The following is a 57,671-nucleotide window of genomic DNA, read 5'->3' on the forward strand; positions in this document are numbered from 1 at the left end:
AACCAAACATGTGTTCATGGGTAAACATCTTTCAATTGCTAGGGTAATCAAGCGAGTATAGCAACTATACTCCTTCAATTGCTTTTTCGAAACGGATATTGTTCAATCCATTCATCGGCTCCGATGTCCGGACGCCTATCTCGCGGTTGCCGGTCGAAGTCGTCTGTCACCTGAGGTAGCAAGGTACCCATGTCGCAGACCGCTGGGTGACGCGTTTTGAGGTGCAGATCACCATGGTGGAAATCCACAAATACATCTAGGTTGGGTGGCAGGACAAGATTCTGTACAGAACGAATCGCGCTGGTAGATTCATTTCGTATGGGACTTCCCACCACAAGGTTATTGGCCACAACGATGCCTGTGTTATCATGAACCAATCTAATAAGCCTTCCAAGGCGGTTGTCGGGATCAAAGACCGTATTATTTGCAATTACACAATCGCGTGTATAGTCGGCGACGATATCGGATTCTTGGCATTTAACAATAAGATTGTTTCTCACAATAATATTCGTCGCATGCACGGGCACGTCTGACGGCTTGTACGAATTGCCGAGAGCAATGCCCACATCGCAATTGACGATGACGTTCCGCTCCACGACGCAGTCGCGGCTGTCATGCCATAAGAATATGGCCCCGCGCCCCTCTCGTGTCCGACCTTGAATATTGTAAAAAACATTGTCCGATATAGTCCACTTGGCTGCGAACATAATATCAATACCGCCAATATAGTTACCCTTAAAATTCTCGGGAGTGTCTGCAGGATCGTCCGCGTAACTTTTGGGACGATCGTTATAGAACAGACAATACATCACTCGGGATCCTGCTGGGCGGGTTACAGTCGGTGGAACGCGGACGCCCTTGATCGCGCGTTGCCAGATGTTGTGCAGAATGCAGTTGTAGATGGTAACCCGATGGACCCCCGAGTCGGTGTCCAGCTTAATGCCGTTCCACCGAACATTTTCAATCGTAAGATCGGCGATAAGGACGTCCGAACAACCATGGACAGCGAGAAGCTCCCCGAGTTGGTGCGGCCCGCCGTCGAGGATAACCTCCTGTCGCCGACCGGTTGCACAGCGAAGTGTTAAACTGTCGGTGTGAATTTCCAACCGGCGGGGAAGCGTATACCGGCCGGGAGTGAGAACGACGGTTGTTCCTTCTTTTGCGCACTCCACAGCCCGAAAAAGTTCCTCCACGGACTGCACGCGGATCACTGGATCCTTTGGCGGAGGAAGGGGCGGCGCCACGCGGATGACCTGAGAGGCGATAGGCAAGTCGGCTTGCTCCGCATGCACACCTGACACAGGCGGAGATACCAGGCAGCAAATGGCACTTGGTAGCAGTGCAATCGACCAAATGAAGCCGGTCGATCGCTGGGCAGAACGTTGGTGCTGTGGCACGGTTACGTTTCCTCGCGACCTCGGCAATAAAGACATGGCGGATCGGCAGCCGCTGGCTATTATGTATATCTGTTGGGCCGAATAGCAAGTCGTGTGAAAAAATATGGGTTCCTTGTAACTTAGAATCACGGCCAAATTGTAGGCACAGGTAACATTATGGGAGAATGTTGCAAAATGGAAAATTGGATTTGTTCTTGCGCAACTGTACGTAATTGCCGGGTTGTTTGCGCGGTGAAACTCGCGTTGTTCTGAACAAACGAAACGGTTTCCAGTTTACCGATTCTCGGAACCGAGCAAGGGAGGCCACGCGCCATGCCACGATGGATGCTCTTCATTTTCGCTGGAGTAATTGCCGTTGGACCATGGGCTCGGGGTGCGGAAGAACAATCCATTCGCCCCAATATCATTCTCGTGTTTATTGACGATCTGGGCTGGGGCGATTTCTCCTGTTTTGGGAACACAGAAGCAAAAACGCCCAACGTGGACGCTTTGGCCGCCGAAGGGCTTCGTTTCTATCAGTTTTATGTCAACTCGCCGATTTGTTCGCCCTCGCGGTGCGCGATCACCACTGGCCAGTTTCCCACGCGATGGCGGATCACATCCTATTTGAACAATCGGGCCGACAATGCTCGCCGCGGAGTGGCCGATTGGCTGGATCCATCAGCGCCGACGCTGGCGCGGATCCTCAGGGAGCACGGCTACGCCACCGGGCATTTTGGAAAATGGCATCTCGGCGGGCAGCGGGACGTCGATGATGCGCCACCGATCTCTGCTTATGGTTTCGATGAATCACTGACGAACTTTGAGGGGATGGGTCCCAAGCTGCTTCCTCTCACTCTTCGTCCCGGTGACAGGGACTACGGCAGGATTTGGGCAGATGCCGAGATTTTGGGAGGACCTGTCGTGTGGATGCCCCGTTCTCAAATCACCAGTGGCTACGTCAACGCCGCCATGGCGTTCATACGGAGGGCGATTCGGGCAAACAAGCCATTTTATGTGAATATCTGGCCGGACGATGTCCATTCTCCATTCTGGCCACCGGTAGACAAGTGGGGTGACGGAAGCCGGCGCCAACTGTACAAGTCCGTCCTGGAAGAGATGGACCGGCAACTTGGGCCTCTGTTCCAATTTGTCAGGAATAATCCCAAACTAACAAATAATACGCTCATACTTGTCTGCTCAGACAACGGTTCGGACGTCGATGCCGGAAGCAGCGGTCCTTTCCGTGGGAGTAAGGCCACGCTGTACGAAGGGGGTATTCGGTCACCCTTGATCGTTTGGGGGCCTGGTCTGGTCGCGAAGGACGCGGCCGGCACCTGGAACAGAACGTCTGTTTTCTCGGCCATCGATTTGGTCCCATCTTTGCTGTCGATCGCCGGGATGGCAGTACCGCAGGGAGTCTCTTTTGATGGCGAGGATGTCTCCCCTGCTCTTCTCGGGAAGCAAGCGGTTTCTCGAAAGTCCCCCCTGTTCTGGCGTAGGCCGCCAGATCGGAAATTTTTTGCCGGCACCGGCCCACATCCCGATTTGGCGATCCGTGAGGGTAAGTGGAAACTCCTGTGTGAGTATGATGGTTCCCGTCCCGAACTTTATGACCTGGAGGCTGATCCCGGAGAGACCACGAATCTAGCCGAGAGGCACGGCGAGGTGGTTTCAACGTTGCGTGAAAAGCTGCTCGCATGGCATGCCGGCATGCCACAGGATAACGGTCCAAAACTGGGCGAGGAAGATCTTCGCAAGAGCCGGAATCGCTGAATGGAATGCTTTGCTTGCTCTTTTCCGATAGCCTTCCATAGAATCTTTTGAGCCCCCCGAGGTTACCCAAAATGAAAGGCTCGCGGCTGAAAGTGTGGGAGCGTCCATTCCGACCTGCGTAAAGTAGGCAGGATACCGTGAATATGTTTAGAAAGCTATTCCTTCCTCTCTGGTGTTGTACGGTTTTGTGGTTGGGCTGTTCCCACCACGGGGGTCAGGCTCTCAATACGCTGGAATCCAAGGCACCGGCTGGCAACACCACAGGCGAAAAGTCCAACGATGATGGAAGAGATGGGGCCACCATATCTGGTCGTTCTCAGTTGATGTTTTCTCAAACCGTACGGGAAATTCTCGTGGGTAGATTAGCTTCGGCCGATCCGGATACTCCGTCCCTTGACACGGCTTGGACAGCGATTGCCGCGCAGCTTCAAGCAAGCGCGCATCGTGCGGACTGCAAGCGGTTAACCATTGACTATCCTCTTGATGGTTCCATCTTCCCCCCGGAAATCGTGCCGCCCACACTTCTTTGGCATGATGAAACACCGGGAGCGGATGCTTGGTTGGTGGCGTTCGTTCTGAACGACGGTGAATCCTGGTTGGGCGCGTTGGTACCCGGCGACTCGCCTCCAGAAGGTGAAATTGATCCTCGATGTCTGACAGAGACAAATGAGGTCTACAGGGGTACACCTTACCAGCGGACGGCAAAAGCTTGGACAGTGCATAGACAACTCTGGGAGAAAGTCAAACAACGTTCTGTAGAAGCGCCGTATCGATTGCTGATTATTGGATTTTCCAGTGACGCTCCGACCCGAGCCCTTTCTTCAGGTGCCGTATTATGTGTCACATCCAGAGATCCTGTAGGGGCTCCGATTTTTTACCGCGATGTTCCCCTGGCTCCCTCACAAACGGAACGCGGTGTCATCAAGCCGTTGAGTGAGGCTTTTCTGCCGCTGATTGCCTGGAGATTGCGTGACATTTCCCAGCCGGAAAGCCGATTGGTTTTGACCGGACTGCTCACCTGCGCGAATTGCCATTCATTTTCCAAAGATGGTAAGACCCTCGGCATGGACGTGGACGGTCCTGCCGGAGATAAAGGCGCCTACGCCATTGTCCCTATTGAGAAGGAAACGATCATCGAGCAAAAGGACATCATCACTTGGAATTCATTCGAAGGTAAACCACCGGGACAGAAAACAATAGGATTTCTCTTTCAGGTGTCGCCCGATCGACGTTACGTCATCACGACGTTGAACGAGTCCGTTTATGTGCAGAACTTTACTGACTATCGCTTCCTTCAGGTTTTTTATCCGACCCGGGGAATACTCGGGTATTACGACCGCGAAACGAAGGAGATGAAACCGCTTCCCGGAGCAGATGATCCTCGATATGTGCACTGTGATCCAGTGTGGACTCCGGACGGGCAGACCATCATTTTTGCTCGCGCGGAAGCGAAAGATCCTTATCCGCCGGGTTATCGCCCGGCTGTGAAAGCGAACGATCCCAACGAGCCGCAGATACAGTACAGCCTTTACCGTATTCCGTTTCGAAACGGCCAGGGCGGAGTGCCCGAGCCGATTCCTGGGGCCTCTCACAATGGAATGAGCAATACTTTTCCCAAGGTATCGCCAGATGGCAAATGGATTGTGTTCGTCAAATGTCGGAATGGCCAACTTTTGCGCCCGGATAGCGAACTGTGGATTGTGCCCACTAGCGGTGGTGAAGCCCGGCGAATGCGGTGCAATACCAGTCTGATGAATTCTTGGCACAGCTTCTCGCCCAACGGTCGGTGGATGGTATTTTCTTCCAAAGTCAATACTCCATATACGCAGATGTTTCTCACGCATATCGACGAAAACGGGAACGATAGCCCGCCGATTTTGATTCCCAATTCCACGGCCGCTAACCGTGCGGTCAATCTCCCGGAATTCGTGAACCGCCCTTATGAAGAATTTGTTGCGATTCGCGTTCCTGCTACCGAGTATCTCGAGATCGGGATGCGGGGCATCAAACTGTATGAACAGGGCAGACTGGATGAGGCTTTGCAACAGTTCGAACTGGCACTTCAGAAACAGCCCGATTACCTCGAGGCACATGTAAGCATTGCAGTCATTCTGATGGATCAGGGGCGGTGGGAAGAGGCCATCCCGAAGCTGGAAAAGGCTTTGCAGCTTGATCCTGATTGCTGGTTTGCTCACGCCAACCTGGGGATTATCAGAGAAAAACAGGGGCGAAAAAAAGAAGCCTTGGCACACTTCCAAAAGGCTGTGGAGTTAATGCCGACCAACCTCAACGCGCGGTTGAATCTCGGGCGAGCGCTTGCCGAGGCGGGGGCGTTTCAAGAGGCAATCACACAGTTTGAGGCGGCAATTAGACTTGCCCCGATATTGGCATCCTCATCGCGCTACTGTTACCGGCGGTGCAAGCGGCCCGGGAGGCGGCCAGACGCTCACAGTGCACCAACAATTTGAAGCAGCTTGCCTTGGCGGCACACAATTACGCGGATGTCCACAAGATGCTTCCGCCCGGAGAAATTGGAACGGGCATTATGTGGGGTGGCGATCCGGTGAACACCAATACGGAGCGCTTGTCAACGTGGGTCATGCTTCTACCCTTCTATGAACAGCAGGCGCTCTACCAACAAATCAGTGGGCCGTTGACTGTTGGAACCACTGTGCTCCCGCCATGGGGGCGCGATCCGTCCACGAACACGCCGGGTGATCCGGCCAATACCCGGTTTTATCCGCCGTGGACTACGCAGATTGACGTTCTTTTGTGCCCGTCTGACGGTAAGATCAGACAAAAAGGTGTGAACGATCAGGGCCGCACGAATTACCGGACCTCAGTGGGCGATTCCATTTACCGTGGATGGGCCCGAGATGGCAACTCTCAAACTTGCCGCGGTTTGTTCGGGCTTCGTCAGGGGGTCCCGTTTGCGGCGATCACCGACGGTACGAGCAACACAGTCATGTTCTCCGAAAGGCTATTTGGCGGCAATGCGAATCTCATTAAAGAGGGTATGGCTACCAACGTGATCAGTATGAATCCGAACGCCGCTGTGGCCCCTGCCGAATGTCTCCAGACCAGAAATCCCGCTCGACCGAACGAGTATTTAACCGGTACTTATGGCACGGCCGGCTGGTCAGGGCGACGGTGGGCAAGTGGTATTCCACAGTACACCCGGTTCAACACTGTCCTGCCGCCAAACAGTCCTTCGTGCAACGACAGCACATGGGATGAGCGGAATGCCGTTATCACTGCCACAAGCAATCACCCGGGCGGTGTAAACGTGGCGATGGCGGATGCTTCCGTTCGCTTTATTTCAGAGACCATCAACGCCGGCGATCCGACGTTGCCCGAGGTCCAATCAGGGCCCAGCCCGTACGGTGTGTGGGGTGCTTTGGGAAGCAAGGACGGCGGCGAGTCCGTGCAGGCTCCGTAGTGTAACCGTTTCGGCCATAGAAACCAACCTTTGTCATTCGTGAGAAAGGCGCGGAACGCCTGGGGATTCCAGAACGCGTGGGGAATATCCATCAAAATATTCCTCACGCTTCTTTGTTGTTTGGCGACAGGTTGTGGGCGACAACCTTCGTTGAACGACCGTCGGATTGCGGGGGCGGTGGCGTCCTTGCAGCCCGTGAATGTGGCGGAAGTGGAAGAGCACATCAGGAGGTTCTGCGGCGACTGCCATGCTGTTCCGCGACCAGGGGCCTTTCCCCGTGATCGGTGGGCCGAAGAAGTTCGAATCGGCTACCAGCAGTATGTCCGTTCTGGACGGGACGATCTGAATCCGCCGCCAATGGCGGAAGTGATTGCGTATTATCGTGCGCAGGCCCCAGAAAAACTGGCTTTTCGTGTTCCCCAAGACCTGGGGCGAGCCTTTCGTGTTCGTTTTCGTCAGGAAGACATCGATTGGGAAGGTCGCCCACGCGCGGCTCCGACAGTCTCGGGCCTTGCGTACCAGAAACTTCCGGGTAGCGACAGGCCTTGGCTGATCGTTTCAGACATGGCGACCGGCATGATCACAGCTCTGGACATAACGTCAAGGGAGTCGCGGTTCCTGGCCAGGCTTCGATTTCCCTGCCGAGTTGAGGTTTGCGATCTGGAGCGTACTGGCCGCCTCGGCTTTGTGGTGGCCGAATTGGGCAGCTTTTTCGCGATGGATCATCGGGACGGCAAGGTTGTTTGGTTGCGCCCCGAAGAAGAGGGACCGCAATTTCGAGTGATTCCGATTGCTGAGAATCTCGGTCGCGTGGCCGATGTGAGAATTGCCGATTTCGACAGTGACGGCGATCCGGACGTGCTCGTGGCGGAATTCGGTCACTATCGCACGGGCGGAATTCTGGTATTGGAAAACCAAAGCACCAAAGGAGGACCGCTTCATTTTGCTATTCACCGGCTTGATAGTCGTCCGGGAACCATTCACGTCCCCGTAACGGATTTGAACACCGACGGTCGGCCCGACTTTGTCGCGCTGATCAGCAATGAGTGGGAGGCGGTCGAATGGTTCCTCAACCTGGGAGACAATCGATTTCTCTGCCGTCCCATCTGGCGGGCACCAGACCTGACTTTTGGGTCCAGTGGGCTGGAGCTGGTGGATCTCGACGGAGATGGCGACACTGATATTCTATTCACCAACGGAGACAGCTTCGACAACCTGTACGCTAATCCTTCTCACGGCGTGCAGTGGTTGGAGAACCAAAGCGCCGATTCGCCCGAAGGCTTTCGCTACCACCGACTGTTGGACTGGCCCGGTGCATATCGGGCTGTGGCAGGCGATGTTGACGGGGATGGCGACCTCGATATTGTGGCCTCCGCGTGGCTGCCAAAGAGCGTTCGTCCTCAGGAATTGCAACGGATGGAAGTTCCGTCTCTGTTAATTCTTGAGCAGGAACCCGGTCCTGTATTTAGATGCCATATACTCGACCGAAGCTGGCCGCAGTTTCCGGTACTTTTGCTGACCGATCTGGATGAAGATGGCGATCTTGACATCGTAGCGGGTCGGCATTCTGGACTTGAGGGTGGAACATCTGACGCCATTGCGCCGCTACGCGTTTACTGGAATCAAATGAAATGAGAATAGTAAGCGTGTTTCGGAGCCGACGCTATGACGGCGACCTCACCGTTGCCCATTCTCAGAAATGTAAGCCGGTAACCACGCGAGTGATTCGGCATGGATCCACCGCTCATAATTCGTCGTGTGCAGGGTGGGCCGCGTTCGGAGATTCTGGCAAAAGATGACGAGGGCACTCACCTGGTCAGGGGGAGCACTCAAACAAGCGGGGTGGGCGGTGCCGGGCATGCCGAGGCGGATTCGCAAATAGAGTTCAGCGAAACTTTCGCCTCCTTTGAAAGGGTCCTGGCGGAGATTCCGCGGCGGATTCGGGAATCCCCAGTCATCCCACAGGGCCAGATCAGAATGATTGTCTCCCCCCGTGCCGTGGCAGTTGGTGCATCCCAAGCTGCTGTAGGTGGCTCGCCCAAAAGACAGTAATTCCTCGCAGAATTTGGGTGCGGGAGGAATGCCGACTCTTGGACCGGGGGTTGTCTGAATCTCCGCAGCGGACCTGAGTTCGTCGGGAGAAAGCTCTTCGCCAATGCTTCGGTATTGCTCGACAAGTCGATCCTGGGCCCCTTCCCGACGCATTTTGAAAATGAATTCTGCAAGACCGAGAATATCCTCTTGGGACAGCTCATCGAAGCCCCGCATGCTTGTCCCGGGCATTCCGTAGCGAATGACAACCGCAATGTCCTCCACGCTGGGGATCGCGTTCTCCGAGCTTACGATACGGAAAAAATCGCGGCGAAGATTGCGCGGGCGCGGAAACAAAAACCGCGATGCGACGCCGTTACCGTCTCCCGTTTCGCCATGGCAGGCAGCACAGAATTGGGCATAGAGAGTCTCCGGAGTTCGCGAAGCTCTTGTAACCCGATTCTGAAAGGTTGTGGATGCCATTAAGGATAGGGTCTTTGCTTCCGAAGTGAATTCTCGGTGATTTTCTTTTCGTTGTTCGATTGGTTCCGTAATGCCCATCGAACTTCGGAGCTGTGCTTCTTTACGGCGGCATTGCTCGCGAAAGAGCTCATCGGCACGCTCCATGAGCTGAAGCCCCGCACGCGCGCTGCCTGCCAGCCCTTCCGCAAGAGCTATGGTGTGAAGCAGGCTCCGGTCAGAAGTGTTTTCAAAGTCAACATGGGCGAGCCATTGTCGGGCTTGCGCGGGACAACCCAATTCGAGCTCGAGCTCCGCCATCTCGCGAATCAACGCTGGCGAAGAGAGAAGCTGTCCAAAATCCGAGCGAAGAATGTTCCTCGCTGTTGACCAGTCACCAGTTGACCGCAACCCATGCACAAAACAGGATTTGGCAAGCTCACTCTGGGGCAGCGATTCGTACCACTGCCGACTTATTGCAAGAACCTCAGACCAGCGGTCCTGTTGCTCCAGCAATTCGCACAGCGCAAGGAGAGCCAACTCATGCCGGGGTTCCAGGGACAGCGCTTTGCGATAAGCCTTCTCTGCTTGGACAACATCTCCGCGGTGCTGATGATAGACACCCTCCATGTAGACCACGTTGGGATCGTTTGATGCGTCTGCCCGCCACGCATTCAGAACTCGCTCCGCCTCCTCGAAACTCTTTCTGGCGATGGCTCCGTAAATGAAAGCCTCTGCCACCTGGCTTGGATCATAACCCTGGGAAATGAGGTCTCCCACATCGTTTCCCTTGCCGGGCGCTAGACGACCTGCCTGGATCAAGGCGAGACGCTGTTCCCGTTCGACGAGCACGGAACGGACGGCCAAACTCCTGGCCTGGGACAGTGCCTGGCCGAACGCCTGCGGTTGGTTCAATCGTCGATAGAGTGTGGCCCGAAGAAGAAAAACTCGGCCATCATGGGGCGAGAATTTCTCCGCCCGATCGAGCCATTCTTTCGCGAGGGTTACTTGGCCCTGCCGAATAGCGTTTGACGCCCGGCGGCGTGCATCGGCAGCCAGCACCCGCGGGAAAATCACAACACTCAACGTTCCGACCACCACACCGAAAAGCCCAATGATCAACCCGACCCGCCAATGGGTTTTGAATCGGTGGCTCAACTTGAGAAAGCACAAACGCGCATCCGGCATGGCGCCTGTCGCCTTTGAATATTGCATGAGCAACAAAACTACGAGACTGAAAAATGTTTGGTCTTGGCAAGCCGGTTGCCTGTGCAAAGGTTCTTAGCCGATTTTAAGCTGACAATCAGGCGGTTGGAAGTTTTTTGGCAGAATGCGAGCGAGGGTAGGTAACATATGCCGTCCATCGTTCGGATCGCGTCAATCATGGCACCCGGTAGTCGCGAACTCGGAGCGTTCGAGTAACAATTCAATCAACATCAAGTGAAGGGTTGGGAAGCCCACAATGAAAGAAAACGTTCGGATGAACATTCCCGGTCGCCTCAAGGACGGATCAGACGTGAGGCGCTGCCTCAGACGCGTGCGCCCATCACGTTGTGGAATATATATAGTTTTGGTCTGCCCATTGTGGAAGCGCGTTATCTTGTCCGGAAACAGTGGAGGTGCCTTATGCGTGTTGCGAAGATAGTGTGGTGCTTGCTCGCTTTCGCCTCGATCATGGGCATGCTCGGCATCTGCTGCGACAGCCTGGCTGCCGAGGCGGAAAATGACACCTCGCGGCCTAATTTTCTTTTCATACTGACGGACGATCTCGGGTGGGGTGATCCCAGTTGTTATGGAAACCGTCATTTTCGGACTCCCAACCTGGACAGGCTGGCACGGGAGGGCATTTTGTTTACCCAGTACTATCAAGCAGGATCTGTGTGTTCCCCCAGCCGGGCAGCTCTCATGACAGGGCGCTATCCGGCGGAATTGCGGATTCATGGTCATCTGGCGAGTCCGGAGCAAAATGCTGCAAGAGGTATGCCAAACTATCTTGACCCACAACTCCCCACTTTGCCGAGACTCTTAAAAGCGGCAGGCTACACCACGATCCATGTAGGAAAATGGCACTTGGGGCGTCCACCTGGGGCGGGCGGTGGGTTGGAAGTGTATGGTTTCGACGTAGCCCGGTGGATTGATTGTCAGGAGGGGGGAAGAAATCTTTGGAGCGTACAGGAGCGACCTGTTGCTGCCAAGGAGCTTGTCGACGCCACAATCGCGGCCCTGCGCAATGTTTCTGGGAAACCCTTTTACTGCCAATTATGGCTGAACGATCCGCACGCTCCTCTGGCACCGTCCTCCGAACAAATGGCTCCATTCCGGCGGCAAGTTCCCGAAGGATTCACAAGCCCGTTTATGGTCTATGCAGCCACGGTCACCGAAATGGATCGCCAAATAGGACGCCTTCTCGCTGCCTTGGACGAGCTGGGCCTGGCGCGAAATACAGTCGTCATATTTTCCTCGGATAACGGACCGGAGGATATTGATATCGCAAACGCCTCATGGTCGGCTTACGGAACTGCGGGACCGCTTCGGGGTCGAAAAAGAAGCCTGTACGAGGGCGGCATTCGGGTGCCGTTCATCGTACGCTGGCCCGCTAAGGTTCCCGGTGGCCTTGTAAACAATACAACGGTTGTTTGTGGCGTTGATTTTCTCCCCACGCTGTGCGAGTTGGCCGGCGTGAGCTTGCCCACAGAGGTGAAAGCAACCTGCCGGGGCGAAAACATGGCTCGAGCCTTTTGCGGGGACAAAAATGTGCAAAGAAGCGGAACGCTCTTCTGGGAATGGAGATTTCGAATATTCAACCATCCTTGGAATCGCAGTCCCATCCTTGCCGTGCGCGAGGGACCGTACAAACTTTTGTTTAATCCGGACGGCTCGCGTGTCGAGCTGTACGACATCCCCCGCGATCCCGGGGAGTACAACAATATGGCGTCGGAACATCCAGACATTGTCCAGGAGCTCATGAAAAAGGGCATCGATTGGCAGAAGTCTCTTCCTCCCGGGCGGTTCGATAAGGAAGCAGGTCGGGCCGATTACCCCTGGCCGCAAGGGGAACAATAGGGCGCCACGAACCCGGTTTCGTCGGGGGTTTCTGATGAACGATGGCGCGGGGAGCAACCGCTGACCAACTGCGCGAACGTACGATTAAACCCTGATGGCGACGAATGCCCGAAGTGTCATGCGGACTTCGGGCATTTCCAATTTCTTGTTGGGTGTCAAGGCGCATTCTCTCCCCTGAAAAGGTTCATGAAGAACCCAATTGAACTATCCAACAGAAACATGACAGCGTTCCAGGCGGACCGCGTGACTGAAAACCATACAACAAGCCGCGTGGAGCCGTGCCCACTCGTCATGTTTCTCAGCGGCCGGAGATCAAACCAACAGGGTGTTCCATTGTCAGTTTTTTGCCAATGTGTATAGGCAAAAATTCTTTTAAGATGTCCATATCAGAAAAATTGTTGACATCGCTATCCGAAAAGAGTATACTGACGGAGGACTGAGGCCGAAAGCTATGCTCGCGCTCTCTCAAACGACTGGTTACGCGATCCTGGCGCTGGGTTGTCTGAGTCGCAACCCGGGTGCATTCGTCTTGGCCAAAGATATCGCCAAATGCACTGGCATCCCCTGGGCTTATCTGTCGAAGGTTTTGCATACGCTGGAAAAGCACGGCATTGTTGAATCTCGCCGGGGCTATCGCGGAGGCTTCAGGCTGCGGCGTCCCGCCGAGCAGGTCAGCCTAGAGGATATCGCGGCTGTGCTGGAGAGGCAGTGGCCACCGCAGTGTCTGCTAGGTTTTCAAGATTGCCAAGGTGAACGGAATTGCCCATTCCACGAGTTCTGGCAGCGTGAGCGTGAAGTCATTCGGGAAAAGCTGCGGAGCACGACGCTTGGCGATTTGACGGCATCCCCCCTGATGATTGATCAGGTCCGTTTGGCCTGGTGCGGGTCCGGCCGCGATGGAGCGGCACAGCCCCGTAGGGGAGGTCGCAAACAAAAATTAGGTCCTTCGAAATCGGAGAGGAGCAAGAGCGATGGGTGCAACTCGGCGTGAGTTTCTGGAGGCCGGCGCGATCATCGGTGCCGGTGCGGCCGTCGCAGCGACAGCCGCGATAACAGCCCGGCTTGATCACCGGACGACTGATCCGGTGGGAGAAGAAACGGTTCGGCATATTGAAGTCCTTCCCAGCGTTCCCCCATCACCCGAAGAGGATGTCCTCGTTCGCATGCAGCGGGATTTGGCCCGAGCCATGGCCAAGCCTGTCGAGCAGCGTCGATGGGTCATGATTATCGACACGCGCAAGTGTGTGGGATGTCATGCATGCACCGTGGGCTGCGTGGCTGAAAACCATTTGCCGCCGGGCGTTGTCTACCGTCCTGTGGTGACCGAAGAGTACGGCGAATATCCGCATGTTCAGATACGGTTTTTCCCACGGCCCTGCATGCAGTGCGATGTTCCACCGTGCGTGCCTGTTTGCCCCGTCCATGCCACCTGGAAACGCCCGGACGGCGTGGTGGTCGTGAATTACGACCGTTGTATCGGATGCGGTTACTGCATCACGGCCTGTCCCTACAATGCCCGTTCGCGGGATTTGGGCGAATACTGGCTGGACGGAGCAGCAGAAACGGAGACTACCAGTGAACTGCCCATCCTTGGACAGAATGCACCCTGGGAAAAAACACCCTCCAACGAGTACGCCAAGTCGTGGGATCGAACGAAGGGTTCGCCTGTCGGAAATGCTCGCAAGTGCCACTTTTGCCTACATCGCTTGGAAGTGGGACAGCTCCCAATGTGCGTCACTACCTGTATCGGAAGGGCAACCTACTTTGGCGATGCCAATGATCCCGAATCTTTGGTCAGCGAGTTGATGGCGGCCCCGAACGTGATCCGCCTTTTGGAACATCTGGGAACGGAGCCGCGCGTGCGCTATTTGATTTGATCAAGATCAGACCACGTACCAATATACTGCCAAAATATGGAAGTGAGGGATGCCATGCAAAACGAAGGTGTACGTTCTCTCGGAGTCCGAGTGTTCCAGGCTCTGGTGATAGTTGCCTGGGTTATCTTCGCTGTACTCGGAATACAGGGAATCGCTGAGCGCCTGTGGTACGGGCATCATGCAGCCAATTACGGGAGTTATGTCGTGTGGGGCTTGTGGGTGTCGGCCTATATTTATTTCATTGGCCTATCTGCAGGGGCTTTTCTTCTATCGTCTCTAATTTATGTTTTTGATTTTAAACAACTGGAAAATCTTGGGCGGCTGTCGCTGTTTGTCGCGATTGTGACACTATTCATGGCACTTCTCTCCATCTGGTTCGACCTTGGACGCATGGAGCGATTTTATAACGTATTTTTACATCCAAATTTTATCTCCATAATGGCATGGATAGTGTGGCTGTACTCCATTTATACAGTCATTATGATTTTGGAGCTCTGGTTTTCTTTGCGTCCCGAGCTTGCCCGAATGCAATCGGCAGCCGGCATTAAGGGCATCGTGGCTCGGGCCCTCGCATTTTCTCGCGGGCCTCTTTCGCCCGAGCAGGAAAAACGGTGTCTGCATTATCTTCGGGTTTTGGCCATCACCGGTGTCCCGCTGGCGATCACATTCCATGGCGGAGTGGGAGCGCTTTTCAGTACGCTGGCGGCACGCCCGTTCTGGCACACGCCATTGATGCCAATCCTATTTTTGACCGGTGCTCTCGTCTCCGGAGGCGCCTTGATGACATTTATCGTGTCAGCATTTTGGAAAAATGGGGACGCTGAGTATCGTGAGATGCTCAGGCTCCTAGGGAAGGTCGTGCTAGGGCTCCTGATTTTCGACGTGGTGCTGGAATGGGCGGAATACTCAATTCCAATGTGGTATGGGGTGGGCCATGAGGTGGACCTTTTGAACAAAGTATTGTTTGGTGAGTTCTGGTGGGTGTTTTGGATTATTCATCTTGGATTGGGAACGCTCATCCCCCTGCTGCTTTTGGTGTTTGGCGGTGATCGGCCTGCGGCGGTGGGACTGGCAGGACTACTCATTGCTGTGACATTTATGACGGTTCGTCTGAACATTGTGATTCCGGGGTTGATCATGCCACATCTTCGTGGTTTGGAATCAGCATACGTTCACCCTCGGTTAGTATTCCATTATGTGCCGAGTTTCTTTGAATGGAAGGTGACGTTTTTCGTTGTAGCTGTCGGGATAACTTTATTCTTCATAGGTTATTGGTTATTGCCCCTTATACCCGCAAAGGACAAAGAGAGCCTTCACGGGGTAGCGTGACAGGGAGCATTTGAGCGATCGATAGTGAGCATACAGTCGAAAGAAAATGATTCACGAGGTGCATTATGGAAAACAGAAAAGATAATGTAACGCCAAAACGCAAAGTAACACGAAGAGGATTTTTGGCGGGTGGGGCCCTCTTAGGTAGTGGCATTATGGGGCCGGTAGCAACGGCAGGTGAGAATGATCGGCCAAGCCGGGTTCTTAATACGGGTCGGCCGGATGCGGTTTATCCGCTGACCAACGGTGAAAATATCATCCATTCCGTGTGTTTGCAATGCAACACCGGCTGTGGGATTAAATGCAAAATCGTTGACGGTGTTGTGACTAAAATTGATGGTAATCCCTATAATCCATGGACACTTCATCCGCACCTGCCATATGACACGCCGCTGACAGAAGCAGTGCTTGTGGACGGTTCGATTTGTCCGAAGGGACAGGCCGGCCTGCAGACGGCCTACGATCCCTATCGACTTCGTAAGGTGCTGAAACGAGCAGGTAAGCGAGGCGAGAATCGCTGGATCACCATTAGCTTTGAACAAGCGGTCAAAGAAATTTGCGAGGGTGGATATTTATTCAAGCACGTGCCGGGTGAAGAAAACAGGTACGTAGAAGGCCTGAATAGCCTGGTGGCGCTTCGCGACCCGAAGCTCTCCGCTGAGATGAAAAAGGATGTCGACGCTATTCTGAATGAAAAGGACCATGATAAAAAACGTGCGCTTGTCGAGGAGTTTAAAAAGAAATATAGCGAGCATCTCGACGTCTTGATTGATCCGGATCATCCGGACCTCGGACCAAAGAACAATCAGATTGTTCTGGCATGGGGACGATTAAAAGACGGACGTGGTGATTTGTACAAAAGATTTGCTGCGGCTCTGGGCACGGTCAATGCCCATGGGCATACCACTGTCTGTCAAGGATCACTCTATTTCACATGCAAAGCCATTAGCGAGCAATACGTGGGAGGAAAGTTTTCCCAGGGGGCCAAGTTTTACTGGCAGGCCGATTTGGACCACGCGGAGTTCGTATTGTTTGTCGGCGCGAATTTATTTGAGGCAAACTACGGTCCGCCGAATCGTGCGGTACGCATAACGGAACGCCTCGTCACAAAAGAGGTGAAAATCGCCGTCGTCGATCCCCGGTTCAGCAAGTTGGCCAGTAAAGCCTGGAAATGGCTACCGATAAAACCGGGAACGGATGCGGCGCTGGCCATGGCCGTCATAAGGTGGATGTTCGAGCATGGCAGGTATGACGCGCGATTTCTTTCGGCTGCCAACTTAGCGGCTGCAGCGCAGATCGGCGATCCGGCGTGGAGTAACGCCACGTGGTTGGTTGCCTGTCCGGACGGAAAACCCGGAAAGTTCGTGCGGGCAGCAGATGTCCTGGTCGATGGAGTGCCGTTGCGTGCTCCGGAGAAGAGACGCTACGTGGACGAGTCCTCTAAGAAAGAAGTTGAGTATGAAGAAGAGTTCATGGTCGTGATGTCGCAAGGTGCACTTAAAGCGGTTGATCCTAATGACAATCAGGAGGCTGTATTCGGCGATTTGTTCGTCGATACAAAACTTCCCGATGGTACGCCAGCCAAATCGGCGCTACAAATTTTGAAGGAGGAGGCTTTTTCGCGGAGTTTTGAAGAGTGGTGCGAAATATGCGGCGTGCCCCCAAAGGATGTGGCTGCCGTGGCCCGAGAGTTGACATCTCACGGACGTAAAAGTGCGGTGGACATCCACCGGGGAGCCGCACAGCATACCAACGGCTTCTACAATGTGTTTGCCTGGATGACAGTAAACATGCTCCTGGGAAATATCGGGGCCAAAGGTGGGATGCTCAGGGCCGCGACGTACGATTACAAAAAAGGAGCTTTTGATCTGACGCAGCATCCCGGTAAACCCGTAGCCTTTGGTATAAGCTGCATTCGTCATGAGATTCCATATGAAAAATCGACCATTTTTGAAGGCTATCCGGCGAAAAGACCATGGTATCCACTCTCCTCTGATGTATACGAAGAGATCATTCCCTCCATTGGTGATAAGTATCCCTATCCTGTAAAGGCATTGTTTTTCTATATGGGAGCGCCCCCCTATGCTCTTCCGGCGGGACACACCAATATAGCAATCCTTGCGGACGTCGAGAAACTACCCCTGTTTATTGCGAACGATATTATCGTGGGTAGTGCGTCGATGTACGCGGATTACATCTTCCCGGATCTGTCATTCCTGGAAAGGTGGGAATTCCATGGAAGTCATCCGAATATTCCTCACAAGGTCCAACCTATCAGACAACCGGTCATCGCTCCGATTCCTGAAGAGTGCAGCGTTTTCGGACAGAAAGTGCCTCTTTCGTTTGAGGCAATGATTTTTGGAATCGCGGAGTACCTGAAGCTACCGGGGTTTGGACCAGGAGGTCTAGGCTCAGACAAGAAAGGAGAACCGCTCGATTTAAACCATCCCGATGACTTTTATCTTCGGGCGGTTGCTAATTTGGCGTGGGGTGATCAGCCCGATGGTTCGATGGCTGTTCCCGACGCAGCAGACCGAGAAGTTGAGATCTTTCTCAAAGCCCGACGGCATTTGCCTCAATCGGTGTTTGACCCCGCGCGCTGGAGACGCATTGTAGGCGACAAGCTGTGGCGAAAAGTGGTCTATGTGTTGAATCGCGGCGGTCGTTTTGAAGCATTCGAAAAAGCATTCAACGATACTCATCATACACACGCCTTCAAAGGCTTGTTAAACATCTACCAGGAAAAAACGGCTACCACTATTCACTCTGGCACCGGTGAACCACATCCCGGATTTGCACGATACATTCCGGTCAGGGATTATCTTGGGCGAGAGCCTGCCGAGTTGCGAAAAGATTATGAATTTCACCTAATCACACATCGTGTCATCAGTCAGACGAAAAGCCGTACAATTGCGGACCCCTGGTTGACTCCGTTATTGCCTGAGAATGTGTTATTAATAAACCCGCGCGACCTTACTAGGCTGGGATTGAAGAGCGGCCAGCAGGTGCGCATTGTAAGTGCCACAAATCCTCAGGGCGAATGGGATTTCAAAAATGGCACGCGCCGTACGGTGATCGCCAAACTCCACGCCACGGAAACTATCCGGCCGGGCATAGTCAGTTTCGCCCTCGGCTTTGGACATTGGGCGACGGGTTCCTCGGATATCGAAATTGACGGCCACATCGTTCGAGGCGAAGCCCGTCGAAAAGCCGGATTTCATGCGAACGCCGTAATGTGGGTCGATCCAGCTTTGAAGAACACCTGCATGCTTGACCCCGTGGGAGGGAGCGTCAGCTTTTACGATACGTACGTGCGCCTGGAACCCGTCGGCTGACGCCTCAGGGAGCGAAACAGGTTGCGTGTTCAACGGCCTGTGTGTGCTTACGAATCAGGCGTGAGGACAATAATGCGTGGGCTGAGCTCGCATCGCTCTGCCCAGGCGCGGGGATTTTCGCGCTGACCGGGGATATCAGCAGCTTTCCCCAAAGACATTTCTACCCAACCGGCGGATCTGAAAGAACATGCGCCTCTTGGCCAGCGAGTATTCTTGTAGTAAAACTCCGATCCCTATTGAACGGGCGATTCAACGGGTTTCAGCACGCTGGCGACAATTTGTTCGATGGAAGGTCCTGCCTGTTGGAGGAAAGTTTGGAGCGGGGTGGCCTGGAGGTGCTGCCGGAGGGCCTCCAATGATTCCCACTTCTCAATCACGTGGATGACATTATCCCGAATGGGAACCTGAACGGGGATGCCGCTCGGAATTTCCACGGCCGCGCCGTATTCCAGGCACCCGGGTTCGGTACGCACCTGGTCAACGATCTTCAGAAATTCCTCGAGAACTTTTTCTCTTTGACCAGGTTTTACAACAATTTGGGCGAGGACATGGATCATCGCTTTTTCCTTCCGTTAGTCCGTCAATCGTTTAACGCATACTCGGCTGGTGTTTGTAATGCCCGTTGCGGCATTTTAGTGTAAGGCGAACCCCAAGAATTAATCGAAGTGGGCTTCCTCCAGGATCCATTTCCGCAATTGCTGCGGCTCCGGGGTTGTGCCAAGCCCGGGATTGGCCCAAAGTTTCGCTCGAATCTTACCGTCTTCGGGGTCTCTTTCCAACGTGAGTGGCTCACTAAGATCTTCCGCCAGGAGATCCGGCCCCCAGAAATCGGCTGGATAACAAAAATTGGATAACGTACCGAGGGCCAGCGCGGCGCGAGTTCCGATAGCTGTTTGCGGATACATGCCAAGGTAACACGGAACGCAATGCTCGTGCGCCGCCTGGTGGATCGCCAGCGCTGGTGTGAGCCCCCCCACTCGGACAGGATTAAGATTGAAATACTTCGCACTGTGGAGTTCGAGTGCCATATCGGCTTGTGCAGGAGTCGTGATCGATTCGTCCAGACAAATCGGTGTTCGAAGGGCCTCCTGCACCATGGCATGTCCAACGAGGTCATCCGCCGAGAGTGGCTGTTCCAGCATGCGGAGGTTAAAATCGTCGAATCGGTAAATGATATCCATTTGATTAAGGCTCAGTGCCCCTTCCAGATCGCCGTGAAGATCCGCTACGGGAAACTCGTGACGAAGGACGTTGAGAAGTTGTAAGTCTAGTCCCGGTCGAATCTTAATGCCGACTCGGCTGAACCCCCTCTGGAACGCGTCTGCGACGGCTTGAACGAAACGTTCCAGATCGGGGCAGTTTGGCCGATCGAGAATGGTGCCGAGCGGTAGTTCCCTGTTCGTTCCGCCGAGAGCGGCATACAGGGGTTGCCCCTCGATACGGCTTTTCAGATCCCAAAAAGCAATATCCAGCGCTGCTTTGGCGGCACGGTGTCCGCGGATTACCGCAAGGGCGTCAGCCAATTCGGAACTTGAATTAAACTCTTTGCCCAAAATCAGTGGGGCAATCCAGTCGCGGAGAACACGATAGGCACCGGCTGACCACTCCACAGTCCAAAAAGGTCCGTTGCCCGGTGCAGCCTCTCCCCAGCCACATATGTCGCTGCTCCACAGACACACCAAAACCGTTTGCAGCTCGCGCCATTCCTGGGAGTTTGGCGAATATGGAACGGTTTCAAAGCGAAGCGGGGAATTGAACGGAACGGCCAGAAAATAAAGATCGATGCGAGAAATCCTCATTGCTGCGTACCTCGCGGAAAAAGTCCAAACCCGGAGGGTTTTATGATGACACCCCCCTGCCCTTCTCGCAAGCGGGGTCTCCCGAAAGGTGTGATGGAAACATGGAGTGAAAGGTTGAACCAATGAACCCGGCGACCAGGATAAATGGCCAACCCCTCAAAGCGAATTCGCCTGAGAGTTACTCGACCAAGAGCCTATGAGAATGACATTGACTTCTGCTTCCGCGAGCATAAGTTGACACCCTGAAGACGCCGTTGGTGGCCGGTGGAACGCTGTGGCACCGCTGTTGTCTTCCCCGTTCCATGGCCTAAGATAAAAAACGGTCACGTTTTGGGCCGCTTGCCCGCGATAGTGCGAGCCAATAGCAAAATCCGAATCCTAGGAGGTTAGGTAGAGTCTCCATTTTGATTTGCAATTTCAAGTCATCATATGGTGATCCTGGCAATCTCTGACCTTCATGGCAATCGACGTGCCTTAGATCGAATTTTGGATCGGTCGGGACCCTGCGACGTGATTTTGCTTGGGGGCGATTTGACACATTTCGGCTCCGGTCGTGATGTGGAACCCCTCATCGAGCGATGTCGCGAGAAAACGCCGATTGTTTACGCCGTGGCCGGTAATTGTGACACCAAAGAGGTCGTGCAGCGATTGGATGAGCTGGGGGTGAATCTGGCGGCTCGCGGCACCGTTATAAACGGGGTGGGCGTGCACGGTCTCCCAGGAATACCGGTTTGGCGGCCCGGTATGTATCAGTTCACCGAAGATGAGCTTCAGAATATGCTGGAGCAGGGTTGGATTCAGCTTAACAGTGCCTCATGCCGGATCACGCTCGCCCACGTGCCACCCCGCAACTGTGCCGTGGACCGCGTTTATTGGGGTTGCCATGTCGGCAGCGTGGCACTTAGGCAATTCATTCAGCGCAATCAACCGGCGGTTGTCGTTTGTGGTCATGTTCACGAAGGACGGGGTATCGCCACTGAAGGAAGCACGCAAATCGTCAATTGTGGGCACGGTTCATCTGGGTTTTATGCAAAAATTAGCCTGGACGTGCCTCCTCATTCGCCCTCAATCCAAATCACGCTGCATGAGGCATGAGGACTTATCCAGGAAATCACGCAGTTTCCGATGGAGGCGTACGCTGTTCCTGGCTCGGACCCCACCATCGGACTGGAAACACAAATCGACTCAGCAACCACGCCACACACCAACCAAGGCCAGCACCAAAAACGACGTCGCTCGGGAAGTGGGCCCCCGCAAGAACCCGCTGCAAGCAGGCCAGGCATGCTAGTACGGCAAAGATTATCCTTCCATTTGGATATACGGTGGTCAAAGCAAAGGCCAAACCTGCGGCTGTAGCAGCGTGCGACGACGGAAAAGAGCCGCTGAGTTTTTCAGGATGAAGGGTGAAAACTGGGAGCCAGTCGTGAAAGGTGGTCCACACGGAACCGGCGAAATCAAATTCTCGGGGGCGGACTCGGAATATGACAAGTTTCATGAGATCACCAGATAGACCCGCCAGAAGTGATGCGCATCCTACGTAGATTGAATGCTTTCGACAGGCGTCAAGCGTGGCAATAAGGATCGCAATGACTATAATCCCAAAGCCATGAGCGAAAAACTCACTCAAGTTTGCTGCTTTGACCAGCCATTTTGGGAAGAAATTGGCGCGGGCACACTCCGCGGCGGTGAGATCAATAGCAAGACAGAGCGGTGCGAGAGCGAGAAGAAATACACCGATTTCCACGGGTGCGAGGGACGGGGTACTGGAGGATTTGGAACTATGTACAAACAACGTCTTATTCATTCGTTCCTGCGTTGCAATCTGTGAGCAGGCATAACACCTTGCCGTGTTCACAACGACTCCGGTTTAGAGTCTGTCCATTCTAACATTTTCCAGATCTTGTTCCGAGAGCGATTATGGTTGAGCAAGCGGTACCAAGGTTTCAGATAAAGCCTGAGGAAGTGACCGATGTGGATGTGATTGTGGTGGCTCCACATCCAGACGACGCAGAGCTTGGAATGGGAGGCACCATTCTCAAAATGGTGGATCAGGGAATAACGGTGGGCGTTGTCGATATGAGTGACGGTGAGCCGACGCCCTACGGAAGTCCCGAGGTCCGCGCTCGGGAAACGGCTCGGGCCAGTGCGCTTCTTCGACTGGCATGGCGAACCAATTTGGGGCTGCCCAACCGTTCCATTCAACCGACATTGGAGGCACGCGCACGCTTAGCTGGCGTCTTCCGGCTGGGACGCCCAAAGGTAGTGTTTTGTCCCTACTGGGAAGATGCCCACCCCGACCATTGGGCTGTGACAGAAATTGCGGAGGCCGCGCGATTTTGGGCAAAGCTGACCAAAACAGATCTGCCAGGCGATCCATATTATCCACCGCGACTATATTACTACTTTTGCACGCATCTTCGGAAACCGTTCACGCCGAGTTTCATTGTTGACATTTCTGATGTGATAGATCAAAAATTGGACGTGGTCCGTTGTTATGAGAGCCAAGTTATCGTGGGTAGGCCGACCGAACCTATTTCATTCCTAGAACAGCTCAAAGCAATTGCGGCGTCCCTCGGATGGTTTGGGGGATGTGCCTATGGCGAGGGGTTTGTTGCTAAAGAAGGTTTGTGTATTCGGGATCTCCGGGGTTTTCTTCTGGGATGAGGTTCGGGATATAAGGAAAGGGCTGTGACGGTTGTTATGAAAATTCTCCATTCTGTGGCAAGACCGCTTGGGGGAATTGCGGTCCCAATGAACTCGGCAGATGCTTCCAAGAATGCCATTTAGGGGGCCATTAACATTCGCTCGGGAGATTCGTCTGAACTGGGAGGAGACCAGAACCAAGACTCCGAGGCTTTCGGAAACCGATGGTAATTACAGTATGGCCTATACTTGTGGCATCATGACACATTTCGATTGACGAGGTTGCCAAGTTTCTCCGAAAGTGAAGTGACCCTGCTCTGCCGGTGTCAAATGACAATGGCGACTCAGCCCCAGCCCAGTTTAGTTCCCCTCACGGCACAGTACCTTGGCCGACACGCTCGCCGTCTTTCCCGGTCGCTGCGAGTTGCCGCGGATGGCACAGATGTGGAAGCCATCCATCAGGTGCGGGTGGCGTGTCGCCGGTTGCGCGCTGGTTTCCGCATGTTCAAGGACATCCTGGGGAAAAGACGGGTCCGACGGTGGCGGCGGAGCATTCGTCCGCTCGCGAAGAAACTGGGTGAAGCCCGCGATCTCGACGTGGAGATCCAGGCCACCTGGGAACGCATTGCCCGGATTGACGATGTGCAGTTGATTCCCGGCGTGAGCTACTGGTTGGCCCACCTGGAGCGCGAGCGAGCCCGGCTCCAGCCCAAGGTGCGACGAGCCGTGCGAAAGTTTCTGCAATTGGGTACATTGAGCGATATGCGCCGGTGGAGGCGTTCGGTCACCGCGGCGGCCGATGACACTGAATCAACCAAGGATGGGGATCGGCATGCCACACAAATGGCATCCCAGATTTCGATACTTCACCGGCGTTTGCAGGCGCTGCAAAGGGCGTCGGCAGCGCTGAATGACCCAGCCGACCAGGATGGTCACCATGTTTTCCGGATCAAAGCAAAAAAACTTCGCTATTCGCTGGAGGCTGTTTTGCCGGTTTTGGGGAGCCTTGCAGAAGTTGCCGTGGAAGCTTTAAAGCAGATTCAAGAATGGGCGGGAGAAATTCACGATTACGACGTGTGGTCGATGCGGTTGGGCAAGGCCATCAAAAGGATTGAATCGGGAAAGCGGCTCAGGCCGCGATGGCTCAATCCGCAACGGTTGTTGCCGGGTTTGACTGCGCTGGAAGAGTATTACCGGCAAACTCGAACACAGGTGTTCGATCGCCTCAGAAATTTTTGTTCTCAGGAGAAATTGCAGAAGCTGTGGCGGTCGCTCGAACAATCACAGTTTCTCGGTGACTCCTGTGAACTGGAAGAAGCAGCGGCAGTACCCGCCTCCGACGGGGGAGATGGGCAGCGTATGTGATTGAACACGTTACCGATTACTGACCGGTTCGGCAGAATGAATTCTGCAGTTCGACATTTGTTCCAATGCGAGGTTTTCTCACGGAAAATGATGAGTTTACGATTCGCCACGGGGAGATGGGCAGAAGATACATAAGCCGGCGGTAGGCTAGTTTCAATTTTCATCTGCACGTCACCGCGTAAGTCAATGATACCATCTGAGAAAAGCAAGGGAACGACTGGTTTGGCACACCCGGTAGCCGTTATCGACATCGGCACGAACGCTATTCGTATGGTCATCGCCCAGGTGTTCGAAGATGGGCAAATTGACGTTCTGGAGCGGGTCCAACGTCCGATTCGGTTGGGCAAAGACACATTTTCCCGCGGCCGAATTGGGGCCCAGTGTATGCGCTCGGCTGTGGAAATACTCCGCAATTATCAGAAGATCATGGAGACCTACGGGGTGGAAAAAGTAAAGGCGGTGGCCACCAGTTCTCTTCGCGATGCTGCCAATGCCGACAATGTGCTTGACCGGATCTTTCTGGCATGCAAACTTTCGGTGGAAATCATCAGCATTGCGGAAGAAGGCCGGCTGACCGTGGCAGCGGTACGGGAAGCCGTCGAAGCCTTTCCCGAGGTCAATCAGGGCAAAACATTGATCGTAGATGTAGGGGGCGGAAGCACCATTCTGACGATTCTTGAAGAGGGTGAGATCGTCAATTCCGTGGGGTGGCGTCTGGGATCTGTGCGGCTGGTGGAGACCCTGGGGCTGCAATCCGAGCCGCCCGAACGTGCCGCCCAAGTTCTGGAACAGCACATTCGCATCCAGGTCGCGATGGCAAAGCGCACACTTCCCCTGGCAGCGTGCAATACGTTTGTCGCGGTAGGAGGAGACGTTCGATTTGCTGCCCGGGTGGCCGGATATCCGAGCCGCTCAGAGAAACTGTTCATTGTTGAAAAGGAACAATTTCAGAAACTGATTCGGCGCTGTCAGCGTCACAGACCAGAAGAGCTGGCCCGGCAGTACAATCTTCCCCTTACCGAGGCGGAGACACTCCTCCCTGCCCTTTTGACCTACTGGGAACTGCTTTGCCACACATCCGCTCCCCATGTTATCGTCTCCCAGGTATCGATGCGGGATGGGCTTCTGCTGGAACTTGCCCGGCAGACTACGGGCAAAGAAGATACTGCACTCCAGGAGGGGATCATTCATGCGGCTCTGGCAATGGCCCAGCGTTACGGTGCGGACTTGGAACATGCTCAGATCACTGCCGATATTGCGGCTCGATTGTTCGACACCCTCAGCGCCGATCACGGGTTAGGGAGCCGGGAGCGGCTTCTGTTGCGAGTGGCGGCAATACTTCATGAGGTGGGCGGATACATCAATCTGAGTGCTCATCATAAGCACAGTTATTACATCATTGCGCATTCCGAGATTTTTGGGCTGACACGAGCGGAGACGCAACTGGTAGCCCACGTGGCCCGGTATCACAGGAGAAGCGCACCAAAAGTTTCCCACCTGGAATACATGGCGTTACCGCGTGAGTCCCGCGTGATCATTAACAAATTGGCTGCGATCTTGCGTGTGGCCGATGCGTTAGCCCGGGGCAGAATTCGCCAGGCGGAACAGGTAGAGTTTCACCACGAGGGTGATGAATTGAGTATCGTTGTGCATGGAGCGGAAAATTTGGTGCTTGAGAAGAAATCGGTAGCAGCCAAAAGCGAAATGTTTGAAGATGTGTACGGGATGAAGATCCGTTTTGAGCAATAAATCACTATTGAAGATCTATAACGGGATTATTTACAAGTAGACGCCATTGTGCAAATTTCGCAGAGCCAGTTCGGGGTCTGCCGATGAAGAAAAAAAGTTTTTCCGATCCTTCGCTCTATATTAACAGAGAATTGAGCTGGTTGGAATTTAATGAGCGAGTTCTTCAGGAGGGTTTGTCACCAGATGTTCCGCTTCTCGAGCGGCTGAAATTTCTCGCAATTGTCAGTTCAAACCTGGACGAATTCTACATGATCCGTGTGGCCAGCCTGATGCAGCTTCAAAAGGCTGGGAAGTCTCGCCGAGATATTTCGGGAATGACACCGGAGGAGCAGCTCCGGGCAATTGCCGAGCGCGTTCGCCGGATGGTGAAGGACCATGATCGCGGTATTCTGAACGCGTTCGAGGAGCTTGCTCAGCACGGGATCCAATGGCTGCGACCGTCTCAATGGTCCGAAGAAGATCGGCTTTTTCTGCGGCAGTACTTTGAGCGGGAAATCGCCCCCGTTCTTACGCCATTAGCCATGAGCGATTTGTCGCCTCCCCCAGCGATTCCGGGCCTACAGATTCATCTTGGCGTAGTCCTGCGATCGCGCAAACAAGGCAGCGAGGAGGAAAAAATTGCTTTTGTTCCCATCCCCACCCGGCATCCACGCTTCGTCTTCCTGCCCGCCGTGCAGGGCCATCGTTTGGCATTGCTCGACGATGTCGTAGCAAGTTTCGTCCAGAACCTGTTTCGAGGCTATCAGGTTGTCTATGCGGGGCCATTTCGCGTAACCCGGGATGCCGACGTCTCGATCCAGGACGACGACGCGAGCGACCTGCTCAGCGCGGTGGAAGAAGCGATTTTGGCGCGTCGCCGGCGTGCGGCCGTGCGTTTGGAGGTGGCCACGGGAATACACAGACGATTGTACCAATACCTGTTGGACCTGTTTGAGTTAACAGAGGCGGATGTGGTCGCAGTCGATTCCCTGGTTTCTGCGGCATCCCTGCGTGAAATTGTGGGACTTCCGGGATATGCGCACCTGCGGGATCCCGACTGGCCCCCGCAACCCCCGCGCGATTTGCTTGGGTGGGACGATCTTTGGAAGGCGATTCTGGACCACGATGTGATGCTCTTTCACCCTTATGAAAGTTTTGAGCCTGTGGTCACGTTTCTCCGTGAAGCAGCCAACGATCCTGATGTGCTGGCGATCAAGCAAACGCTTTATCGCACGAGTGGGGAATCGCCCGTCGTTGAGGCTCTCGAGACGGCCGGTCGAAAAGGTAAGGAGGTCACTGTTATCGTCGAGGTCAAAGCGCGGTTCGATGAGGCGAGAAACGTCCAATGGGCCAGACGTCTAGAGGATGCCGGATGCCACGTGATCTATGGGGTAGCCGGTTACAAGACTCACGCGAAGGCGCTCCTCGTCGTTCGCAGAGAACAAGGGCGAATTCGGCGGTATGTCCACCTTTCTACCGGCAATTACAACGACCAAACCGCTCGGATTTACTCGGATATCGGCTTATTCACTGCAGATCCTGATATAACCACGGATGTGGCGAGCTTTTTTAATCTTCTCACAGGATACTCGGAAGCAGTCGGGTGGAATAAACTCACTGTGGAGCCTGGACAACTTAAGGCAAAATTCATCTCGCTGATTGAGCGAGAAATCGAGGCAGCTACGGCCGACTATCCGGGATTGATTCTGGCCAAGATCAATTCGCTCCAGGACAGGGATATTTGTGCCGCACTTTACAAGGCAAGTCAGGCAGGTGTAAAGATTAAACTGAATGTCCGAGGTATCTGCTGCCTGCGTCCTGGAATTCCCGGTATTTCAGATAACATTGAAGTGCGATCTATTGTCGATCGATTTCTGGAACACGCACGGATCTTCTATTTCTCGAACGGTGGCCGAGAAGAGGTATACCTGGCCAGTGCCGATTGGATGGAACGCAATCTCGAGCGGCGCGTCGAAATCATCTTTCCCGTCCAGGATCCCGTGCTTCAGCAGCGGTTGATTGAGATTCTCAATATTTACTTCTCGGACAATGTGAAAGCTTGGCATCTCTGCTCTGACGGAACCTATCGGCGTGTTGCGCCGGGACACCCAAGAGTTCGGGCGCAGGAATATTTTTACCAAAAGGCCGTCGAAGCGGCCCAGATGTCTCTTCCCAAGGATATTCGCTACCGTCCGTTACACCGCGAGCAGGCGTCCGACTAGACTTCAGAACAATAAGGACGCTGTGTCCACGATGGAATACCGTGGGCAATTGGCCGCGATCTTTCGTCGTAGAAACCGTGGTTGGGTCTGATTGTGGCGGAGCACACGGAACGGCGCCCGAGCAGAAATGCGTTTGCCGGGCTGTCAGAATATCAAGCAACCGGTTGCGGTAGACTGCCGAGTGCAACAAAGAAAAAGCAGGAGGGGGACACGTTCAGAATCTTTGTGCCGTCCCGCGGGGCGCCGTCAAAAAATATTCCGAAATAAGTTGGTCCCAGGTAGAAAACAGGGCTTTGGAATTACCGACAGAACTAGGCCGGTGCTTCCCGGGAAAGCGGATCGGCCTCGGAAACCGCCGGGAAGAGGCTGATACGTTATTCCTCTTCTTCCTCTTCCAGCTTGGCTTTTTCGATGATTTCCCGCTGGATATTGGCGGGCACCACGTCATAGTGGCTGAATTCGAGTGTATAACTCCCCTGCCCGCCGGTAATGCTTGAGAGAGCCCGGCTGTAGTTGATCACTTCCGCGAGGGGGACTTCTGCCACAATGGTTTGGAAACCACCTCCGGCGGAGGTCATACCAAGTACGCGGCCGCGGCGTCCGGAAAGATCGCTGTTAATATCCCCCACCTTGTCAGCCGGGACCGTCACTTCGATTTTTACAATCGGTTCCAGTAGAGCCGGTTTGGCCTGCTGGAAGACATTCCGGAACGCCATGGACGCCGCGGTCTTGAAAGCCTGTTCGGAGCTATCCACAGGATGGTGCTTTCCGAAGAACACTTCTACGCAGACATCCTGAACGGGATACCCCGCGATCACTCCCTTGGCAATTCGTTCAAGAAAACCTTTTTCGACAGCCGGCATAAAGTTACTCGGAATAGTTCCACCGACAATCGAGTCAATCCAAAGAAAGTTGGACTCCTCGTGGTAATGGATTTCTTTCATTTCAGGAAAGCGTTCCTTGGTGGCGAACTCCTCAATCTTTGTTCCGCGTGGGAAGGGGAACATCCGGATGTGGACCTCCCCGAATTGGCCGCGACCACCCGTTTGCTTTTTGTGCCGGTACATTCCTTCTGCCTTGGCCTGGATCGTCTCCCGATACGGAATTTTTGGCTCCTTAACGTCCACCTCGACCTTATCCCGCCGCTTGAGTCGCTCTCGGATAACCTGGAGATGCAACTCGCTCATCCCTGTGATGACCAACTCCTTCGTCTGCGGATCCCGGTCCAGACGGCACGTCGGATCTTCCTGACAAATTTTCGCAAGAGCACCCGAAAGTCGTTGTTCGTCGCCACGACTCTTCGGTGAAATGGCAAGACCGGTCATCGGGGTGGGGAACTCGATGGGAGGCATGGAAAGGTCGCCGATCGACATACCCGTGCGAAGTTCTTCCACCTTTGTAACGGCGACGATTTCCCCAGCCATGGCCTCCTCGATCGGCACCATCTCGCTGGCCTGTACGTGGAACAGTTGCGCAATCTTCACGCCTTTACGCTCGCCGACAACGGGAATGGTGCTATTTGCCTTGAGCGTCCCAGAGAACACACGTAGATAGCTGATTTTCTGCACGAAGGGGTCCACGCGCGTCTTGAAGACCTGGGCAACAAGTGGACCGTTCGGATCCGCATGAAGTTCGACCGTCTCTTCGCCGTCCAGCTTTTTTGCTTTGCGGACGAGACGATCCGGCGAGATGCCGCACAGCTCAAAAGTTTGCAGCAACTCGGGGATCCCCACGCCTGTCTTCGCTGACACGCACACGATGGGGATCAGCGAACCGTCCAGCATGGCCCGGGCGAGCAATCGCGAGATTTCTTCGTCTGTAGGCATCTGGCCTTCAAAATATCGCGCCAGGACCTCCTCGTCGGCAACGACGATGGATTCCATGAGCGATTGACTGATGGTGCTCGGGTCGATTACTGCACCGGCAACATTGCCCTCTGCACGCAGAGTGCTCGCCACGCCGCGAAATTCCTGCCCAAGTCCAATCGGCACGTTCAGCGGTACGCAACGATCCCCAAAGGTCTCTTTAATCTGTGCGAGCAATTTTGGAAAGTCGATATTTTCGGCATCGAGCTTGTTGAGGATGATCAACCGGCCGATACCTGCCTTTTCTGCCTCTTGAAAGACACGCCGTGTGTTAACCTCAATTCCGGCCTGAGCGTTAATGACGACGGCAGCGATGTCCACTGCTCGAAACGCCCCGATGACCTGACCAATGAAATCGCGGTAGCCCGGGGTGTCAAGCACATGATAGTGATATCCGTTGTGGTCGAAAAACGTGACTTTCGACTCGATGGTGTAGCGATGGGCTTTTTCCTCTTCGTCGAAATCGCAGAAGCTGGTGCCCTCATCCACGCTGGTTGGCCGGTTGATGGCCCCTGTGAAATTGAGAAGATGATCGAGAAGCGTCGTCTTTCCCACCGAACCGTGACCGCACAGAGCGATATTGCGAATCTTGTTCACGGACAGTTCTACCATAGTCACTGTTCCCTCGCTTTCTCAGGGTCTACAACGCTCGATCGTACTTCCTTGAGTATGTCCCGCACAGAAGCGTGTTTTTTTGATTCTCACCGCAGAGTTCCGAAAAACCGCGTTTGGTTCACCCTCCCTGCTCCGAGTTGGCCGAGGCCGAACTCTCTTGGGTTGCGCCATGGTCTCCGGCGACCTCCAGGGCTTCCCGAAGGCTGAATCGCTGTTCATATAGGGCGCGGCCCAAAATACAGCCCGCCAGGCCCGCTGCCTTCAACGCACGGATGTCCTCGAGGGTCGCAATCCCCCCCGAGGCGATGACAGGGACGGTGACGGATCGTTGCATTTCGGCCATTGCAGCCACGTTGACCCCTTTAAGCATGCCATCACTCGCAATGTCGGTGTAAACGATGGCCGCGAGCGGCTCGCCTTCAAATCGCCGCGCCACGTCGATAGCTGGTTCCCGTGTGGTTTCCAGCCACCCATCAGTGGCAACCAGTCCATCTCGAGCGTCCAGCCCGAGGACAATGTGCCCCGGAAACTTTCGACAGAGCTCCCGGAACCATTGCGGATCCTTGATGGCCCGGGTGCCAATCACCACCCTCGCCACTCCTGTTTTGAGGAGCTCTGCCACAGTCTCCATCTGCCGCAATCCCCCGCCGACCTGGCAGACGAGACCCGTCGCCTGAATAATCTTGATTATTATGGGAAAATTAATAGGGTTTCCTGTCCTTGCCCCATCCAAATCCACAATGTGAAGGCGTCTTGCTCCAAGCCGCTGCCAGTGGTGTGCCATTTCGACGGGATCCTCGGCATACACCGTTTCGCGGTTGAAATCCCCCTGGCACAACCTCACGCACCGGCCGCCTCTGATGTCGATTGCGGGCCAGACCTCCACTGCGTTTTCTCCTCGCAGCTCGCTATTTTGAGCACCGGTGTAAAACCTGTAATATGACACATTCCGCTTGCGCCTTCAAGTCGGCACGAGCTTTGATAGAAGGGGCGAGCGCGCGTGTGCCGACCGTAATCTGTATCCCCGGGATACACACCTCTCTCCCACGACACTGGCGTCATGATGTACAATCAAAGGCACCCAAGTAACTCATTTCTGCAAGAACAGTGCCTTTGCAGCCAAAGGGAAGGACCCAACGATGTCTAACGCAGTGTACAAGAAGATTCAGCTTGTCGGGACGTCGACGCAGTCATTCAGCGACGCGGTGGCGCAGGCCGTCAAAAAGGCAGCGACCATGGAGAAAAATCCTTCCTGGTTTGAGGTGGTCGAGCTGCGTGGATCGATCGCGGATGGAAAGGTGGCGCAGTACCAGGTCACTGTCAATATTGGTTGTCGGATTATAGACGAAAAGTGATTCACCATTCGCACAGACGATAACTCAATCGGTAACGACAGCGACAAAATTAACGGGCAGGAGCAGTACATAATCGGTGCTGTATGATCCTTGTCCGAAGGTTATCCGCGGACAAAAGGATTGTGGGTTTTCTCGCGCTCCACGGTGGTCGGAGGGCCGTGACCTGACCACAGTTGCGTCTCTGAGGGCAAGGAGTAGATCTTCGACCTAATTCCTTCCTCCAGGAGTTCGAAATCTCCGCCCGGGAAGTCCGTTCGTCCAATACTCCCGGCAAAAATCACGTCGCCTACAAAAGCGAGGGGTGGGGTAGTGTCGTTCAGGAGGTAAATGACGTGCCCTTCGGAGTGCCCGGGGACTTCGCGGACGAGGATTCTCATGCCCGCGTACTCCAGAATTTGGCCGTCCTCCACGAGCTTGTCTGCGGGTGGCGTTACTAGAGGAAATCCGAAGTCCGCTGAGAGGTTGAGATGGGGATCGGTCAATTTGTCCGCGTCGCGTTTGCCGACCACAATCTCAGTCGCCGGCCAACGCTCCTTGACGGCTTCCACGCCTGCGATGTGATCTGCATGCCCATGGGTGATCAGGATCGCCGCCGGGGCGAGACCGAGATTGACTATATTTCGAATGATTTTTCCCCAATCGAGCCCCGGATCGATGACCACACAATCGGAGCGGTTATCCCGATAGACAATGTAGCAATTCTGGCCAAACATAGCCGAGACAATCGTAATCACTTTGGGATCTCGTTGTTCCACTCCGGTCTCCTTTAAAATGGGTAATGTCGTAAGGCGGGAAACGTAGTAAAAATGGGTTTCGGATAGGTATTAGAGAAAGCGATCGCATGAGTTTAACCATTTTAATAACTGACACGAGCGAACGCGATATCCCATTAAGACGGGCGAGAGCATTGCGCTTTCTGCTACTGGACTTTTTAAACCCTTACGTGATGACAACCACTTAACTATTGATGTGGAGGCGATCGGATGTCACTGAGGCGATTTCTTTTCTCTTCCTGTCTTCTGGTCGTAGCTGTGGCTGAGGTGATGTATTGCAGCGGTCTGCCAGCCCAGCAAGTGAATGATCCACCTAAGCAACTGGCGGGTGCACCGGGCCAACTAAGGATTGCCGATCGATCTGCGCCCCAGGAAAACGCGGTTGTGGAACACCCCCTGATGCCTGCCATCCGCTGGGCTTATCAGGGCCTTCAGGACATCCAAAAAATTCAAGATTACTCGGCGATCATGGTCAAGCGTGAGCGGATTGACGGAAAATTGAACGATCCCGAATATGCGTTCGTCAAGATTCGCCACAAGCCGTTCAGCGTTTACATGTATTTCCTGGAACCGGCTTCAGTAAAGGGACAGGAAGTAATCTACGTGGAGGGTGCAAACGGCGGCAAGATGTGGGCCCATCCTGCGGGGATCCGCAACAGGCTCATCGGCACGGTGTCGCTCGATCCTACGGGGCCTATTGCCATGCAGAATAGTCGGTATCCTATTACAGAAATTGGGATCCTCAATCTTGTTCGCCGGCTCATCGAGGTGGGTGAACAGGATATGAAATATGGAGAGTGTGAGGTCAAGTTTTTTGAGGGCGCAAAAATTAACGATCGTACTTGTACGTGCATTCAGGTGGTGCATCCGGTACCACGGCGCAACTTTCGGTTCCATCTTGCTCGTATCTATGTGGATACGGAGTACAACCTCCCGATTCGTTACGAGTCGTACGATTGGCCGACGGAGCCAAATGGCCCACCACAGCTTATCGAAGAGTACACTTACCTGAATATCAAGCTTAATAATGGTTTCACGGACATGGACTTCGACATTCGGAATCCGAATTACGACTTTCGGGTCAAAGAGAAAGAGGGGCAGTGAGGAGACTATTCACCTAACTGAGGCAGTCACCGTCCAAAGTGCGCCATCTTTGTGAAAAGGGCGTCCAAAACCCACTTAGCCCGGGCGTAAATGCCCGGGCAAGTGCTTTCTCGCGGGCCCGCTACATTAAGCACGCGAATCTTATGCAAGCGGAGCCACTCGATAATGCGCTGAGCTAGTCGCTCCGGATCCGTCACTGATGAAAGATCCACCACCAACAGAGGCTTGTTGTACCGCAAAGCGAGGACTGCCGTAAGGCGAGTACCTCCCGTCAGATTCTCGCGCGTCAGGATCAAGGTGCCGTCAGAGTCCCGGACATTCCATTCGGTGCGCACCGCATACTCGCTTGTGGGGGTTTCCATCAACGGATACATCTCGGGAATTCGGCCGTCCTCGGCGAGGCGGCCAGCGGGACACCAGCCTCCGGACAGGAGATTATTGTCTCGGGCGGCATCGAGGGCGGCTCGATCAACTCCCGTTTGGCCGCCACTGATGACCACAAAGGGCGCCTCGGTCCTCAGCCAGGGTGGAACAGGATTTCCAGAGCAGTGAGGCCCCTCTGATAGTTTCACAGAGTTCGCATGAAAACCTGTTTCCATTGTGTGCACGTGAAGCCCCCGCTGCTTCCAATTTCTAGAGGGATGCTTGTCCTGGAGCACTCGTGGGTTTGTCGTCGGGTCAGGTGCTTACCGGAGCAGTCACAGGATAAGAACCGAGAATCTCCAATCTTTGTGTCTTGCTTTTGAGTGCATTCAAGGCCCGGCGCACCCGCTGCTCCGACTCGTGGCCCTCCAATTCCACGAAGAAATAGTAAGCCCCTCGACATCCGGGCGACGGGAACGATTCGATCCAAGTGAGATTGAGACGGTTGCGCTTGAACACGTTCATGGCATCTGCCAGGGCCCCAGGTTTGTGTTCCACCTGAAACATGAGGGCTGTCTTGTCGTTGCCGGTTCTCGGGCATGTCTGATTTCCAATGATCGCAAAACGCGTCGTATTTCCCGGATTGTCTTCGATATTCTCCGCAAGCGGCGTTAATCCATAAAAGACACCGGCCTGAAGACTTGCTATGGCTGCCGCCCCTGGCTTCTCCGAGGCGAGTTGTGCCGCGGTTGAAGTGCTTGTGACCTCGATAAGACGGGCGCCTGGGAGATGTTTGGCCAGCCAGTTCCGGCATTGAGACAAAGCCTGCGGACGGCTATACACCTCCCGAATCTCAGAGCGCGGGCATTTCGCCAGCAGCGTGTGATGAATTTCCAGCTCCACTTGGCCGCAAATTCGCGCCGGGGTGCGGATGAACATATCCAGTGTGTCAGCGATGCGGCCGTCCGTGGAATTTTCCAAAGGTACGATTCCGAACTGGGCGTGACCTCGGAGCACCTCTTCAAAAACCGCCGCGATGCTCCCCACAGCAACGTATTCCACCTGCTGGCCAAATCGGTGAATGGCTGCGAGGTGACTGTAGCTGTACTGAGGGCCAAGGTAAGCCACCCTAAGAGGCTTGATGAGCGACCGGCAGGCGCTAAGGAGTTCACGAAAGATCGCCTGTGTCGCCGCCCGGCTCAACGGTCCAGGGTTTTTTTCCAGGACCGCGGCCAGTTGCCGATCTTCATCTGAGAGCTGGAAATCGGGCTCCCCCGCCTCTTTGCGCAATTCGGCCAACTGGAGGCTGAGCTCGGCGCGGCGATTTATGAGTGCGAGGAGATGCTGATCCAGGTCCTGCAGCGCCTGTTGGACTTTGCTGGCCGTCGGTTTCCCGCTCACACCGAAGGACTTGGCAGATTTTAGGCCTTTGGCCATGACAACACCTTACGCTGACGTCTTTGGCTGGTCATGCAAACCCCCTTTCCCCCTTGTAGTTACGCAACGGTGGGTTGTCAATCTACCCTCCGAGTGGGCACCCCCAGTTAAAAATGGCGAAAATGCACGGGCCGTAGGATTCTTATTTGCATCAAGTGTGCACTTTGCAGTGATATGACGTGTCAAAGAATGTATTTGTCATGTGCAACTGATTGGCAGGATGACGTGAAGGTTCGTCAGGTGCATCGTCGCTGTTGCTCGATGAGAGAGCGTGATTGCCGCGGAGCACGGGTTGTCACTCTGCTGTCGCGCTGTTGGCCGTTGTGCCGGTAGCCCGTAGCAGTGCCCTCATGTGTCGACATGTCCTGCGGCGCTGTCACCCTCACTATTTGTGGTGTTTTCGGTCAGGTGTCGGATATATCTTCCCCCTTTCAGTGAGAACTGAGAACTCCGCGAGTACATTCGTCATTTGTGGAGTGTTGCTTCGCGTCGCTCGCTGCGGAAGGGTTTCCCGGCCTTGTTAATGTGTTACCATAAGGAAGTTCGGGGATTTTCAAAGGCCGACGGGCACGAGTTGGGAATTCGCGTGTAAAATCGGGCAGGTGCACTTTGCAGCGAATGCCACCGAGATTCCACGAAGTCGAATAGGGACCGAATCGTTTGTGATACCGGGTAGAGAAGAACGGACCATTGGCTATGGCGGCGAGTTTGCGAAAGTATCGTGCGCCTTCCGCTGCTGATTGGGATACGGTGTACCGAGAAGGCTTACCCCCATGGGAAATGGGAATCCCATCCCCTGCACTGGAAGAGTTTCTGAAACGGGAACCCAGTCGTAGGGCAAGTGTGTTAGAGTTGGGATGTGGTACCGGAGCCGATGCGGTACTCCTCGCTCAAAGGAAATTGGATGTCACGGCCATTGACTTTGCGCCCACGGCAATTGAAAGGGCCCGAACACGGGCCCAGCGGGCCGGGGCCCGGTTGTGTCTCGTTCTGGAAGATGTTTTTCTGTATAACTACAAGGGTGCGACATTCGATCTCGTATACGATTGTGGATTTTATCAATATGTTCGGTTGTGGGAGCTGTCGAGACTTCTCGATCTGCTGTGGCGTGTGACAAAGCCCGGATCGTATTATCTTTCGGTCAGCTATTGTGGAACGGAGGAATTTCCCGGATTGACGAGCGTCACGGAAGATAACATTAGATGGGAATTAGGAAGATTGTTCGAATTGAAAGAGTTGGTCACATTTCGTTTTTACTCCCCGTTGCAGCGGAAAGAGATCGAAGGCATTTCGGCGCTGTTATACCGTCCGCAGCCTAAACGATCAGACGAACAGGAGTGAGGTGGCAATCAGTGTGCTAGAATGCCCGCCAATGGGATCTTCGAAGAGAATGTCTTGAAAAGAACAAGTTATCAACTTGTGCTTGTACGGAAAGGATGCTCAGGATGAAGACGTTGGCTATCTGGATCTTCTTTGTCGTAGCGGTGACACTCGCCGTTGTGTCCACGGGGTGCCGAAAGGGCTCCGGGACGGGCGAAGGACAACCGGCTGGTTCTTCAACGACGGTTCATGGTCAGGAAAATCCGTCCATGCCTGATGAGGCTGCGCCGAGTTCGCAGGACAGCGCGAGATCGAGTTTCACTCCTGCCTCTGGTGGGGAGCCGCAAACTCAGCCGTCTAACGCTATGGTGCAAGAGAGGTCATCGGGCGCGTCGTCGAGTCCCGCTCAGCCGCAGCAAGGGGCGGCCTCCTCCCAAGAGGATGAAGGCGATGTTCGTCTCGGCCGGATGGTAAGAGGATTGTTCCGAGCGGCTACCTCTGCCGTTCCCGGCGTTTCCGGACGCGAGGAATCCCAGACGAAAACCGAGGAAGCGCCTTCGTTCAACTCCAACCCACCTCAGAACTGATTGATGAATTGCTTCGTGGTTGCTCATCGCCTGGAGCGTACCCTCGTAATTAAGGGTATGCTCTCAAAAGGGTCGTGCGCTCGTCTCCAGTCATAAATGTCTGGTTGTGAACGCCGCGCTGTTGTCTCGACCATCGTCGCCTGCCAGAGTGCGCGTACAAGGCGATATTCGGCATGTTGACGAGGAGCGGGCACAATTCTGTCGTGGCACGAAAGTTGTCGTTCGGGGCCACGGAAAACAACGGTCAGCCCCACAACTTGTCGTAGTCGGAAATGTTGGGGGAAGGATGCACTTTGAACCGCACCTGGCCTTGACGCCACTTCAATGGGCGTGAACCTCGGTGCAAGTGTTTGCAGGGGTCATACCGGCGCCAGTATAATCATACTTGCGCCCCGGAAGATGGACCCGCTCATGATACGGTGAAACGTTGCGGCCGTGTTAGGAAATCGTGGGGGAAAGTACCGTCGACTGGTCAATATTTCGTCAAAATCCGCTTCGAGTTGGCCAATGCTTTTTCGGCGAAAGTATTTGCAGTCCGGCGGGCTTTTGCTCGCTCGAGGTCATATTGGTTTGTGGGGATAGGCAAACTGCGGTCGTGTGTCGGGTTGGGGTGCAGAACCTCGTCTTCGGAATTGCAGAAGGTGCCACCATGAACGCTCACGGTCAGGAACGCGCCGGATCCGGGCCTTCGGCAGATTTGTCAAATTCTGAAGATGCTCGTTTGGTGGAATTGGCTGAGCGAAACGCAGCCCGATTGGGGTTCCGATTTGTGGACGTGCGGGCTGTTCGCCCTGCCCCTCATGTACTTCGACTCGTGCCGGCGGATTTCGCGCGATCGTACGAGATTCTTCCGATTGAGTTCGATCAAGAACGGCTGGTAGTGGCGATGAGTGATCCGCCGTCACCGGAGATGTCCGATCGACTTCGGTTTGCCCTCGATCATCCAGTCCGGGTGGTTCTCGCCGTTAAAGAACATCTCATCGAGGCCATTGAAAGGGCCTACGGAAAGGGCACGCCGCAAGAGGAAAGTGATCTGCCGACAGAACCGGAGGAGATACCTCCCGCGGCCCCGGTGGAGTTCGTCGAGGTGCGAGAGGAAAAGGAAGCCACCGGAGAAGCGGCGGCTGTGGACCCGGACTCGGCGGAAATCACCCGAGCCATTCAGGCTGTGGTCGGCGAGGCCATCCGGCTGGGAGCTTCCCGGGCGGCTTTGGTCCATTATCACGGGACCACCAAGGTGGGCTATAAAGTGCACGATGGCATCTGCACTCGGGCCGATATCCCTTTCGAGCTTCTCGCACCTATGGCCGCCCGCATGCTGGCAATGGTCAATTTCTATGGTTACGTCAAAGTCGTTGCGCGCGGTGCGGAAAGAAAAATTCGGGTTGGATGTCGAACCACACCCTACGGTTTATCGCTGATCCTGGATTTTGACACCGATAATTCCGCTGTCCAGGCAGCCAAGGAAAAGGCTATTTTGTTGGGATACGCATTTGAGGACCTGGAGCGTGTTCAGATTCCCGCGGAGGTTCTGGCGACTGTTCCTGCGGACATTGCGCGAGCCTATCACGTTTTGCCCCTTTCCGTCAAAGGGGATATCCTTACTCTGGCGTTCGTGGAGCCCCCAACGCCACAGCTTTCGGATGAGCTGCGATTCACACTGGGACGACCTTTTGAGATCGTCCTCGCCCCCGAGGGAAGGATTCGGACACTGGTGGAAAGACTCTATGGCCCCGCTGAGCCCCAGGTAGCGGCGCTTCTCCTCGCAGAGCTAGCACGACCTTCGACGGTGGTTGAAACGCCACGGGCTGTGGAGTGGGCTCGGCCCGTTCCTTCTTCTGGACATCCGGCGGAAGCTATTTTCCAGTACCTGAGGCAATTCGCAACGGAAAAGCTGCTCAATCTTTTTGAGGATGTTCGCCGTCGCCCCAAACTGTGCATCAGATCTGCAGAGAAGTGGCAGGTGGAAGTTGTCATTCCGCGAGCAGAAATGATCTCTGTGCTGCCGCCATCGTTGCGGTCGTACCTGGAGAATCGGCTGTGGCTGGTTCGTGAGAACATCATTGCGCGACTTTTCAATATCCTGGCCCAGAAGGAACAGGTTCGGAGCATTGCCCTGGCTTATGCACTGTATGTAGCCGCGTGTCGCATGTCACAGGGAGAGCGTGAGGTTCCCCTGGACCCGGTGCTGCTCATTGATGAGTGGTTTAACTTTCTGTTTTGTTACGCGCTGAAAGTAAATCCGTCTTTGGAAAGTAATTCGGGTTTGCTTAACTATCTCACAAATCACTCGGAAGAATTTGCCGAGCGAGTGGCCCAGATCGCCGAGGACCCGTCCTTGGTTCATGATACTGGCGCTGCCAAACGGTGGTTGGAAAACCTTTCCCGGCAGGTCGTAGTCCGAGACCTGATCGACGAAAAATGTGGGATCCCGCAATCGATGCTCGATCTGTTCGTGGCGGAGGCTCATCATTACAACGCCTCCCATATGCTGATTGTGCCACGCGATGACCATCTGGAAGTGGTTTATCGGGTGCAGAACCGGCTTTTCGCAACAACCCGATTTCCGGTGTGCTGGTTGTTCCCCGTGTTATCTCGGCTCATGTGCTGTTTGATCGATCACTCAGAATGGCAAACCGCAGTTGCGGGTCAACCGGTCAGGGGGGCGGTCCGACTCGTTGCAACTCCCGCAGGATTGGCCGCGCTAGTCGAGTTTCGCCAGGATCCCCGCGTTGTTGATTCGGCGCAATCGCTGGCCGTAAGCGCGAACTGCCGGTTCATGAGACTTCAGGATGTCGATGTTCCGGCAGAAGCTCTTCAGCTCATGGATATGGGAGTCGCACGCCATCTGGGTTTGCTGCCGCTGGGAATAGAGGGTGACGCAGTGCTGGTTGCCATGGCGCAACCGCCGACCTCGCGACGACTCCAAGAACTTCAGATCCTCTTCAATCGTCCGATCGAGGTTGTCATTGCCCCCGAACCTGAATTGCTGGCGGCGATTTATCGGCATTACCCTCCTCCTCATCGCTTTGAGGCCTCGCCTATGGCAACGTACATCTTCCAGCAGTACACCGGGCTTCTCAAAGCTACCGGGTAAATCGGAGAAGTTTCTCCCGACGCAACTGCTTCTCACGTTATGGCGGGCCAAGCTGCCTACTGGCTCGAGCGACAAGCTGTCCGCCTACTGGCTGAGCCATCCCCACTTTTCCTATGGTGAGGGGAAACGGGCATCCACACGGGTGCGCGTGGGATCGAGATTCAGCCCGGACGGAACTGTTCGTGAGGTCCACATTCCCACGTTTTCGCGGAAAGCACCCCGGCTGCTCAGTTCAGTTGCTGGTGGAACGATAGGGGCGATTCATGAACTGCCCCTACAACACATTGAGCGCTCGACCTCTGAGGTGTCCTTGCTAAAGGTGGGGATCGGTTCGCCGGGCGTCTTATTGACATATGGCAAAATTGTCTATAATAAGTGGCAGAATTTCTGGCGCTCCAGGTTGAATCAGGGAAAATCTCATGGGTATGAGAACTTTAAGCAGCTCGTGCCTCGTGGCCCGGCAGATTCATCGGTTTGTCTTCCTCCTTGGCGCGATCGGAGTTTCTCTGGGTGGTGTGCGACAGGCGTGGGCGGAGCCAGCAACGGACTCCAGCTCGCGCGGAGGGGAAACACGTGTTGATTTCGTGCACGAGATTGCACCTGTGATTCAGAAGCGCTGCGGTGAGTGCCACGTCGGGCAACGCTCAGAAGGAGGACTTTCTTTCAATACACGACAGTCCGTGCTGAAGGCCGAAGTAATCGTCGTCGGCCGTCCGGAAGAGAGCGAGCTAGTGCGACGCATCTCGTCGAATGATCCCGATGAGAGGATGCCGCCCAATGGGCCGCCTTTGGATCGGGAGACCATTGAAAAGATCAAGCTCTGGATCGCCCAGGGTGCAGCGTGGGAAGAGGGCTATACGCTCAATCCTCAGGGAGGCCACACCGAACCACCGCTTCAGCTAGCTGACGTGACGATTCCACCCGCGGACCACGAACTTACTCATCCGATCGATCGCCTCGTACGGGAGTATTTTCGGGCGCACAACATCGCTTTTCCGGCAGTGGTGGATGATCAAACATTCCTACGGCGAGCGGGTTTCGACCTCGTGGGGCTTCCGCCCACGCCCGAAGAAGTAGCAGAGTTTCTGGCGAATTCGGCTCCGGATAAGCGGGAGCGCTGGATCCGACGCCTTCTCGATGACCGAACGGCTTACGCCGACCACTGGATGTCTTTCTGGAACGATCTGCTGCGCAATGACTACACGGGCACCGGGTACATCGATGGTGGTCGAAAGCAAATTTCCGGATGGTTGTACACAGCGCTCTACCACAACATGCCCTATGACGAATTTGTGCGCGAGCTCGTAGCGCCCTCCAGTCCTGAGTCGGAAGGCTTTATGCGGGGTATTAAATGGCGGGGAAATGTGAATGCAAGCCAGCGTGTGGAATTGCAATTCGCCCAGACGACGTCGCAGGTGTTTTTGGGCATCAATATGAAGTGTGCCTCCTGTCACGATAGCTTTATCGACCGGTGGAAGCTGACAGACGCCTACGGTCTGGCAGCCATCGTGGCGGAAGAGCCGCTGGAGATTCATCGGTGCGATAAGCCGACTGGCCAGCGGGCGGAACCGCACTTCCTCTATCCTGAGCTTGGCGATATTGACCCCAACCAGCCGCCGAAGGAACGGCTCAAGCAATACGCTCGCTTGCTAACTGTGGCTGATAACGGCCGAACCAGTCGGACGATTGTCAATCGAATTTGGCATCGTCTCATGGGCCGGGGTCTGGTGCATCCAGTGGACATGATGTCACAACCGGCGTGGTCACCGGAGCTGCTGGATTACCTCGCGAGGTACCTGGTTGATCATAAGTGGGATTTGAAAGAGTTGATCTACCACATCTGCACGTCGCGAATCTATCAGGCGGTGTGTGACGAATCGGCGACGCCGGGGGAAGAAAAATATGTGTTTCGTGGTCCCCTGCCCCGGCGTATCACGGCAGAGCAGTTTTGTGATACTGTGTGGCGACTGACCGGGAGCAGTCCGGCCAAGCCGGCATTTAACCCACCAGTCCCCGAGCGCAAGGCCGATTTTGTGCGGGCATCACTGACTGTTGCGGATGCTTTTCAGATGGCGCTTGGTCGGCCGCAACGGGACGTAGTCGTCTCCACTCGGCCGGAGGCCATCACCACCCTTCAGGCTCTGAACTTATCTATTGGCCCGAGGCTGCACCAGGACCTGGAAGCCGGAGCGCGGAATCTCATTCAAAAGTTTGCCGAGAAACCTGCGAATGACCTGATCCTGCATATATACCTGATGACTTTGACGCGAGAGCCAACTCCGGCGGAACAGCAGGTTATGAAAGATGTCCTTGACATTGATACTTGGGAGGTCCCCACGCGGGATCTGGAGGCTTCCCGGGTGGCGGACCTCGTGTGGATGATCGTTATGCTGCCCGAGTTTCAAACAGTCCACTGAACGTGGGCGGCGTGTAACGTTGTTCGCACAGAGCGGCACGCAATGAACGTTTTTTTTAGAAACGTAATGGAAAAGTGTTGCAGGGGGTCAGAAGGAGGTGTGGAAATGATGTCGGATAAGATTCCTTTTGATACGCAAATAACGCGACGAAATTTCCTTAAATGGACGGCTGGGGCAACCGCGGCAACTTATCTGTTGGGTGAACCACGTCTTTTGGCCAATCCTGCGCCTGCCGCGCCAACACCTCGCGCCGATTGCTGCGTCCTGCTGTGGATGGCCGGTGGTATGGCGGCCCCGGAGACGTTTGATCCAAAGCGCTATGCGCCGTTTGCCAAAGGTTTACCAGCTAGCGAGATTTTGAGTACGTTTCCTGCTATCGACACGGTTCTCCCTGGTGTCAAAATCTCGCAGGGACTGGAGAATATCGCCCAGATTCTGGATCGGGGGACGCTGATCCGTTCCCATGTGTTGCCAGACCTGGGGCACATTCTCCACTCGCGTCACCAGTACCACTGGCACACGGGTTATGTACCTCCGCAAACGGTGGCGGCGCCCCATATGGGAGCGTGGATGGCACGGCTCCTTGGGCCACGCAACCCTGCTATTCCGCCGTTCATCGTGATTGGTCAGCGCCTCGAGGGAATTGGGGAGAAAGAGGAGTTGAAAGCGTTCCACACGGGAGGTTTTCTGGGCGCTGAATATGACCCGTTCCTCATCCCGTATCCGGAACAGGCTCTTGAGGCGGTGCAGCCTCCACAGGGGATGACACCATCCCGGTTTGAAAGCCGTTACCAATATTATCGAAAACTCGCTGAACTGGATCCGCGCTACAGAGATGCCAGTGATTTCCATCGCACATCGATTTTGCGGGCCATGGAAAACGCCCACCGATTGCTCTCATCTCCGCAGCGGACAGCCTTTGATATCTCAGAGGAACCGAAGTCGGTGTATGAGAAGTACAATACGGGCAGGTTTGGGCTGGGTTGCCTTTTGGCGAGACGCCTGGTGGAAGCCGGGGCTCGTTTCATCGAAGTCAGCACAGAATATGTGCCGTTCGAAGGATGGGACACGCACGAGAACGGCCATTTGCGCTACACCAAGATGAAAGAACTCATCGACCGTCCGATCGCCCAATTCATTCTGGATCTGGAAGAGCGCGGACTGCTGGATAGAACACTGGTCATCGTGGCCAGCGAATTCAGTCGGGACATGCTCATCGAGGGTGTTCCCGGAAGCAATGCGCGGGATCAATCGCGGGCACCGGCTGATAAGATGGAGGAAATGATTCATTACGGACTCCACCGGCATTTTACCGGGTCAAGTTCCGTGCTTCTGTTCGGCGGAGGAATCCGGCGAGGTGTGGTATTTGGGGAGTCGGCGCCCGAGCGACCATGTCTCGCCATAAAGGATCCCATCGGTGTTACCGATCTTCATGCGACGATTTACACGGCCATGGGCATTTCGCCACAAACGGCGATGGAGGTAGAACGACGCCCGTTCTACGTCACTCAGGATGGCAAAGGTCGCCCAGAAATGCGGCTTTTCGCGTGATCGTTGTTCCCGCTTGGCGACCTGTATTGGTCCCGGAAAGAATCGGAAGATGGAACACCAGATCCCGGACGATTCGCTTACTTCCTCTCTGGAGGACCTTTGTCGAGTACAGCCTTGGCGTGGCGGGCCAGATGCCCCCGAAGATCCTCCGTGTAAGCCCGAAGAATTTGTTCGCCAATACCCCCATAATCTCCGCAGCGATACAGAGCACGGGCTAGTGACAGCTCACGGATGGAATCCCGCCGCGTCTTGACGGCATCGGTTCCGCCGGGGCTCGCCTGGTCGAAACGGATGGCATCCTCCACCGTGCGGTGGACGTATCCCGTCATCCCGGGAATCGTGAGCAATTCGGCCAGCGGTCGTGCAGCCCGAGGATCTCCGATCATCTCCAGAGCCAGGGCTACCGCTCGGAAATGCGAGAATTCCGACTCCGGTTTGAGCAGACGCATTTTCTCCAGAATCACGGGAACAGCGCGGGGGTCTCGGGTTCGGCCCAGGGCAATGATCAGTTGATCAAGCCGACTGAGGGCGCTTCCAAATTGACCCATCCCTCGGTAGTCCCAGCCCTTATCCCAGTCTGCATACTTGCGCACTTCGTTGATCAGGGTATCCAGCCCGGTGGCATCTCCCAGCACAGCCAGGACATGCGCGTAGATCACGCGCTCCTCTTCGGTATCCGCCTGCTGATAGGCCTCGCGAACCATCGGGCGGGCAATATCGGCATGAGCGAGTACAATCGCGGCACCTTCGTAGTTATTCTTGAGACGGTCAACGGCCTCACGCACTTTTTCGGGCGAATACGGGAGCGAATCTTTCTCGGTAAGCACCTCTTCCGGAAGATTGCCCATCTCTATAAGGTGACGCTGGAGGGCTTTCACATCCAACTCGCGGACCGGTATGTCTTGAGCAGCAATCCAGGCAGCGGCAACACCGGCAGCGTAACCCTGATTCTGAATATCGGCTTGCATCCGGATGAGTGGTAAGGCATCCCGATGGGCACTGATGCCCAAGCCTGTCACGAGAATTCCCTCCAATCCCCTGGGAATGAGGCAGCGGTACGGGATATTGACGCGGAAGCCTTTCTTTTCCGGATGCTCCAGTTCAAGATAGGGATCGACCGTGAAACCATGCGTATCGAAATTGCTGTAGGCGACACAAATAGTGTCGGGATAGGTTCGCTGCAGCATCTGATCGAGGATCGTCATAGTGAACTCACCGACGATCCGCCGGCGTTCTCGGGTGTCCACCAGCCGTCCCTGATCGAACGCCTTGCTGTACTTGAGCTTCGAATAGACAAACACATGCCACACATCCATGACATCCGTTTCATCCGTGATCGTGAAGTCTGTATTGGCGTACGTGGCTCCGAGATCCCGCGGGGGCAAACCCGTTCCCTGAACGGCGGGTTCCGTGTCATCTGTGTACATTGTCTCTGCACCGGCCGCAGCCGCAATGTCGGCGTTTCCTGTGGAGTCCACGACAACGTCCGCAAGGACGACACCTCGACCGAATGGCGTGCTCACTACCACGCCCGTTACCTTGTTGTTTACAACAACGGCACCGCATCCCAAACAACTCATCCAGATTTCGGCATTGGCTTTGAGCAGTTCGCTTCGCCACCATTCAGCCTTCTGCTCTATGACCCATGTGGGACGTCCCTGGTCTACGGTCGCAGTGAACCCCACCCGATTTCCCCAGTAATAAGATGAAATGGCCCCCGATGTTCCTACTCCGCCCAGCGTCGTGAGGTATTCGACGACAAGCGTTTTTGCTCCCTGTCGTGCCGCGCCAATTCCGGCGGCTGCTCCACCCGTGCCCCCGCCGACTACCACGACATCGAAGTGGCCGAGGACCGGTAATGCGGCAATATCTTGAGGAATTCTGGGATACTCATGGACCGGCCGGAGTCCATACAGAAACTCCCGGATTTCACCAGGCAAGGACGTTTCTGCCTTGCTTGCCACCACTCGCGGTGTTTTGGGCGTGGGAAGCATTTTGGCTTTTCGGGCGATCTCCGTTCCCAACCGCTCGCCGAGGGCCATCAGATTCACCGGGCGCAGCAGCTTCTCTGCCTGCTGGCGAGATACTCCCGCGCATCCACCTAGAATCCAAAGACGATCAGTTCCCTTTGGAGCCAGCGCACCGAGAGCAATGGCCGCGATCCCACGCCACTCGCCATCACACGGTTGCTGTGCTAACACGGGATCGGGCGGCACTTCGAAAAGCATATCCGAAGTGAATTGCTGCTCGGGATGATACGTGAGCGTTCTCGCCAGTTGTTCCGCCTTGGCCCAACTGTGCCAGGAGGCATCTTCCATAGGAAGCCGCAGCGTGTATTCGATAATCTTGAAGACACCACTCGAGGTACGGGCACGATTGGGATAGGGACCAATAAAAGGTGGGTCGATCACACGAGAAGTGACGCCCTCAGCCTGAACCGGCTCGCCGCCCACCACCACACGCTTGAATGTGTGGAGCCCAGCGGGATAGGGTTCAAATTGAGCTCCGGCAAAACGAGCAACAATAGCCCGCGGGGTTGCATCGATAATTGTCCTGGCCAGAATGACCTGTCTACCTGCCCGATTCGCAATAACCACGCCACAGATTTCCCCGGTCTCGTCCCGGACAACGTCGGTTGGGTAGGAGCTGTACAAAAAAGGAACTTTAGATTCCAGCAGATAGGCGTCGAGTGTTTGCTTCACGTGGAGAGGACGTGGCGGAGGAATGCGAGCAGGTTGCGAGAGAGATTCTTTTTCTGGTGGGCCGAGAAGTTCGAGCTCGCCCAGAAGCATGCGGTTCACATCGGGTGCCTTACGCACATGAACTTTTACAAAACGCACTGTTTGAGGTCCAATATCCAAGAAGATGGGCACCGGAATATCAGCTCCCGCCGCGGGGGGAGCTGATGCTTCCACAGAGCCCACGTTCTGCCACGTATTACCGTCAGTACTGATCGCTACGTCGATGCCCGCTACTTTAAATCCAACGTCCGGATCCGCATTCCGCCAAAAAGCTACCAGATTCACGCGGTCAATGAGTTTTGGCTCCCCGAGATCTGCGGTGATTGTGACGTCACTATTAAATTGGACGCTCTGAGTTGGGGCCTCCTGGTACTTACCATCGTTCAGCATGCTGGGTGGTTGCGTATCCCGGTGCTTGGGATCACTCGGCACGTCCACGGTGTATGTGTACGGGTAGCGCGGTCGAGCGGGTTCTTGGCTGGGTCGGTGAGGATCTGTATACACTCTCCGGGCCAGGTCGGTCGTCAATTCTTCTCCGTCTTCCAGCCATAACTGGAGGGTGGCCGTGACATCGTCGCCGAGGTAAGGCTGTTGCGCTACCAGGAAAACCCGCGCGCCTTCTTTAGCCGCTGCCACTGCCGCTGCAACTGCCCCCGTGGTTCCTCCGATAATCGCCACGTCCACATTTGCCACCACCGGGAGAGTGCGGGCCGATTGTTGAATGAACTCATCCGCTAACCCGTTCCTACTCAAAAGGGTTGTCCAAAGAATGAGAAACGCTATAACTGGAGAGCACACAGCTCTTACTTCTTTCATGGCAGTCCTCACTCCATTTGAGTGATCTCAACTGCAAAAGCCCCGCAGGTACGCCTGCTTTTTTTAGGTAGCGGGCATCACACTCGAGGCGTGACCTATTTTATGGGAGGTAATTTGGCGTGGTAGCGCCACCTACCAAAACGTCCATTCTTCCAACAGAACATAAGATTATTGCGAGAGTTCGCGGGCACGTCGCCAGGCGGCTTCAACGCCAGCGAAGATGGCTCCCCGAAAACCGTAATGCTCCATGGCCGCCAGCGCTGCGATCGTGGTTCCTCCCGGACTTGTCACCTGGTCTTTCAGGATGGCCGGATGCTGACCGGTTTTCATAACCATCTCTGCAGCACCGCGGACTGTTTGGGCGGCGAGTGTCAACGCCACTTCACGGGAGAGACCGTGCCGGACTCCTGCATCTGTGAGAACTTCGATCATCAGATAGACGTAAGCCGGCCCGGAGCCCGACAGGGCCGTCACTGCATCCAGCAGTTTTTCATCAACCTGGACAGCGATGCCGATCGCCGCGAGAAGCTGCTGCACCAGGCTGGCATCCTCCGGTCCTGCATTTTTCCCCAGTGCGTAGGCGGACGCAGCAAATCCAACCAGTGCGGGAGTATTGGGCATCACGCGGATCACGCGGGTTTGCGTTCCTAGGCCCTCTTCAAGCTGCTGGAGGGAAATTCCTGCCGCGATGGAGATAACGAGTTTTTCGGGTGCAACGCGTCCTCTCAGCTCTTCCAGTACTCTGGGAATTTGCTGGGGTTTAACAGCCAGAACCACCACATCCTGTCGGCGGACCACCTCCAGATTGTTGGGTGTCGTCTCCGCGCCGGTTGCTTCGTGAAATTTTTGGCGAGCTGATTCGCTCGGGTCAGAGGCCAGCATTTGATCGGGGACGAGCAATCCTTTGTGGAGCAACCCCTCGGCCAATGCCCGCGCCATTTGCCCAGCGCCAATAAAGCCGATTTTTTTTGTCATCATGCAGTCTTCCAACGCCTCGGCGATAACTCTATGGGGTGATGACCACGAACTCATACTGACCCGCGGGGGCCTGCAGCACCACCCAATTTCCCTGCTGCAATAGTGTTCTGACGAGCGGACTATCCGCAAGTTGCTGCCCGTTCACGGTAATTCTGGCTCCCGGCCCTGCGGGCACATAGAGGGTTGCCGTCGTGTTGGCAGGAACGATCACTCGCCACTCCCAGGCATTCTTCTCTTTTCGCCAGGCACTGTGAATGTCGCCGCAGATCGAACCATAGCGGGCTTCCACCCAATCCAGACCGTCCGCCACGTGAGGCTTGAGCCGCAATCTTCGGAAGCCTGGCCCATCCGTATCAATCCCGGCCACGTACTGGAACATCCACTGTCCGACTGCGCCAAATGCATAATGGGCGAAAGAATTCATCCCCGGGTCCTGGAATCCTTTTTCAGGTGTCCAGCCGTCCCAACGCTCCCAGATCGTGGTTGCGCCGTGTTTGATTGAAAAGCCCCAGGATGGGAACGTATCGTTCAGAAGCAGCCGGTAGGCTAATGGCGTGTGTCCTGATTCACACAGCACCGGCATCAGGTACGCTGTCCCAATAAACCCTGTGGAAAGATGGTTGTCGCGGCTTCGGATATCCTCCACAAGGTATTCAACGGCCTTGGCCCTCAACTCTTCCGGCAGCAGGTTAAAGTGAAGTGCGAGTACGTAGCATGTTTGGGTGTTGCCTTTAATGCGTCCATCTGTTGCCACGTAAGCCTTTTGGAAGGCTTCACGAATCTTACCGAAAAGCTCATCATAATAGGCTGCCTTGTCTTTCAGTCCCAACGCCCGTGCAGACTCTGCCGTCAAAAAGGTGCTGTAAGCAAAGTAGGCGGTGGCGAGGACGTCTTTCGGTGTATCGGCATTGATTGACAACCAGTCGCCGTATCCCTGTGCAGGACGCAGGAGATCGGTACTGTGAGCGACGCAGTAGGCAATCCATCGTTCCATCGCATCGAAATGTTCCTCCAGGATCCGGCGGTCGTTGTAAACTTGATAAATGGTCCACGGGCAAATGACTCCCGCATCTGCCCATCCGGCCGTTCCTCCACCGAGGGCAACAACCCGCGGTGCGACGTCTGGGAAGTCGCCTTCCGGTCCCTGGGCATCTTCAAGATCCACCAGCCATTTTGTGAAAAAGGCGGCCACGTCGGCGTTGTAAGTGGCCGCGCGAATGAAGATTTGCGCGTCACCCGTCCAACCGAGCCGCTCGTCTCTTTGCGGGCAATCCGTAGGCACAGAGATGAAATTGGCCCGCTGTGTCCACACGATGTTGCTGTAGAGTTGGTTCACCATCGGGCTGGCGCACTGGAAAGAGCCGACGAGCGGAATATCAGAATTGATCGCCAGGCCTGTGATGGCGTCTGGTCCGGGATCGCCCGGATAGCCGGTCACTTCTACATAGCGGAAGCCGTGGAACGTGAAGTGAGGAGCCCAAATCTCCTCTCCCTTACCCTTCAAGATGTAGGTATCTGTCGCCCGCGCTGACCGAAGATTCGTGGTGTAAATGGTTCCATCAGGATTGAGGACTTCGGCAAACCGAAGCTGGACAGCTGTGCCGCGCGGTCCCTTAACCCGCAGCCGGGCAATTCCCGCGAAATTTTGCCCCAGATCGAACACGTACACGCCGGGTCGCGGCTGGGTGATTTTCTTTGGTTTCAGTTCCCCAGTGATCACGACTGGCACACCGGGCTGTGCTTCGAGTTTAGCCGGCACATTCTCAGCGACTCGGACTGCCTGCCATTGCGCGGTATCCAGTCCAGGTTCGGACCAGCCCGGAATTTCCAGACGAGCATCGTATGTTTCCCCTGCGAGGAACTCGCCTTCCAGATGTGGGCCGAAAGTCATCTTCCAGGAACCGTCGGTGATGACTACCTGACGCTCGCCATCGGTGGTTTCGATTTCTAGCTGCATCCATAGCTTAGGATCACGTCCGAAATGGAATCGCTCGCTTTTCCAGCCGATCGCACCTGCGTACCATCCGGCAGCGAGAATTGCGCCGATCGCATTTTCTCCCTGTCGTACCAGTTGAGTCACGTCATAGGTGTTGTAGTAAACCCGCTTTCGATAATCGGTCCACCCAGGGGCAAAGAACTCGTCACTGATTTGGTGGCCGTTAATATGGGCTTCGCCAATTCCCAGGGCACTCAGGTAAAGGGTGGCTTTGCGAATGGGTTTGGTCACTCGGAACTCTTTGCGAAACAGCGCGCACCCGAGGACGTCGAGCCCTTCGGCGCTGATTCTCCCCCAGGGGGCGTCTCCCATTCGGCCGACGATGATCGCCTGGGGCCAGGTACTGTCGTCGAAGTTGACTTGGTTCCATTCCGGTTCGGCCTTTTGACTGCTCTTCCACGTGTCGTCGATGACGTATTCGAGAGGATCGCCCTGGTCGAACTCAATGCGGATTCGTCCGGCTAGCCCTGCTGGCGAGGGGCTTCCATTCGTTGCGAGAATCGCCAAAATGTTTCGGCCAGGGTGGACTCGATTGGTGATGTCCGCCAGTTGTGGGGAGGTGTGCCCACTTCCCCGACCTGCTGGCTGACCATTACAGAATAGTTCGAATGAATCATCGGCTGTGATGAGAAATCGGGCACGCTTGATGGTGCGGTCTATCGGTAGCTCCAAAATCTTGCGGAAATATCGTGGACCGGCCGGGGCTTTTTCCTGCGGATTGGTTCCCTGCTCCGGGTACCACACCCACGGGCAATTTCCAAAATCAAGGGTTCCCCCTTTGGCTGGGTGCACAAGGGGACAGGGGGCTTCGATCCATTGGGCCACTCTGTCCGACTCTTCCAGAAGCCCCATGGACCACATAGCCGGCTCGCTCCATGGACTGACCTGGCCCTGGGCATCCCAGATCCGAACTTTCCAGTAGCAGGTCTGACGCGATTGGAGAGGTTTTCCAGCGTATTCGATCTGATTCATTTCCGACGATTCGACCTTCCCGGAATCCCAGAGGTCTGCCTTGTCTTGTGCTAGCAAATCAGGCGATGACGCGACGAGAATTTGATAGGCCGACTGCGCAGCTCCGTAGCGGTTGTCTTCAATGAGCCAGCTCAACCGCGGCTTTCTGGTACCGATACCCAGTGGATTCACCCGGTATTCGCAACGGAGACTTTTCACCCGAGCCGGACTTTGGGGCTCTGCTGATTTCAGTTCGATTCCCACTGCGAAAACGAGGATGAGTCCTGCACACGCAATTATGCCGTACTTCATGACAGACGCTCCGCTTTTGATGACAAATAGGTTGACGCTATGGGTGAATCTCGCATTTTACGCTTATCGCGGGCTTTTGGGAGAAACCTGTTATCCGGGTTGCCGCGCAGTTTGCAGCCGCTCGCGATAGTTGAGGTAAAGCACCCCCGTAACAAAGTAGGCAAGAGCCAGATAGAGCAATGTTGGTTTCACCTTGTCAGCGGACATATATCCGGCAAATACAAACCAGGCGAAAGTCAAACTTGCTACCAAGCATAACAATGCTGCAAGGCCAAAAATGGCCATAAGAAAACGACTTTCCCCAATCCCTTTTTTGGCAGGTTCCGCGGATGACGCTGCTGGAGTCGGAGCCTCAATTGTTCCTGGAACTGCGGATTCGGGTTCTGAAGGGAGCGGTTCAGATTGCCCTGATGCCTCTTGCCTTTTTGAAGCTCCCATCAGTGCCGCAAGAATAATGTACGTGATGGCCGTGGCAAGCCACACTGGGACGACAAGGAAAAACAAATGAAGCCATTGCATCTTCCAAAGTACGAGCGCCAATCCCAGCCCTACAGCCCACGCGATAAGGGCTGCCAGATTGAGTAACTGCCCCCTCTGGTTCGACCAGAATTTCTGCCATCCCAGAATGGGAAACAGCCAGTGTTCTACCACGACAATCGTCCCAACAGGCAGGAGAAGGATGCCGTAAATTCCGACAAAATCCAAGAGGTAGAGAAATACAAACGGGAAACAGGCGATGGCCGTCGTAATTGTTCCGGCCAGAAATGTCACCAACCAACGGGGCCAATTAGGAGTGATCACCTGCAGGGCCAGTCCAGCGCGATAAAGGGTTGGATTAGCGGTTGTCCATCCCGCGATGATGACCGCCAGGGCCCCTGCCCATCCGAGGGAGAAGTAGGCAACCTGACCGGAATCCAATTGCATTAGGGGTTGCATGAAAGCTCGGGCGGCTGCCGCCCCCATGATACCGGCACATATCCAGGCCAGATAATGTCCGAGAAACATCCCAAACGCCGAATACAGGCCATACCACGCACTTTTCGCATAGCGGAAGATCGCCATGTCCGAAAGTCCCAGATGCATGGCGAGATTGCAGATCCAGGCAAAGAACACAATATGCCAGAATCCGATGGGAGATCGCGCGCTCAAATGCTGACTGTTAATGGCCGCCTGAAAACTTTGCAGAGGGACAAAATTCTCATTGCAGACGACACCCCCGCGGCTTTTGGGCATCACATATTTGACAGCAGCAGGTTGCGGTACCGACTTACTTTCGACGCGGATGCGGTACCCGAGAATAGGCGGTTTTGGCGGCACCTCGACCACAGGAGCCACCGGTGGCATGAAGCCCCCGCTGCCACCCCCTGCCCTCTGGCCATTCGCACCTCCTTGAGAGCGGCCACCTCGCTGCGGCTGAGCCTGTTCCGCTGATGCACCATCTGTGGGCTGTTCCGCAATCGATGTAGCAGCGGCTGTGACTGCACTGACCGCGGAAGCATCACCATACTGTCCCGATAGAGAGTCGGTTTCTCGTATCTTTTGTAATCCCTCTTTTGTGTCTCCGTCCGACGCGGGTTGTTCTTCGAGTTTCCCGTAGATGCATTCCAGTCGGGCTTCTGCCGCAACAAAATCCTTCGGTTCCGGAGAAGCTGTGGATGCCAGGAAGAAACCAGGGAGTGGGACCTGCGTAGGATCGGTCTCGGCAGCGGCTCCCACACCAGTTGCCTCTTTAAGAACCTGCAGACGTCCTTTGACATTCTCTAGCTCCAGGACGATTTGGCTTCCCTCACGCCTGACAACGGCAACTGATGGGCCTGGCCCACTCCAAATTCGCTCCTCGGCAACGTTCCACAAGGTTTTCCAGTTGGAAACATGGCCGACTGAAGGGAGCGTCATGAGTGCTCCGCATACAAACATCAGTAGCATCCAGGGTGAACACACCACGGCGAACTGGGAAAGCCGCTTGAACCCGAGAATGGCAAGCGTGACGACCACGGCTCCCACCCCGATAACCACCACGACGAATAGGGGATCCTGTGGCAGCCAACCTGTTTGCGGAGGAATCCCGAACGGAATTCGCACCGCCGAAGCCGCAACTGTGATCATGCATCCCGCCAGAATGCAATACAGAACAGCGTTAAGAAGGTTATAAATGACCGTTAAGACGGGACCTCCAATCTGCCGAAAGTACCAGTAGAGCGTCAAACGCGTCTGGACGGCGATCGGCGCACAAACAAGCGTCCAGGAAAGCACAGCCAGAACGTTTCCCAGTAAAAGACCAACGACCACGTCGAAGGTGCGGGCGCCCCAAATCACGAACAGCGCCCCGATCACAAATTCGGTAGCCGCAACGTGTTCCCCTGCATAAAGACCGGCGAAATATCGCCCACTTTGAAGTTTGTCCGGCGTTACAGGACGCCTCTCAAATTCGTTGAGCTTGTCAAGTCGAGCAAAGATTGATTCTTTTTTGCGAGTTGCGTCTTCTTTAGTAGCCATGCCCAAGACACCCGTAGATGACGACGAGGAACCGATAAAGAATCACCAGCGACTTGTCACAGTATGCACCGTCATTGCAAAGCCTGTCAAGTACCAAGATCGATTGTTTGATCGAGCGGTACTTGGGACTCAGCATCTCTTCCGGTGGTCTGGTTCTCTGCTAAGGGGTAGCTCATAGGCAAACGCAAAAAGACCATTGACATGTGAAGTTATGACGCGCCCTGTGACACGTAAAAGAATGTAAAAGAATGTCGCGACGCTTCCCAATAGTTCCTGGCAGCCGACCACCAATCGCAAGCTCAACCCTGGCGCTTGGGGAAAACTTCCTGCTCGTAGCGTCGGACCTCGTTGATGACCTGATCGTCCCGGGGAACATCGTGCCGAGCACAGTATTCTTCCCAAACAGCGGCGAAAGGGGCCGTCTTTTCGGCTTCCAAAAGGGCCAGTCGTGCTGTGTAGTCACCTTCGGCCTCGGCGTGCTTTAAGGCTGACAAGGGTTCCAGCAGGGCCCAGAGCAGTGCCTTGAGCATACTTCGCATGCCAATCACCCAGGCTGCCAACCGATTGATGCTCGCATCGAAAAAGTCCAATCCGATGAATACTCTGTCGAGGTACTGCCCACGAACCAGTTCCTCAGCGATGGCACGCACGTCGTCGTTGAACAACACCACGTGATCACTGTCCCAGCGAATACCGCGACTGACATGCAGGAGGAGACCCTCAAGATAAAATAGCACGGCGGATATCTTATCAGCGATCGTCTCTGTGGGATGGAAGTGCCCTGAGTCCAAACAGAGAAGGGTTTTTCGTGTGATGGCGTAACCCAGATAAAATTCGTGCGACCCGGCAACGTAGGCCTCGGAGCCAATACCAAATAATTTCCCTTCCACCGCATCACGATGGAACGCCGAGTCGATTTGCTCCGACAGGATTTCATCGAGCGACTGGATGAGCCGTTCTCGGGGGCCCTTTCGATCAACCGGAAGATCCTTCATACCGTCAGGAATCCAGATATTTGTCACGCACACCTTTCCCAGTTGACGACCGAAATACGAGCCGATACGCCGGCACGCCTGGCCGTGCCGTACCCAGAACCGGCGAATTCCGTCATCGGTATGGGTGAGCGTGAAACCACTTGCTGCCAGCGGATGAGAGAAAAAAGTGGGATTGAAGTCCAGTCCTATCCCACGTTCGGCTGCCCAGTCCACCCATGCCTGGAAGTGCGCCGGCTCGATTTCGTCGCGTTCGACCTTTTTTCCACCTGAATCCAGGTAAATCGCGTGCAAATTGAAGCGGTGTTTACCGGGGATCAGCCGAAAGGCCATATCCGCATCTGCGCGGAGTTCGTCCGGTGTGCGGGGCTTGCCAGGATAGGAGCCCGTGGCCAGGATGCCCCCACCTGTCAGTCCCTGAGGGCTTTCAAATCCACCCACGTCGTCTCCCTGCCAGCATTGCATGGAGATAGAAACGGAAGTCAGCGTTTGTATCGCTTTTTCTGTATCGACTCCCCATTCAGCGTAGCGCTCTCGGGCAAGTTCATATGCCTTTGTGGTTTGGTTGGGCATCATCGGCGTCGTGCTCCTCGGTTCGAGATACAGCGATTTCGTCAGTCTGATTGCTCACAACCTGTATGAAGTTAAGCCGTTCCCTACGATCAAAGGGCCATTGTGGTGAATCTCCACGCGGAACGCCAGGGGGTCAGCAACGGTCACCGAGGTTGACACCTCGGCGTGTCGCGGAAGATTTGAAGGAGAAGTTGCGAAAACCGTTTGATCCAATTGGGGGTTACGATCGAATTTCCACGTTTTTGAACCTGGCATGACTCGCAATAGGGTGACGCGAAAATGGCACATACTCTCATCTGAAATTGTGACGTTTGTTGACACACGCCCAGCGCGACTTTATAAACCATCGGAGCGTCGAAAAGCCTACCTGCGCGGGCAAAAGATCGATCGAAACAACGCGGCTGACAAGGAGCCCGACTATGGAACGGCTGCGCTTGGTGTCCATTTTGTGCCGAGTACTTGTTTTGGCAGGCTGGTTGGTGCTTTCCAGTGGCGCGGGGGCAGAAGAGAAAAATCACCGACAAACGATCTCTCTGGATGGCATTTGGGAACTCGCCGAGGGACGAATGGACACCGTGCCCAATGATTTTCGCGCCCGAGTGCCTGTTCCCGGCCTGGTCGATTTGGCGGAGCCTCAATTCCAGGAGGTTGGTACAGAGGAAAGTTGGCGGTATCGCGAAGCGTTCTGGTATCGCCGGAACTTTCGTCTGGAGGGCGAGGTTCCACCTCTTGTCCGCTTGAAGATCAACAAAGCGTGTTACGGAATGCGGGTGTATCTGAACGGCGAGTTGGTCGGAGAGCATCTGCCGAGTTTCACTCCGGCTGTGTTTGACGTGACTTCGTTTATCAAAGGTGGAACAGAAGAGAACGTACTGGTCATCCGGGTGGGT

General features: G+C 54.9%; 37 protein-coding genes (1 of these 37 running past the window's edge). 22 read left to right on the forward strand and 15 right to left on the reverse strand.

Annotated features, from left to right (window positions below):
• Positions 1-74 precede the first annotated feature (74 nt).
• Positions 75-1,397 (reverse strand): right-handed parallel beta-helix repeat-containing protein, encoded by a 1,323-nt coding sequence (locus ABJK56_RS12430; RefSeq protein ID WP_347244987.1) that lies wholly within the window; start codon positions 1,395-1,397, stop codon positions 75-77.
• Between the two features lie 324 nt (positions 1,398-1,721).
• Between ABJK56_RS12430 and ABJK56_RS12435 the strand changes: the two genes are divergently transcribed.
• From ABJK56_RS12435 to ABJK56_RS12450, 4 genes are all read left to right on the forward strand, one after another.
• Positions 1,722-3,152, forward strand: a complete 1,431-nt coding sequence (locus ABJK56_RS12435; protein ID WP_347245055.1) for a sulfatase-like hydrolase/transferase — start codon at positions 1,722-1,724, stop codon at positions 3,150-3,152.
• Between the two features lie 143 nt (positions 3,153-3,295).
• Complete coding sequence (locus ABJK56_RS12440) at positions 3,296-5,620, forward strand: tetratricopeptide repeat protein (RefSeq protein WP_347244988.1); 2,325 nt, start codon at positions 3,296-3,298, stop codon at positions 5,618-5,620.
• 11 nt (positions 5,621-5,631) lie between these two features.
• Entirely contained in the window at positions 5,632-6,591 is a 960-nt protein-coding gene (locus tag ABJK56_RS12445; RefSeq protein ID WP_347244989.1) for a DUF1559 domain-containing protein, read from the forward strand.
• Between the two features lie 150 nt (positions 6,592-6,741).
• Positions 6,742-8,226 carry a VCBS repeat-containing protein gene (locus ABJK56_RS12450; protein WP_347244990.1) on the forward strand — a complete coding sequence of 495 codons (1,485 nt, stop codon included), beginning with the start codon at positions 6,742-6,744 and terminating at the stop codon, positions 8,224-8,226.
• 42 nt (positions 8,227-8,268) lie between these two features.
• Here the strand turns inward: ABJK56_RS12450 and ABJK56_RS12455 are convergent, their stop codons facing one another.
• Positions 8,269-10,269 carry a c-type cytochrome gene (locus tag ABJK56_RS12455; RefSeq protein ID WP_347244991.1) on the reverse strand — a complete coding sequence of 667 codons (2,001 nt, stop codon included), beginning with the start codon at positions 10,267-10,269 and terminating at the stop codon, positions 8,269-8,271.
• 438 nt (positions 10,270-10,707) lie between these two features.
• On the opposite strand from ABJK56_RS12455, the gene ABJK56_RS12460 reads away from it, so the two are divergent.
• The 5 genes from ABJK56_RS12460 to ABJK56_RS12480 all read left to right on the forward strand — a co-directional run bounded on the left by ABJK56_RS12460 (position 10,708) and on the right by ABJK56_RS12480 (position 18,685).
• Positions 10,708-12,144 carry a sulfatase-like hydrolase/transferase gene (locus tag ABJK56_RS12460; RefSeq protein ID WP_347244992.1) on the forward strand — a complete coding sequence of 479 codons (1,437 nt, stop codon included), beginning with the start codon at positions 10,708-10,710 and terminating at the stop codon, positions 12,142-12,144.
• Positions 12,145-12,595: 451 nt separating this feature from the next.
• Positions 12,596-13,135: an Rrf2 family transcriptional regulator gene (locus ABJK56_RS12465; RefSeq protein WP_347244993.1), complete on the forward strand. Its 540-nt coding sequence runs from the start codon at positions 12,596-12,598 to the stop codon at positions 13,133-13,135.
• Positions 13,116-14,021 (forward strand): 4Fe-4S dicluster domain-containing protein, encoded by a 906-nt coding sequence (locus ABJK56_RS12470; RefSeq protein ID WP_347244994.1) that lies wholly within the window; start codon positions 13,116-13,118, stop codon positions 14,019-14,021. The genes ABJK56_RS12465 and ABJK56_RS12470 overlap by 20 nt, the downstream gene beginning before the upstream one ends.
• Positions 14,022-14,075: 54 nt before the next feature.
• Complete coding sequence (nrfD, locus tag ABJK56_RS12475; protein WP_347244995.1) at positions 14,076-15,350, forward strand: NrfD/PsrC family molybdoenzyme membrane anchor subunit; 1,275 nt, start codon at positions 14,076-14,078, stop codon at positions 15,348-15,350.
• A 65-nt stretch (positions 15,351-15,415) separates the two neighbouring features.
• On the forward strand, positions 15,416-18,685 hold the full coding sequence (locus ABJK56_RS12480; RefSeq protein WP_347244996.1) for a molybdopterin-dependent oxidoreductase: 3,270 nt from the start codon (positions 15,416-15,418) through the stop codon (positions 18,683-18,685).
• 233 nt (positions 18,686-18,918) lie between these two features.
• Here ABJK56_RS12480 and ABJK56_RS12485 read toward each other — a convergent pair whose 3' ends face one another.
• Positions 18,919-19,242, reverse strand: coding sequence for a putative quinol monooxygenase (locus ABJK56_RS12485; RefSeq protein WP_347244997.1), 324 nt, complete (start codon positions 19,240-19,242; stop codon positions 18,919-18,921).
• Between the two features lie 99 nt (positions 19,243-19,341).
• Positions 19,342-20,484, reverse strand: coding sequence for an enolase C-terminal domain-like protein (locus ABJK56_RS12490; RefSeq protein ID WP_347244998.1), 1,143 nt, complete (start codon positions 20,482-20,484; stop codon positions 19,342-19,344).
• A 429-nt stretch (positions 20,485-20,913) separates the two neighbouring features.
• Here ABJK56_RS12490 and ABJK56_RS12495 point away from each other — a divergent pair, with 429 nt between their 5' ends.
• A complete protein-coding gene (locus ABJK56_RS12495) occupies positions 20,914-21,579 on the forward strand; it encodes a metallophosphoesterase (protein WP_347244999.1) in 666 nt (221 codons plus the stop codon).
• A gap of 16 nt (positions 21,580-21,595) precedes the next feature.
• On the opposite strand, the gene ABJK56_RS12500 is transcribed toward ABJK56_RS12495, so the two are convergent.
• Entirely contained in the window at positions 21,596-22,288 is a 693-nt protein-coding gene (locus ABJK56_RS12500; RefSeq protein WP_347245000.1) for a phosphatase PAP2 family protein, read from the reverse strand.
• A 113-nt stretch (positions 22,289-22,401) separates the two neighbouring features.
• On the opposite strand from ABJK56_RS12500, the gene bshB1 reads away from it, so the two are divergent.
• The 4 genes from bshB1 (at position 22,402) to ppk1 (ending at position 28,442) form a co-directional block, all read left to right on the forward strand.
• Positions 22,402-23,148 (forward strand): bacillithiol biosynthesis deacetylase BshB1, encoded by a 747-nt coding sequence (gene bshB1 / locus ABJK56_RS12505; protein ID WP_347245001.1) that lies wholly within the window; start codon positions 22,402-22,404, stop codon positions 23,146-23,148.
• Positions 23,149-23,463: 315 nt separating this feature from the next.
• Entirely contained in the window at positions 23,464-24,492 is a 1,029-nt protein-coding gene (locus tag ABJK56_RS12510; RefSeq protein ID WP_347245002.1) for a CHAD domain-containing protein, read from the forward strand.
• Between the two features lie 222 nt (positions 24,493-24,714).
• Positions 24,715-26,241, forward strand: coding sequence for a Ppx/GppA phosphatase family protein (locus ABJK56_RS12515; RefSeq protein WP_347245003.1), 1,527 nt, complete (start codon positions 24,715-24,717; stop codon positions 26,239-26,241).
• Between the two features lie 83 nt (positions 26,242-26,324).
• Positions 26,325-28,442 (forward strand): polyphosphate kinase 1, encoded by a 2,118-nt coding sequence (ppk1, locus tag ABJK56_RS12520; RefSeq protein ID WP_347245004.1) that lies wholly within the window; start codon positions 26,325-26,327, stop codon positions 28,440-28,442.
• Between the two features lie 374 nt (positions 28,443-28,816).
• Here the strand turns inward: ppk1 and ABJK56_RS12525 are convergent, their stop codons facing one another.
• Together ABJK56_RS12525 and hisA are read right to left on the reverse strand one after the other, a co-directional pair.
• Complete coding sequence (locus tag ABJK56_RS12525; RefSeq protein WP_347245005.1) at positions 28,817-30,919, reverse strand: elongation factor G; 2,103 nt, start codon at positions 30,917-30,919, stop codon at positions 28,817-28,819.
• Between the two features lie 121 nt (positions 30,920-31,040).
• Positions 31,041-31,808: a 1-(5-phosphoribosyl)-5-[(5-phosphoribosylamino)methylideneamino]imidazole-4-carboxamide isomerase gene (gene hisA, locus ABJK56_RS12530; protein ID WP_347245006.1), complete on the reverse strand. Its 768-nt coding sequence runs from the start codon at positions 31,806-31,808 to the stop codon at positions 31,041-31,043.
• A gap of 253 nt (positions 31,809-32,061) precedes the next feature.
• Between hisA and ABJK56_RS12535 the strand changes: the two genes are divergently transcribed.
• Entirely contained in the window at positions 32,062-32,277 is a 216-nt protein-coding gene (locus ABJK56_RS12535; protein WP_347245007.1) for a dodecin, read from the forward strand.
• 101 nt (positions 32,278-32,378) lie between these two features.
• On the opposite strand, the gene ABJK56_RS12540 is transcribed toward ABJK56_RS12535, so the two are convergent.
• Complete coding sequence (locus ABJK56_RS12540) at positions 32,379-33,032, reverse strand: MBL fold metallo-hydrolase (protein ID WP_347245008.1); 654 nt, start codon at positions 33,030-33,032, stop codon at positions 32,379-32,381.
• A 228-nt stretch (positions 33,033-33,260) separates the two neighbouring features.
• Here ABJK56_RS12540 and ABJK56_RS12545 point away from each other — a divergent pair, with 228 nt between their 5' ends.
• Complete coding sequence (locus ABJK56_RS12545; protein WP_347245009.1) at positions 33,261-34,154, forward strand: DUF1571 domain-containing protein; 894 nt, start codon at positions 33,261-33,263, stop codon at positions 34,152-34,154.
• A gap of 26 nt (positions 34,155-34,180) precedes the next feature.
• Here ABJK56_RS12545 and ABJK56_RS12550 read toward each other — a convergent pair whose 3' ends face one another.
• Both ABJK56_RS12550 and pheA read right to left on the reverse strand, forming a co-directional pair.
• Complete coding sequence (locus ABJK56_RS12550; protein WP_347245010.1) at positions 34,181-34,654, reverse strand: putative molybdenum carrier protein; 474 nt, start codon at positions 34,652-34,654, stop codon at positions 34,181-34,183.
• A gap of 178 nt (positions 34,655-34,832) precedes the next feature.
• The gene (pheA, locus tag ABJK56_RS12555) at positions 34,833-35,954 is read right to left on the reverse strand and encodes a prephenate dehydratase (RefSeq protein WP_347245011.1); all 1,122 of its coding nucleotides are present in this window, start codon (positions 35,952-35,954) and stop codon (positions 34,833-34,835) included.
• Between the two features lie 696 nt (positions 35,955-36,650).
• On the opposite strand from pheA, the gene ABJK56_RS12560 reads away from it, so the two are divergent.
• The 5 genes from ABJK56_RS12560 (at position 36,651) to ABJK56_RS12580 (ending at position 44,926) form a co-directional block, all read left to right on the forward strand.
• On the forward strand, positions 36,651-37,295 hold the full coding sequence (locus tag ABJK56_RS12560) for a class I SAM-dependent methyltransferase (protein ID WP_347245012.1): 645 nt from the start codon (positions 36,651-36,653) through the stop codon (positions 37,293-37,295).
• Between the two features lie 104 nt (positions 37,296-37,399).
• Positions 37,400-37,861: a hypothetical protein gene (locus ABJK56_RS12565; RefSeq protein ID WP_347245013.1), complete on the forward strand. Its 462-nt coding sequence runs from the start codon at positions 37,400-37,402 to the stop codon at positions 37,859-37,861.
• Between the two features lie 649 nt (positions 37,862-38,510).
• The gene (locus ABJK56_RS12570; protein ID WP_347245014.1) at positions 38,511-40,958 is read left to right on the forward strand and encodes a hypothetical protein; all 2,448 of its coding nucleotides are present in this window, start codon (positions 38,511-38,513) and stop codon (positions 40,956-40,958) included.
• Positions 40,959-41,377: 419 nt separating this feature from the next.
• Entirely contained in the window at positions 41,378-43,375 is a 1,998-nt protein-coding gene (locus tag ABJK56_RS12575; RefSeq protein WP_347245015.1) for a PSD1 and planctomycete cytochrome C domain-containing protein, read from the forward strand.
• A gap of 105 nt (positions 43,376-43,480) precedes the next feature.
• A complete protein-coding gene (locus ABJK56_RS12580) occupies positions 43,481-44,926 on the forward strand; it encodes a DUF1501 domain-containing protein (protein WP_347245016.1) in 1,446 nt (481 codons plus the stop codon).
• A 77-nt stretch (positions 44,927-45,003) separates the two neighbouring features.
• On the opposite strand, the gene ABJK56_RS12585 is transcribed toward ABJK56_RS12580, so the two are convergent.
• The 5 genes from ABJK56_RS12585 to ABJK56_RS12605 all read right to left on the reverse strand — a co-directional run bounded on the left by ABJK56_RS12585 (position 45,004) and on the right by ABJK56_RS12605 (position 56,784).
• Positions 45,004-48,483 carry an FAD-dependent oxidoreductase gene (locus ABJK56_RS12585; RefSeq protein WP_347245017.1) on the reverse strand — a complete coding sequence of 1,160 codons (3,480 nt, stop codon included), beginning with the start codon at positions 48,481-48,483 and terminating at the stop codon, positions 45,004-45,006.
• Positions 48,484-48,651: 168 nt separating this feature from the next.
• Entirely contained in the window at positions 48,652-49,461 is an 810-nt protein-coding gene (proC, locus tag ABJK56_RS12590; protein ID WP_347245018.1) for a pyrroline-5-carboxylate reductase, read from the reverse strand.
• A gap of 28 nt (positions 49,462-49,489) precedes the next feature.
• A complete protein-coding gene (locus ABJK56_RS12595) occupies positions 49,490-52,720 on the reverse strand; it encodes a family 78 glycoside hydrolase catalytic domain (RefSeq protein WP_347245019.1) in 3,231 nt (1,076 codons plus the stop codon).
• A gap of 90 nt (positions 52,721-52,810) precedes the next feature.
• Positions 52,811-55,216: a hypothetical protein gene (locus tag ABJK56_RS12600; RefSeq protein WP_347245020.1), complete on the reverse strand. Its 2,406-nt coding sequence runs from the start codon at positions 55,214-55,216 to the stop codon at positions 52,811-52,813.
• 299 nt (positions 55,217-55,515) lie between these two features.
• Positions 55,516-56,784, reverse strand: a complete 1,269-nt coding sequence (locus tag ABJK56_RS12605; protein ID WP_347245021.1) for an L-rhamnose isomerase — start codon at positions 56,782-56,784, stop codon at positions 55,516-55,518.
• A gap of 416 nt (positions 56,785-57,200) precedes the next feature.
• Here ABJK56_RS12605 and ABJK56_RS12610 point away from each other — a divergent pair, with 416 nt between their 5' ends.
• On the forward strand, positions 57,201-57,671 hold the 5' end (the start) of the coding sequence (locus tag ABJK56_RS12610; protein WP_347245022.1) for a glycoside hydrolase family 2 TIM barrel-domain containing protein. It continues 1,704 nt past the right edge of the window; only the first 471 of its 2,175 coding nucleotides appear in the window; it begins with the start codon at positions 57,201-57,203; the stop codon falls past the right edge of the window.

Origin of the sequence: Thermogutta sp., assembly GCF_039793925.1 — a bacterium.
Classification (GTDB): Bacteria; Planctomycetota; Planctomycetia; order Pirellulales; family Thermoguttaceae; genus Thermogutta.

What these genes read in the sequence shown, in the direction of transcription:
- ABJK56_RS12435 (WP_347245055.1), top strand. Translation starts at nt 1,722, where the DNA reads ATGCTCTTCATTTTCGCTGGAGTAATTGCCGTTGGACCATGGGCTCGG.
- ABJK56_RS12440 (WP_347244988.1), top strand. Translation starts at nt 3,296, where the DNA reads ATGTTTAGAAAGCTATTCCTTCCTCTCTGGTGTTGTACGGTTTTGTGG.
- ABJK56_RS12455 (WP_347244991.1), bottom strand. Translation starts at nt 10,269, where the DNA reads ATGCCGGATGCGCGTTTGTGCTTTCTCAAGTTGAGCCACCGATTCAAA.
- ABJK56_RS12460 (WP_347244992.1), top strand. Translation starts at nt 10,708, where the DNA reads ATGCGTGTTGCGAAGATAGTGTGGTGCTTGCTCGCTTTCGCCTCGATC.
- ABJK56_RS12465 (WP_347244993.1), top strand. Translation starts at nt 12,596, where the DNA reads ATGCTCGCGCTCTCTCAAACGACTGGTTACGCGATCCTGGCGCTGGGT.
- ABJK56_RS12470 (WP_347244994.1), top strand. Translation starts at nt 13,116, where the DNA reads ATGGGTGCAACTCGGCGTGAGTTTCTGGAGGCCGGCGCGATCATCGGT.
- nrfD (WP_347244995.1), top strand. Translation starts at nt 14,076, where the DNA reads ATGCAAAACGAAGGTGTACGTTCTCTCGGAGTCCGAGTGTTCCAGGCT.
- ABJK56_RS12480 (WP_347244996.1), top strand. Translation starts at nt 15,416, where the DNA reads ATGGAAAACAGAAAAGATAATGTAACGCCAAAACGCAAAGTAACACGA.
- ABJK56_RS12485 (WP_347244997.1), bottom strand. Translation starts at nt 19,242, where the DNA reads ATGATCCATGTCCTCGCCCAAATTGTTGTAAAACCTGGTCAAAGAGAA.
- ABJK56_RS12490 (WP_347244998.1), bottom strand. Translation starts at nt 20,484, where the DNA reads ATGAGGATTTCTCGCATCGATCTTTATTTTCTGGCCGTTCCGTTCAAT.
- ABJK56_RS12495 (WP_347244999.1), top strand. Translation starts at nt 20,914, where the DNA reads ATGGTGATCCTGGCAATCTCTGACCTTCATGGCAATCGACGTGCCTTA.
- ABJK56_RS12500 (WP_347245000.1), bottom strand. Translation starts at nt 22,288, where the DNA reads ATGAATAAGACGTTGTTTGTACATAGTTCCAAATCCTCCAGTACCCCG.
- bshB1 (WP_347245001.1), top strand. Translation starts at nt 22,402, where the DNA reads ATGGTTGAGCAAGCGGTACCAAGGTTTCAGATAAAGCCTGAGGAAGTG.
- ABJK56_RS12510 (WP_347245002.1), top strand. Translation starts at nt 23,464, where the DNA reads ATGGCGACTCAGCCCCAGCCCAGTTTAGTTCCCCTCACGGCACAGTAC.
- ppk1 (WP_347245004.1), top strand. Translation starts at nt 26,325, where the DNA reads ATGAAGAAAAAAAGTTTTTCCGATCCTTCGCTCTATATTAACAGAGAA.
- ABJK56_RS12525 (WP_347245005.1), bottom strand. Translation starts at nt 30,919, where the DNA reads ATGGTAGAACTGTCCGTGAACAAGATTCGCAATATCGCTCTGTGCGGT.
- ABJK56_RS12535 (WP_347245007.1), top strand. Translation starts at nt 32,062, where the DNA reads ATGTCTAACGCAGTGTACAAGAAGATTCAGCTTGTCGGGACGTCGACG.
- ABJK56_RS12545 (WP_347245009.1), top strand. Translation starts at nt 33,261, where the DNA reads ATGTCACTGAGGCGATTTCTTTTCTCTTCCTGTCTTCTGGTCGTAGCT.
- pheA (WP_347245011.1), bottom strand. Translation starts at nt 35,954, where the DNA reads ATGGCCAAAGGCCTAAAATCTGCCAAGTCCTTCGGTGTGAGCGGGAAA.
- ABJK56_RS12560 (WP_347245012.1), top strand. Translation starts at nt 36,651, where the DNA reads ATGGCGGCGAGTTTGCGAAAGTATCGTGCGCCTTCCGCTGCTGATTGG.
- ABJK56_RS12565 (WP_347245013.1), top strand. Translation starts at nt 37,400, where the DNA reads ATGAAGACGTTGGCTATCTGGATCTTCTTTGTCGTAGCGGTGACACTC.
- ABJK56_RS12570 (WP_347245014.1), top strand. Translation starts at nt 38,511, where the DNA reads ATGAACGCTCACGGTCAGGAACGCGCCGGATCCGGGCCTTCGGCAGAT.
- ABJK56_RS12575 (WP_347245015.1), top strand. Translation starts at nt 41,378, where the DNA reads ATGGGTATGAGAACTTTAAGCAGCTCGTGCCTCGTGGCCCGGCAGATT.
- ABJK56_RS12580 (WP_347245016.1), top strand. Translation starts at nt 43,481, where the DNA reads ATGATGTCGGATAAGATTCCTTTTGATACGCAAATAACGCGACGAAAT.
- ABJK56_RS12585 (WP_347245017.1), bottom strand. Translation starts at nt 48,483, where the DNA reads ATGAAAGAAGTAAGAGCTGTGTGCTCTCCAGTTATAGCGTTTCTCATT.
- proC (WP_347245018.1), bottom strand. Translation starts at nt 49,461, where the DNA reads ATGATGACAAAAAAAATCGGCTTTATTGGCGCTGGGCAAATGGCGCGG.
- ABJK56_RS12595 (WP_347245019.1), bottom strand. Translation starts at nt 52,720, where the DNA reads ATGAAGTACGGCATAATTGCGTGTGCAGGACTCATCCTCGTTTTCGCA.
- ABJK56_RS12600 (WP_347245020.1), bottom strand. Translation starts at nt 55,216, where the DNA reads ATGGCTACTAAAGAAGACGCAACTCGCAAAAAAGAATCAATCTTTGCT.
- ABJK56_RS12605 (WP_347245021.1), bottom strand. Translation starts at nt 56,784, where the DNA reads ATGATGCCCAACCAAACCACAAAGGCATATGAACTTGCCCGAGAGCGC.